The sequence below is a fragment of the Alphaproteobacteria bacterium genome, assembly GCA_016722515.1.
Lineage (GTDB): Bacteria > Pseudomonadota > Alphaproteobacteria > Rickettsiales > JADKJE01 > JADKJE01.
Window position 1 is genome coordinate 288,358 of record JADKJE010000001.1, and the last position, 57,671, is coordinate 346,028.

Sequence of the window (57,671 nt, forward strand, 5' to 3'; positions counted from 1 at the left end):
TGCTTTGTTACCAAGACGCGGCTCAAATCGATACGAAGATAAAAGCTTTTCTTTCACAGCATTTTGTTGCTCAAAACGCCGGTTTAAAGAGTCCAGTGGTCGGACAATATTCCAAAATTGTGGGACAGCCGGCGGCCTGTTCTAAAATGAAGTGCAACACCTATTTGATTATCTGTTTTGACAAAAAACATCATAAGGTGTTGCACTTCATTTTGGAACAGGCCATTTAACCCCCTATTTCTTATTTTACGACACTATTATCTTCGCAGTTTACATCATCACAGAATGAATCTGGTTGAATTCTGATCCCTGAATCATATTTAGTCCTTCGTGGAGTAAATTCATGATGCGTCCTATTATTTACATTGCCTCCTTGATAAGTCTTCGTTTTACCTTTTTGATGCTTTTCGGTAGGATCCTTAAGTGGTACAGGACAGCCGTGTCTGTTCTCGAGTAAATCAGCATTATCACAATACCTTGATCCATCACCCATTGACCCATCGCCGCCATTTGGAAGTGTGCCACCTTTTGGAGGTGTTCCACCATTCGGAGGGGTTACACCATTTGGAAGTGTGCCACCATTCGGAGGTGTGCCACCATTCGGAGGTGTGCCACCATTTGGAGATGTGCCACCATTCGGAGGTGTGACGCCGTTTGGAGGTGTGCCACCGTTTGGAGGTGTGCCACCATTTGGAGGTGTGCCGCCGTTTGGAGGTGTGCCACCATTTGGAGGTGTGCCGCCGTTTGGAGGTGTGCCACCATTTGGAGGTGTGCCGCCGTTTGGAGGTGTGCCACCATTTGGAAGCGTACAACCATCAGGAAGTATACCACCACTAAGAAGAGTACAACCATTCGGAGGTGTTCCGCCATTCGGAGGTGTGCCACCATTTGGAGGTGTGCCACCATTTGGAGGTGTGCCACCATTCGGAGGTGTGCCACCATTCGGAGGTGTGCCACCATTTGGAGGTGTGCCACCATTTGGAGGTGTGCCACCATTTGGAGGTGTGCCACCATTTGGAGGTGTGCCACCATTTGGAGGTGTGCCACCATTCGGAGGTGTGCCACCATCTGGAGGTGTGCCACCATTTGGAGGTGTGCCACCATTCGGAGGTGTGCCACCATCTGGAGGTGTGCCACCATTTGGAGGTGTGCCACCATTTGGAGGTGTGCCACCATTTGGAGGTGTGCCACCATTCGGAGGTGTGCCCCATTCGAGGTGTGCCACCATTCGGAGGTGTGCCACCATTCGGAGGTGTGCCACCATTCGGAGGTGTCTGCCACCATCTGGAGGTGTGCCACCATCTGGAGGTGTGCCACCATTTGGAGGTGTGCCACCATTCGGAGGTGTGCCACCATCTGGAGGTGTGCCACCATTTGGAGGTGTGCCACCATTTGGAGGTGTGCCACCATTTGGAGGTGTGCCACCATTCGGAGGTGTGCCACCATTCGGAGGTGTGCCACCATTCGGAGGTGTGCCACCATTTGGAGGTGTGCCACCATCTGGAGGTGTGCCACCATTTGGAGGTGTGCCACCATCTGGAGGTGTGCCACCATTTGGAGGTGTGCCACCATCTGGAGGTGTGCCACCATTCGGAGGTGTGCCACCATTCGGAGGTGTGCCACCATCTGGAGGTGTGCCACCATTCGGAGGTGTGCCACCATTCGGAGGTGTGCCACCATCTGGAGGTGTGCCACCATTTGGAGGTGTGCCACCATCTGGAGGTGTGCCACCATTCGGAGGTGTGCCGCCATCTGGAGGTGTGCCACCATTTGGAGGTGTGCCACCATTTGGAGGTGTGCCACCATCTGGAGGTGTGCCACCATCTGGAGGTGTGCCACCATCTGGAGGTGTGCCACCATTTGGAGGTGTGCCACCATTTGGAGGTGTGCCACCATCTGGAGGTGTGCCACCATCTGGAGGTGTGCCACCATCTGGAGGTGTGCCACCATTTGGAGGTGTGCCACCATCTGGAGGTGTGCCACCATTTGGAGGTGTGCCACCATCTGGAGGGGTGCCACCATTTGGGGTGTGCCACCATCTGGAGGTGTGCCACCATTTGGAGGTGTGCCACCATTCGGAGGTGTGCCACCATCTGGAGGTGTGCCACCATTCGGAGGTGTGCCACCATTCGGAGGTGTGCCACCATCTGGAGGCGTACTACCGCAACTACTTGCCCCGGCTAAGAAATCAACTTGTCCATTATTGGCATTAAAACTGCCACATCCGCCTGTTGGATCGCCAGGCAGCGGAGGAACACCAGTATCACCAGGAGCTGGAGTGATTGGGCCGAAAATAACCGACTGGCCTTGTATAATCAACGATGTTTTTTTGGTGTTATCACCACTATTATTAACACCTGAGACAAATTGTTCTAACATAAAAGTATCTGCCCTCACTCGTGGAGCCGATAAATCATTGACGAAATTCAAGCTTCCAACACTGGCAATAATGCTAGTCAATCCATCTATATTTATTGAATTTGCAAGAGGATCATCTGCATTCATTTCATTATGAGTATCACCATCCAAAACTAAATTTCCATTTGTTGCCGCCATTATTATTTTACTGGCTAAATCAATATCATAATTAGACAGGTTTGTATGACGGCTACTCAAATCACCAGCACTACTTATGGAATTAATATCACCGTGAATAGTAAGATTATTTGCTGCAGTAAGTTCCGTCACCGTATTAATAAAATGAGAAAAACTAAGGAAAAATGCAGAAGGATTCCCTATGCCGGAGATTATATTAATGTTTTGAATAACATCGCCATTGATTTCAATATCATCAGCGATGATTTTAACATCACCTAGAATAGCATTATCTGCACCTAAAATAGCATTAATAGTGGCATTAATATTCCCATTAACCACCACTGATTTTGTATTATCCATTAGAAAATTAAAAATATTACCCCCTGTACTACCGTATGCTGGCTCAATGATATTTACATCATAAGTCGTATTACCATTCATTGTTATGCTGTCCGGTGCCGTGAAATACATTTTATAAGAATCCAACTCATCATGAATAAATGAATCTACGTCTCCAATAAAACTAGTGGAAACTTTTTTAATAGTGGTATCACCATTGATATTAAGAATACCTGAAGGCATGGTTGTTAAAGCAGCCTTAACCGTGGCAATTCCACTTAGAAAAACAGGCGACATATAGGTTTCAAAGAAACTGCGGTTATTAATAGTATTTCCTGCTAAATTATAAAGCTCAGCGTAATTTCGTTCAACTCCCGAGTTAGAGCTTACTGTAGTGGAAACATCAACCGTTTGATTGCCATTAATTGTTGTATTACCCGAAGATAGAAATGCACCAACAGCATTGATGCTACCTTGTGTAGTATCCCCTAGTTTACTTGTGGTAGCAGATACTAAACTATTACCTGTATGGACTAAATTACCAATAGCCGAAAGTCCTGCCTCAACCTCAAGTAATGAATCGATAGTTGTCGTATCTGTAAAATTGACAACCACAGGCAACACAGAACCAATCACATTTATATTGCCATTGAGCGTCATATTCCGCCCAGCAAGTAATTGTGCATCGGCATAGGAGGTCATAAATTGCATTGCATTAATTTTAGACAACACATTGACATCACCATTCATTACAAAATCACCATCGGCGCCATGTGCTTCAACATTTAATTGTGCGTTGGTAAGTGTATTATTCAGTCCTGTTACTCCTAAATAATCATAGATGGCCTGAACTGTCATATTTTTGACGTTTATATTATGGGCGCTATCGATATCAACATTGGATACAGCAGATCCTGTATTACTGACTGCATTTACAAGTGTATAATGAGACTTAGCCGTAATATCACCATTAATATTGATATCTTTTCCAACCCCAGTATTCGTAATCGTTAAATTAACAATCGAGTCTCCATCACCAGTCGTTGTGGCTACCGTATTATCAATCGTGGTATTACCCGCCATGGTTATCACATTTACCGCATCTAAATCAACAGAGGTGTTAAACGTTCCACCAGTTGGTGCCGTGACGTTTGCATTCACATTAATATCGCCATTAATTGTTAATGCCCCGCTAGAATTAGCACTCACCGTTACAGTATTTACGCCTACTATAGCGCCTGAGGCTGAAACATTCAGTGAACCGACATTGATGTTCCCCCCACCCGTCGTACTGATGGCTATATCACCGGGATTAATAACACCCGCTCCGCCTGTCCTAAGATTTCCAATATTAACACCACCGCTTCCGGCTGTTAATGTAAGATCACCACTTGTTGTTGCGAGTGTATCAGCAGCATCCTGGAACGTAATCGATCCGCCTGGATTTAAGGTCTGTAACGTAATATTACCACTACCTCCCTGCACCACATTATCAGTTATGTTCTGCATCGTAATCACGTTATCCGCTTGAATGAGTACATTGGTGCCACCTTGTGATTGTGTTTCAATGAAATTTTCATAAATTTCATTGGAAGCCGCTACGCCCGAACCATTGCGGATGGTCATAGTCGTTGGGTCTATAATTAAACTACCGCCCGTGCCATTGACAGCATGAGCATCAACAACCCCATTCAAAGAAACAGAGTTCCCGCTAATCTCAACAGTACCGCCATTCCCGCTGACCGTTCCCCCTTTTGCTTCAATCCGTGCAGGGGATGAAAAATGATTGGCTTTATCTGCTTTCGTATAAACAGTTCCACCACTGCCATTGGTTCCAGCATTGGCTTGAATCTGGCCATTTTGATTGATATCACCAACCGATGTTATAAAGACTGAACCCGCATTATAACCATTACCAAACGCATTGGCGTCGACTACGCCATTCATGTTAACAACCGATTCGGCGATATCAGACGCTAATTTAGCCGCTACAAGCACCTGGCCAGAGTATGCCTGCAATGTACCCGTATTAACAACGCCTAATTTATTCAAATTTTCATGGGAAACGCCATAGGTAATCAAATTATCACCACGCAAATCCACACTCATATTATTGGTCGATGCCAAGTGCACTTGTCCGAGGTTGGCTTTAATTAAACCTGTATTTTCAACATAAGGACCTGCCAATACGGCGAATCCACCTTGAGAAACCTCAATAGAACCATGGTTAATAACCTGTCCTTCACCTGTACCCTGTAATTGGTATTGTCCATCAGCACCGGTTATATTCATCGCAGTCGACGCCAATAAAGCACCCACATTCACTTGGGACGTACCATAAAAGGTAATCCCTGAACTATTTAATATAACCACCTGGCCATTGGCATTCAGCGCTCCACGTAATTCACTAGGTACTCCACCTATCACCCTATTAATGGCAATGGCCGAACCATTGGGTTGATAGAAATTAACAGCTTCCCCTACATTGGTTGAGAAATCCTGCCAGTTAATATCAAGCCGCTGCGTATCCTGGGTAATATTGGTATTAGATCCCTGCTGAACAATAGCTCCACTTCCTTGAACAACTTCCCCACCAGTAGGAGCAGCAAAAACGGAACCCCATGTTGTGAAGGCCAAAGCGCACACAAACGCACTACTGCACAAGTTCAAGATTGTCTTATTTCGCTTCACCACAGACCAACGAAAGATTTTGGTTGAATTTTCGAGCATTAGCTCGTTTTTTTGTGAGGTAACACTGGATCTGCTGCGCATTTTCTTATCTCTAAATTTGTTCAATTATTTTGCATTTAACGCCCACTTACAATATGGGTATTAAATACAATTTAACACAAATTCTATTAATATCTTGCTAATTTTTACTTTATTGTTACATAAATATGTATTATATTTTATTTGTTTTTTAATATATTGTAATTTTTTGCTTGAATAAAATCCAAAATAGAAAGATAATGATCGCGATGCCACGTTATTGACATGCTTTGGCTCGCCAAGCAATACCGAGCTCAATGATTTTTTGAAATGCAGAACATCCTGCCCGTCTCCACAGATTGACAGAAACACAAAAGGAATCGCTAAAAGCTCACATTAACGCCCCCCACCCCCAGATATAGAGAACGATGGCGTGCCATTGATATTCAGCGTCGTATCAAAGTGCAATACAGTGTTGCTTAAGGAAAAAGGAAGAATCGCTTCCTTAACATCGATGACGCATTTAATAGTGTCATGATATTGAATGGTATTGGTATACGCTATTACATGATAGAGACATCGGATCGCTGAAGCAAAGAAGCATTGTGCACATGGTCACTGCCCCACATTACGGCAAGGGGTTTAATGTTAAATCACAATTAAACCAATAAATCCCGCAACATAGCCATCAACGGCACATTAGCCTCAGGCATGGGGTACTGGTTATAGAGTTGTGGTTTTACCCAGACGAGATTCTGCCCCTCTTTAGGAACGGGTATTCCTTGCCATCGTCGGCAAAGGTAAAGCAAAATCAGAAAAGGGGTCGTACCATAAATATGGGTCGTAAACGTAAACGGCGACAAGCAGCTTGCACTGGTATCCACATCAAGCTCTTCTTTCAATTCACGGATAATACAGGCTTCGGGCGTTTCACCAGGTTCCAGCTTGCCCCCGGCAAATTCCCATAAGCCAGCCATCTGTTTTCCTTCAGGCCGTTGAGCTAAAAGAACTCGGTTATCCTTATCTAACAGCGCAATAGCTACTACACATACACCAGGCAAGATCGCTGTCTTATCGGTATCGATGACTGCACCAGGTTGCCTTTCCGGGCAAAAAACATCAAATGCCATCTCTTTAACTCCGATAATCTGCATTGATACGAATATAGCACTCTGTTAGATCACAGGTCCATACCGTGGCGTTACCGTTACCTAATCCTAAATCAATCTGGATGGTAATATCATTTCTTTTCATCAACGGCACCACATCAGCTTCTCGATAGTCAGGATTTAATTGGCCATTCCTTGCCATCCAGATACCACCAACACCAATTGACAGAGACCGTTGATCAATATGCGCGCTGGCTTTACCTACGGCTGCGGCGATCCGTCCCCAATTCGCATCTTCACCGGCAATAGCGGTTTTCACCAAAGGAGAATTGGCAACTGACTTGCCAATTATTTTGGCTTCCCTATGATTTTCAGCACCAGTCACCTCAATTGTTATAAACTTGGTAGCACCTTCTCCATCTTTCACGACCAGTTGGGCAAGCTCAATACAGACTTCACGCAGCGCCACTTTAAAATCATTTAGTAAAACATCCTGTGTTGAAGATGGTTGTTTATTTCCAGCACTGCCCGTAGCAAAGAGCATGATGGTATCACTGGTAGAGGTATCGCTGTCCACGGTAATGGCATTAAACGACACATCGACATATTCATTCAATAATTCCTGTAGAATATGAGCTGGAATAGCAGCATCGGTGGCGATATAACCCAGCATGGTCGCCATATTGGGTTCCACCATGCCCGATCCTTTGATAATACCATTAATCACCACCTTCTTGCCGTCAATGACCGCACTACGCGTTGACCATTTAGCAAATGTGTCGGTTGTATTGATGGCATACGTTGCCTGTTCCCAGGCATCTTCCTTTAAATGTAAACGAATAGAAGAAAGTGTCTTTAGAATTTTATCATCAGGCAGAGGGACACCAATAATACCGGTTGCAGAAAACTGCACATGCCGCTGTGAACATTCTAAATCCGCAGCTACTTTATGCGTGATGGCATGAACCGAACGCATACCCGCTTCGCCATTAAATACATTAGAAATTCCTGCTACCACTACATGAGCTCTGACTTCCTTTTCAGGAAGGATTTCACGCCCCCACAACACACATGCACTTGCGGTATGCGATAATGTAAACACACCCGCAGATTGTGTGCCCGGAATAAATTCCATATAAAGTAAATCATCACGACCTTTATAACGCATACCCGTGTTTGACATCGCTATCAACACCCCAGGAACGACTGGAAGTTTTGGCATTGTGGTTGGCTTTAAAGGCGAAACAGGATGAGACATAGTAAAATCACTCAATTAAAATTATTCGTTACCAGGATCCCATCCACCTTTTTGGGTGAAATTATGCAGGGTTTCCACAAATCGGACAGTACCTGTTTTAGAGCGCATAACCATCGAATGGGTAAATGCACCTCCTTTATAGCGTTTAACGCCTTTGAGCATCGATCCATTGGTAACACCGGTTGCGGCAAACATCACATCCCCTTTGGCCATTTCGTTGACGCTATAGGTGCGGTTAAAATCGGTAATGCCCATGCGTTTAGCACGTTCTTTCTGTTCTTTTTCTTTAAACAATAAACGTCCACACATCTGTCCACCGATACAACGCAGTGCCGCAGCCGCTAATACCCCTTCAGGTGCCCCACCAATCCCCATGTAAACATCAACACCTGTTTCTGGGGTGGCGGTTGCAATAACTCCTGCAACATCACCATCGCCAATCAAATGAATTCTAGCACCGGCCTTACGTACGCGCGAAATGAGATCCTGATGACGCTCACGCTCCAAAATAACCACCGTTAAATCGGATACTTTGCACGATTTTGCTTTGGCAATATTTTTAAGATTCTGTTCTGGTGTTTTATCCAAATCGATAATGCCATCTGGCAATCCACCACCTACAGCAATTTTATCCATGTAGACATCGGGAGCATGAAGAAAATTCCCCCCTTCAGCCATCGCAATAACTGCTAACGAATTGGGGCCACCCGTTGCACAAATAGTGGTTCCTTCTAACGGATCTAGGGCGATATCAATATGTGGGCCATTACCTGTACCTACTTTTTCGCCGATATACAGCATGGGCGCCTTATCGCGTTCGCCTTCACCAATCACGACTGTACCATCCATATCCATAATATTGAGTGCACGACGCATCGCATTCACCGCAGCCTGATCGGCAGCCTTCTCATCACCTAAGCCAATCCATGTGGATGATGCAAGCGCAGCAGCCTCAGTAACGCGTACGGCTTCGAGCGCAAAATTGCGGTCAAGCGTTAATAGCTCATGTGTTTCCGTTTTAATTTTAGTATTCTTTTTGGTTGGCATAAAACCCCATTAACAATTAAGAAAATTCCGCCCATTATACCATGGCAGCAGAATCTTTAAAATCATATTTAACCATCTTATTTAAACAGCTGCAATGCGAATCATCACCGGTTCAGAAATAACTGAGGAGAGCGACTTAATTGCAGCGAGGGCTTCTTTTAAATTATTCTCGGTGGTTCGATGCGTTGAAAGCATAACCTTCACCGCATGTGGATCCTGGTGTGCTTTCTGGCTGAAAGAATCAATAGAGATATTAAACTGGCTCAAAATACGCGTTACATCAGCAACGACACCCTTGCTATCCTGCACCCTTAATCTCACATAAAAAGAACCTTCGTAATCATCCTGGCTTAAATGTTTAGGATCATGCAACTGGCTAAGCGCCATACCAAACGGATAGGTTCTGCGTAAGGAGGCAATGTCAACAATATCTGCTACTACAGCTGATGCAGTGGGCCCCTCACCTGCACCACGTCCCTGGATCATCATTTTACCCACAGGATCGCCTTCCACTTCAACGGCATTAAACACACCATCAACTTTGGCGATTGGGTGTGCCAATGAAACCAGACAAGGGTAAACACTTTGTCGCAACGATGAACCATCATACTGGCAAATACCTAGTAATTTGATTTTCATACCAAGCTCTTCCGCGTAACGTATGTCATCACTATTAATATGGCGGATACCTTCAATATACACCTCGTCAAAGGCAATCTTTGTACCAAATGCCAGCGAAGCCAGAATGGCTAATTTATGAGCGGCATCGATACCATCGACATCAAAACTTGGATCAGCCTCGGCATAACCTAAATCCTGCGCTTCTTTAAGAACAACTTCAAAATCTTTACCAGTTTGCTGCATCGTGGTGAGAATATAATTGCCAGTACCATTTAAAATACCTGCCACGCGTGAAAATCGATTGGCAGCTAGACCTTCCTTTAACATCTTCAGGATAGGGATACCACCCGCTACCGCAGCTTCAAACGCCAATACTTTTCTTTGTGATTCCGCTAACGTCGCTAATTCAATCCCATGATGGGCAATCAGTGCTTTGTTGGCAGTGACGACATGCTTTCCCTGCTTAAGCGCCAGTTCGCATACCTCTTTGGCAATTCCTTCCGAGCCGCCAATAACTTCTACGACAATATCAACTTCGGGATCTTTGGCTAAATCGCGGGCATCTTCATACCAACGAATGCCGTCCATATCAAAACCGCGGGAGACTTGCCTGCGCGCAGAAACAGCAACCACTTTAATAGCAGTACCTGTACGCGCCTCAACAACATCGGCATTAGCAACCAATAACTTGGCAACACCACTGCCTACCGTACCTAATCCAGCAATTCCTACTTTAACGATCGATTTCACTCTACGCTCTCCTTGCTGTCTGTATTGTCGGTGGTTTGAACGCCGTGCTTTCTCATAAATTGTTTAATATTACGCATTGCTTGACGCATCCGATGCTTATTTTCAACCATCCCAATTCGCAAATATCCCTCGCCTTCCTTTCCAAAACCCGTTCCAGGAGCAACAGCAACATTGGCTTCCTCTAGCATTAATTTAGAAAATTCCAATGCTCCCATGTGATTGAATTCCTTAGGAATGGGTGTCCAGGTAAACATAGTCGATTTAGTTGGTTCAATATTCCATCCAGCCTCATTGAGTCCTTTAACCAGGATATCACTGCGCGATTTATAAATTTGCCGATATTCCTCAATGCAATCCTGAGGACCATTAATAGCCGTAGTCGCTGCTACCTGCACTGGCGTAAACGAACCATAATCAAGATACGACTTAATCCGTCCCAGTGCGTAAATGAGATTTTTATTACCCGCGGCAAACCCTACCCGCCAACCAGCCATAGAATAGGTTTTACTTAAACTGGTAAACTCAACCGTGATATCTTTAGCACCTTTTACCTGCAACACCGAAGGCGGCGGATTACCATCAAAATAAATTTCACAATAGGCTAGATCCGATAGAATATAAATCTCATGATAGCGGCAAAAATCAACAATCTCTTCATAGAAATCAAGGGTTACCGTTTCCGTTGTTGGATTACACGGATAATTCAAAATCAATACCTTCGGGCGGGGAGACGTATTAGCAACCGCATCACTGATTTGATCAATTAATTTTTGGCCCGTAAAACGCGGCAAATAACAAATCGAACCACCGGCAATGACAAATCCATACGGATGGATTGGATAACTAGGGCTTGGCACCATGATAACATCACCAGGGCGCGTGATGGCTGTTGCCAGGTTGGCAAGTCCTTCCTTCGATCCCATGGTAGTAATAATCTCGGTTTCAGGATCAAGATCAACATTAAAACGCCGTTTATAGTAAGCGCATTGAGCCTTACGCAATCCAGGAATACCGCGAGATAAAGAATAGCCATGAACATCGGGGTTTTTAGCCGTTTCAATCAGCTTCTGGATCACGTGCGGAGGCGGAGGCGAATCAGGATTACCCATCCCCAGATCAATAATGTCTCTTCCTTCCGCTCGCGCTTTAGCCTTCATGCGGTTAACTTCGGCTAAAACATAAGGGGGCAGCAGCCCAACGCGGTAAAAATCGGTTTCCATAAGAGACCTATCTGAAGGTTAAAAAAACATTAGTGGGTAATTAGTTTCCTGAGATTGACGTTCCATAACGGCTTGGCTGATAATACGTTTCGTTATTACCATAACGCGAAGGCGCAAATCCTTGTGAAGCCGGAGCCTGCTGTCCATTATACTGCATCATCGGTTGGGCAGCAGGATAATTGTTAGGCTGACCACCTGAATTGGTATAGGAAGACTGCCCCTGAACATTCTGACCGTAAGGATAATTGACCGGAGGAGCACTGGGCTCAAGCTGTGAAACAGAAGGTGCGTTTGCTCTTGCCTGAGCCTGCGGCGAAGAAGCCAATGGTTCCATATTTGTTTTGGCCTGCGCTTGAATCACTTGCGGTTGTTGACGAACCTGCGGCTGAGGCTGATACTGCATTTGGAACTGCGAACCAGATTGAGCCTGTTTTGACTGTTGCGGTTGTTGTGGCTGTTGAATTTGCTGAGCCTGAGCCTGTTGTGGCTGAGCCTGCTTACCATCCATTTCCTGGCTGTATTTAGCCAAGGCTTCCGCTAGATTTTGTTCCTGCTGAGGGGTTACCAGATAACTGGCCGAAGGAACATAAGGAACGGGTTGTTGTGGGGCATTAACCGCACTCGGTTGCCAAGGTTGCGCTCCCTGAGCCTGTATTTGCTGCAGAGGTTGCTGAATTTGCGCTTGCGGCTGTTGATTTGAAGGTTGTTGTACCTGCGCCTGGTACTGTGACTGATACTGCACCGGAGCCTGAGTTTGCTTTGCAGAAGCCTGTTGCGGCTGCGCTTGAGGTTGAGACTTGGCCTGAGATGCACTGGCAACGGCTGGCTTAACATTACCATCAACCATTTGCGAAAGTGAAGGTTCCCGTCCTGGCAATGGATAATTTTCAGGCGGGGCCATCGGTTCAAGGCTACGCATTAAACCGGTGTAAGGCTGAGAATTAGAATGGTTTGGAAACTGAGCGGAAGGATCTGCTTGATAATTAGGCGAATACGCCGAACCTCCGGAACCCTGATTGGATTGATTGAATTGTTGAGAGGTTGATTTTCCAGATTGATTAGCTGGAGCTTGCAACGGTTGAGACGGTTGTTGCTGCGCAGGATAATACCCCTGTTGCAACAATTGCTGTTGCTGCATCGCATTTTGCCTGTCTTGTTCCAATTCCTTCGCCATCATATTAACCTGGCCTAACTGCGGACTACCAAAATTAGGTTTAGGAGGAACAGAATTTAACGTCGGGTAGCCACCTGAAAGTAACGGAGTATAGGGTTCTGGACCAGTAGGTTCAGCATACGAACCGGTTCCTGATGGATAAGTAGAAGGAGCCATCATCCCCTGCGGTGCCAATGGTTGTCCCATAGGATCACCCATCGGTGGTTGTTGAAACATGCCACCTTGTGCACTGTACGGAGACATCATCCCAGCACCTTGCCCACCCGATTGCAAACCAGATGAATCTGCAGACCAAGGTGCATTAGCATTAGTGGCACCATAGCCCGGCATTGGCGGCATCGGTGGTTTTTGTTGTGAACCTGGCATCGCCGAAGCCCCTGAGTCATGACTGCCCCACGGCCATACTTTATTCCATGTTTTACCTACCCACGATTGCTCAGGCTCTTTAGCGGCTGAACGCGATACAGCATTTTTACCGTAGCTAGGCCCAGAAGTATTACCATAATCAGCCCCAGAAGAAGACGCTGACATTGGAGAAGCAGGATACGCCATGTTGTCAGGTTGGATACCTGAATTGCTCAAAGAAGCTCCACCCATACTACCAGTACCGGCACCATAAGGATTGAAATCATTCGACATTTGCCCCATCGCGGCAGGATTTCCCTGTCCTGTTGGACTCATCCCAGGAGCTGCACCAAATGGAGATTGAGCATCCATTGGATATCCTGTCGATCCGGAAAACGGAGGAGCTGAATTCATCATTGATTGCGAACCACCATTATACCCCCCATCTGCAGGTGGGAACATACTCGATGTCCCAGCAGAAGAAGCCCCTGCTGCCCCCATCGACGGCATAAGCGGAATAGGAGCATTATCTGATTTACCTGAATTGATACTACTGGAACCTCCAGGTACACCTTCAAGTGGATAAGTTCCACCAGCTCCATATGGTGAAGCAAAGGCTGATGAACCGTTCATATCCGTATTATTACCATTACTAGGAAAAGGTGATTGGCTTGGCGAGGAAGGATAAGCCCCAGTACCAGATCCCTGAAGACCAGGATTAGCATAATTAGGCGCTGGATAAGAAGATTGCCCTATAGTATCGTAAGGACTACTACCTGAAGGAAAAGCAGATGAACCAACACCCATCCCATCCATACCGCCCATGTTGCTATCCGTTAGGCCTTTTGGCTTCGTGTTAAAGGGTGATCCCCCACCCATTGCTGAACCTGGCATGGCCGGAGAAGCAAAACTAGAGGGGATACCTGCTGGCTGCATACCAAGTGGAGCCGCCGAATTAACAGAACTATTAGCCGACGGAACCACTCCAAAATACGGAATGGGACCTTTAAATTGTGACGTTGGCTTAGCACGGCCTGCTTGTGGATTTAATTGTGGCACCCTGCGATCTGCAACATCAACATTTTGCACTGCTTTGGGCTTCTCATTTGATTTGATTGGCGACTGAAACGTATAGCTGTGCACACCACAAGATAGAACGGACAAGGAAACCATTCCTAAGGCGGTTGATTGCAGGAAATTTTTTGCCAATCTTCTTGCTAAAGGGGAGGACACATTTAAACGAATATGACGCATAACTAACAGTACCTTAAATAACGACTACATAACCAGGTTTCCCCCATGTTATATGAAGAGGTCCAGCATGGCAATCAAAATATACTTAGGATTTCCACGTGAAATTTCATTGATTTCACTTAACATCTTGAAGTTTCCTTTTTGTAGAAGTACATTGACGAACATTGGGAGATTACATATGGAAATGTTAGCCGTTAAAGACTTATCTATTGCTTTTAAGACCAGTAGCGGTATTGCCAAAACCGTAGTTGGCAGTGCTTCTTTTACTCTAAAACGCGGAGAAACCTTGGGAATTGTAGGCGAAAGCGGTTCAGGTAAATCATTGACTGCCCTCTCGATTATGCAACTACTTCCCTATCCGAAAGCCTTTCATCCACAAGGTTCTATCGTATTTAATAACCAGGAACTATTAGACGCCAAACCATCTCTGCTCAGGCGCATTCGCAGCAAAAATATCAGCATGATCTTCCAAGAGCCCATGACAGCTCTCAATCCGCTGCACACGATTGGTCAGCAAATAGGCGAAGTGCTCTCCACCCATGAAGGGCTAATGGGCAAAGCCCTGGATTCTCGAATTAAAGATTTGCTATCGATGGTTGGAATGCAATCCTTCCATAATCGCCTCGGAGATTTTCCTCACCAATGTTCAGGTGGCCAGCGGCAACGCGTGGTTATCGCCATGGCGATTGCCTGCAATCCCCAATTATTAATTGCTGATGAACCCACCACGGCACTGGATGTCCATCTACGCAATCAAATACTTGAACTTCTCAAAAAACTCCAAAAAGAATTAAACATGGGAATGTTATTTATTTCCCATGATTTACAAATAGTCAAACATGTCTGCGACCGGGTTTTGGTGATGCAGGGCGGAAAAATTGTTGAAGAAGGCGCTGTAACTCACGTATTAGCCCATCCTGACCATCCGTATACACGCTCATTACTTGATTCCCAACTAACCATGGATGCGCCTGTTGTTGACGATACGGGGCAGGTTGGCCTTAGCGTTAAAAATCTGAGCGTGCGATTTCCTGGCAGAAGCAATTTCTTTGGCCGGACCATCGACTACCATACGATTCTTAATTCTATTCACTTAAGCGTTGATCGTGGCACATCACTTGGTATTGTTGGCGAAAGCGGCTCCGGTAAAACGACTCTCGCTCTGGCGGTTCTTCGTTTAATTTCATCTACTGGAGAAATAGAACTTCCTCCCTATGCACTACATTTACTGAATGAAAGAAAAATGAGGCCACTGCGCCAAAAGATTCAATTTGTATTCCAGGATCCATTTAGCAGTCTTAATCCGCGATTATCCGTAGGTGAAATTATCGCCGAAGGCATTCAAGCTCACCACAAACAAATAGATCTACAGCAACTTAATCAAACGATTATCAACGCATTAAATCAAGTTGAATTAGATGCAAGTTTTAAAGAACGTTATCCTCATGAATTATCCGGTGGGCAACGTCAACGTATTGCCATCGCCAGAGCACTTGCATTAAAACCGGAAGTGGTCATCTTAGATGAACCAACTTCAGCACTCGATGTCTCAACGCAAAAAAGAATTATTATTCTTTTAAGAAAACTTCAAATTGAACAAAGCTTAACTTTTATTTTTATTAGTCATGATTTAAGAGTTATAAAAGCACTTTGCCATCATGTCCTTGTAATGAAGGAAGGAAAAACGATCGAATATGGCGAAACAAAAAACATACTGCAGCAACCCCAAGCCCAATATACAAAGGAGTTAGTGGCAGCCTGTTTTGACAATGAACCATGAATAATTAACTAGAAAAGGAAAATGCCAGGCCTCAGAAAAAGCTACTTCAAATTCCTTTATTTTATCAGGTAATACATCTAATATCGCAAATTCCAGGATCATACCCTTCCAATTCAAGATAAGTTTTTAATAACTGCTCGGTATTTCTGCCGAGGATGGTTGATCATTTCAGGATGGGTGTAAATGAGCAACCCTTCACTTATCATAGGGTTTATTAACGTACGCACCAAATGCTTCTTGTCCGTTTTTCCTAATAACTCTGTAAGCTGATCAGCACTCAACTCCTGCCACATACATAGTTTCTTAATCATTGCCTTTGTCCTTTCTCTCCTCGGACTCTTGCCCAAATTATCCAGCTCGTTTTGGAGGTCAGGAGGTAGGTTTAACTGGTGTGTTTCCTCGTTCAAGTGGTGTGTTTCTTTGCTTAGCTGGTACCGATTCTCTTCCACCCTTAAAAGCCTCATCAAGGATCCAGCAACATAATAGGTAGTAGAACCCGGTCCTTTTTTCTCAAGCAAACCACTATCACGTAGGTGTCTCAAGTCGCTGCTAGCCGTTAACGTATCGACCGCATTGAGTTGGCGATACGTTTGGTTATCCACTGCACCAGACTCACGCACAAAGACAAGAGCTGTTTTTTGAGCATGGTTTAGATCTTCTACACCCAAGCTTGCAAGCCATTCAAGATCTTTAGGGGTCAAAAAATGGTGCAGTAACAAACGGGCGGTGAATTGATCATTTTCACGGTCGGAATCAAAAGTAGGCGGCGCAAAGCCATTTTTGATCCGTTGAACCGATACGCCGATACGCACCGCGAGGAAGACTTTTGTTCCTGATGAATACCGGCTTATCTGATTGTGGAGCCTCTGTTACATCAACGATAATCACTTTCTTACCATCGATATCTTCCGTTCGGATAGAAGGGCGGATGGGTTTATTGAAAACGCTGGCGCATTGTGAGGCAATATCACTAGATATCTTGTCTGCATCATCAATTCCTTTCACGGAGTAAAAAGGGTCATCCTCTTGCTTCTCTACCCCAATTAATATCGTGCCCCCCCCCCATTCCAGGTTCATTCAAGAAAGCGCAGACGGTTTCCAGTATAGAGGAACCAACACCCAATTTGGCTTCCACTTTCTGATGCTCGTCAATCTGGTTTAATTCTTCAATAATCTCTTTTGCCGTTTTCATGCGGCCACTCCTTTACGTATTTGCATAATTCCGTTTTGGATATTCTTGAGCAGACGAGACCAGCTTGGCCAGTATGATCATCTTAAGGATCTTAGTCAATTGGTCAGAGAAAGATAGCATACTCAATCCGGTTTCTGAATAATGAAATTCTATTTTAGAAGTTTCGGATACTACGCATAGAGTTATACCCATGACTACACAGTACGTTTAAAAAAAAGCCTTTTTATACATAATTTCAGTTAGAACCAGTTAGTTGTGACCAATACAACCCACCGCCAAGTATTTACGGAAACTGTTTTTCGGGCAGTTTTTTGGCTTAAGAAAAACCTTAGGTTTTCTGCGCCTCTCACGGTTCGCTCCTGACTTGAGAATGCAAAAAATTGGTGCATTCTTATTCTGAAGTACGGGTTTGAGAGTGCGTTATTATATTTTTCCGTACGTTGGAAAAGTCGGTACGGGAATTTTTAGTCAAGACAATTCCGTGGTTTGGCAATATACATGTAGCTGAGAGTTGCTATCTAACTACGCTAGGCGTTGTATTTTTGGTGGCTAATAACATGAGGTGTGAAATGATTGAATTACCAAAAGAGCTTAAGGCTATTCTTGATGCTACAGATTTTGAAGATGGTGGCATAGAAATTATAGCGATGGAGCTATTAGGAAATGATTTAAATCTAAAGGTTGAATTATGGGATGATTTAGATGGGTTCCCCAGGCAGCAATGGAAGCTAGAGTGCCGCAGCGTCAAGGATTACAAACTCCAGCCAAGCAATAAAGTTGGTTTGGAAGTAATTACCGAGCACCCTTTATTGTTTCCGCATAATAAAGCTCAATCCGAACTCTTCTTTAACGGCACTACAGATAAGCTAAAAGAGCTATTAGCTGATTTAGTGATAGCCCATAATAAAATTGTAGGAACTTGGTTTTCTCTTGAAGATTTTGTTCACCAAATGCCTTGCATTACACATGTCCCTTATATCAAAAATAATGATTTTAAATTTGGGCTTCTAGCCAAAGGCCCAGATATAGTGATGCAAGAATATCTAAAAGTAATAGATCAGTATAAGATACAAGCAAATATTATTAATCAACGAGAGTCTAAAATCTGGGATGGGGCAACTTGGGTCGCATCTACTAATGACAATGTCGTACTATTTGTTGGCGATAATTATTTTATTACCAACTCGATTCAAGTAACAAATATTTCCTAATCGTCGGGTGATGTATCTTACCGTTTGAGATAATAATATTTCCCATTTCTAGTTTGCCAAATATGCTGTGCCGAAATACCGGAGATCTTTGTCGCTGACATCTCTCGCATTTCGTCTTGAAGCGAATCCATAATCGCTTCAATAGAAAGATAAAGTCGATTTCTGAACACGTGTCTTTTTAAATATCTCCACCTACGCTCTACAGGGTTTAGCTCTGGTGAATAAGGCGGAGGGTGCATTAATACGATATTGTCTGGTATTTCTAAGTGTTGGGCGGTATGATATCCTGCTTGATCCAGGATAAGCACAGCCATATCGTCATGCAGCTCTTCTGAAAGATGCTCCAAATAGATGTTCATCATCTCGGTATTAACATATGGCAGAAATAATGAGTAGTGTTCGCCTTTAATAGGATCCAAAGCGCTATACGCGTAAAAATTTTCATACCCAATCTTATGGTTAAATGTGGGCGTTGAGCCCTTCTTAAACCACCCTTTTCCTTGATCCTGATGAAACCCAAATCTGCCTTGATCAAAATACAAGAAACGGATATCAGGATTTCTTTGGCTTAGCTCTGCTGTTTTTTTTAAACTGTTCTTGAGCTTCAGCATCACCTTGAACCTGCTTCGGTTTCGCTCTTTTAAATGAGTACCCCTCTTTGCGAATAAAAACCCACAATGTGTTGATGCCCATCCTGATACCAAACTCATCTTCTATCGATTGCCTTAATTTCTCAAGTGTCCAATTGATATCTCTGCCTGCGTGATTGCGTCCCGTGTCAACCCATTTTTGGGCTTGCGTGGCCTATCTTCTAAACCAGCAAGACCTTCTTCGCTAAAGCGCTTAACCCAAGCTTTTATCCGACTGCGATCAATTCCTATCACCGAACTAACCACATTTAATGAGTGATGCCTCAAGCTCCTAATCGCCTGCAGTCGCCATGCAATCCGGCCAGATAAACCAAGACCTTCGAACGCTTCGTCAGCCTTTAATAATAAGTCAGCATCAATATCTTTTACTTTACGTCCCATAACGACATCACAATACACATTGTTTGGTGTGTTGGCAATAGGAAATATTATTACTTCATGCCTTCATGAAATGTCCTGGTTAGCAATATTTCTAGAGTTCATAAAACGACAACACATATGGTGTATAACATAGAATCAAATTTTAAAGATTAGATAATTATATGAAATTCAATGATGCCTTTTATTATAATCAAGCAATTGAGGGTAAGCTCTACAGCAGACTCGCCCCAGGCGACATCGATGTTGGCCGGATTTTTAAGAGAAAGCCATATTACCGCAAAGATGCTGGGGGTTTCATACAAAAACCCAAAACATTAATATTTGCTGATTGGACCTTTAACTATTGGAATGACTGGGAGAGGCTCCATGCGGTTAAAGTAATGGAAGAATGGTTAGACCAAGGCGGGAAAATATTAGCCTGGTTTGGTAGCGGATCTACTGATGGACCATTAGGGCATCTTACGAAAGAATGGCTTGCCAAGAACAGGCACACTAAATGGGATACAGAGTTAATATATCTTTCACCCGAAATCATGAGAAAAAAAGCATGTGAGCAATACAAAATTGCCTATGATGAACTTCATGTGTTGGATTATTATTGGCTTAAGAACTGGAATGTAACAGATAAATTGCCTAAATATTATATCGATAAAAGATACAGGTTTCAAGACAAAAATACCCAGAAAATAATCGATGAACATAACGCAAATGTACCACATAAGGAGGGTTACCTAACATATTCACGTGAAGATTATCTTGAGCTTAACCTTGAGTTTAATAGTGATGGATTAACAGATTCTCGCCTGGAGTCGCATTGGCCTTATCTACAATATACTAAAGAGGTTACCATCAAGTGCAAAGGTGAATTATCTGAAGAGGTATTAGTCAAGCTATTGTCTCAATCACCTAACATTGAATCGTTTATATATGAAGGCTATACATTAAAAGATTCACAATTAAGGAAGATCCTTAGCTTATGCCCAGGGCTAAAGACACTCCGTCTCCGCATCAACAGACTATCTAATACACAGGGGTTGGAGGGAATAGAACTGGATCATCTTAAAGTTCTGACAATAGAATCATATCCACTGACCGATTCTAAAATATTCGAAATTGACGAAGTTATTATACAACAGCTCCTTTCTGCGAGCCCACGATTAGAGCTCATAGACCTTAATAATGTGTTAGGGTTTACGGATAGCAGCCTGGATAAAATTAAACTAGAAAACCTTCAAGTTATTAGTTTTAGTAATTGTAATATTACCGCCAAACAATTAGGCGCACTTCTTGCCCGTTCACCGGTCAGAAGTCTGACTGTTAAAAATTGTAACAATCTAGGAAGTACTGATTTACTAGAGCTGAAGCTAACACATCTTAAAATCTTATTCGCATCAGGTAGCACCATTAGCGCCCAACAGTTACAAGCACTACTTGCCCATGCAAAAGTCAAGGAATTGAGTATTAGCGATTGCAAAAAACTGGTATATGCTGATTTTTCAGAGTTTAATCTAACACACATTGAAAAGTTAACTATATCAAATAGCACCATTACATCCCAGCAATTATGTGCACTTGTTGCTCGTACGCAGCTCAGATTTTTGGATATTATACATTGTATGAATCTTGGTAATGCTGATTTGCCAGTGCTGAAGCTAACGCATCTTGAATATTTATATATAGCATATAGCACCATTACACCGCAACTACTAGGTGCGCTTGTTGTCGATTCACCCGTCGCAGAACTTAAAATTATAAGTTGCGAAACTCTGGGAGATGCTGATTTGCCCGCATTGAAGCTAACGCATCTTAAAAACTTATACATACAAGATAGCACTCTTACAGCCCAACAATTGCGTGCGCATCTATCGCAAGCAAATGAATGTGAAGTAGCTATAGTTAATTGCGAAAATTTTGATGATAATATAATAGATGAATTTAAGAATGAATTTCCAAATTTTAATTTTTATTTTAGTCCCTATATACCTTCCTCTAAAAAAGATAGCATATATCAACCCTGCAACCCAATACATACACCATCAGAGCATAGGAATTTTACTCCGCACGATCCAAACAAGCCATTTGAATTCAAAGGACAAAACAAAACCTATAATCAAAATATGATTATTGAGAAGTTATCTCAGTATTTAACACTCACTAATTACAGGACCAATATTATCCCTCAAATTCAAGATGGGATATGTTCAGCTTTATCGAATTTATTTATTGAAAATTGCAATATTTTTTCGAATGAAATTAAGGCTATTCAACAATGGAATGGCTCACTAGAAGCACTAAATTCTTTAAATGAAGATAATAAATCAAAACTAGAAAATGCATTTAAAAGAATACTATCATACATAGACAAATATCAGCTATCTAATACAAGAACACCAACCAACTACCTTGGATCATCTGCAAGGTCTTTCATTAAGGACGTGGCCAATTCACTTTCAAACAGTAATTATTTGATACTCTCAAATCCATGGCATGCTATTTCTGTTATGTTGATTGAAAAAAGTTGGTTCGTCTATGATCCAAATTACGTGAATGGATGTAAAAAGTTTGACACATTTGATGGTGCATACAAAGCTATTACTGAAAGCCTTGGCTCTTTGATTTTTGTTGATAGATCAGGAATACAACTTCTCCCTGAACTTGGCAAACCTATCGAAAATCCCAATGATTTTATGCGTGATGGCGGCCTGCTTGTATTATATAAAGCTTCTTGGTCTGATGTCGAACAACTGTTAGAGCTTATGAAGGGTTGTCAATTAGATCATAACGGGCTATCGGGTCTGTTTCTTCGCGATCTCATGGGTTTTCCAGCCTGGTATCGAGGGCTAACCTCTCCTGATATTGGTGTCAAGAAACTAACCCAACGCTATCTCCTGCAATTGCTAAGACAAGACAAACAAGCTATCCAAAAATTAGAGAAGAGTTTTGAAGCCATACCCCAAACGCAACGCCTTTCTGTTAAAGACATTCTGGTACAGCAAGATACCACTAGAAAGAGACTAGCAACAGAGATGGAGCGTTTTCAAAAACAAGCATTGAAAGCCCAACAACACCAGGTGCGCAAAGAACATTACCAAAACCAGCTTTTGCGTCCGATTAAAGACAAAACAGTTGAGGAAGTCTCAACCTATTGTCAGCAATTACTGAATCCCCAGAAAATGCTGAAGAATAATACTATACGGCGGACTATGGCCATTGAGGTGGAATCTAAGCCATCAACTTTTTGATTTGCAATTGCTGTTAGAACAAGAATGTATCAAAACAAACCGCCCCATTTTTATTGTTCAATCCCCTGATGATTTGGTCTGTTCTTCGCCTTCTGTGAAGCAGCAAGATGGGATATATGGTTTGATTGTTAGTCCTCCTTCGGGTCCATTGGTGGATTTTCTCAACACCTATAAAGATCAGCGGCCGGTGCTAGTGGTTAATTATGACAGTTTTCAAGCTGATGAGATCGTACAGTTTAACAGTCTTTTAGATAAAGTGCGGCACGTGGATGGCTTTGCCATTCCCAAAGATACATTAGTGTTAGGATTGATCAATGGCGGGAATCCGCTGGCTTATCGCGGTGCAGACTTTTTAGGTCGTTTTGACAGCAGAACGCGCTGTCGTTTAACGGCACAACAATTCGATGATTCAGTCTCTGCTTTTATGAATGGCTTGTGGTACAGCGAGGAAGATACAGTTCCATACGTGATCGATTTATTTAACACGCCATATTGGAAAGAACAACTACTTGGAACCTGGCAGATTCATGGTAATCAGCTGATTTTTAAAGAAGGCGAGTTAGCGGCAGCACTTGCTAGCAAACAGCCCATTGAGCTTAGGAATGCGCCATTTCATAAGCCAGAATTTGTTCATTTCTGGCAACAGGCGCAATTGCGTCACAAAATAGAGCATGATGGTCGTGTTATACCGTTAGAGGATCCGCTGGTTATTCTTGCAGAGCATGGCTATAACTGGGAGTGGTTGAACAATCAAATCTTATCCACGTACGAACACAAATATACCTTACAGGAGCCCCTATTAAATCCAACCTCCTTTAATAGTTTTTTTAGCCAGTATCAGTATGATGAAAAAGAGCAAAGCTTGCATACCTTGCCAGGGTTAATTGAACAGCATTGCGGTGGTGTTCTTCCCGTTATCCTGACCCGTACTCTCACCAATGACCAAGTGTCCAGGTTATTGTCTGAATGCCACAAACACCAAGTTCAGTTGTAGCCAATAGTACTGGGTATGATTCGGTGAAGTTTGGGGCACCCATGACCTGGCAGTCACCTTCCCATACATTTATCGCAGAGAGCAATGACCTAGATACGCTTATAGCGCTAGAACTTAGCAAGTCATCAGATAGGACATACCGCATTATTGATGTATCGGAATTAAGCAGTGCAGATTTATTGACCAAACAGGATGGGTATTATGATAATGAGCAGCAGCGTTTTATCTTTAAAGAGACTCCAGGAGCATTATTAGAAGCACTTGATAATAATGAGAACATCATCCTCAAGGGCAAATTCTCCCCTGAGTTGTGCGATAGTCTTGCCCCGTTATTGATGGATCGCTACAATAATCCATACTTACAAAATCAATTGAAGCTGATCAGCGATGGCCCGAGTTATTTACGCTATATGTTTTTTTACGGAGCCAATATCGTGCCAGACAACAAACTGATGGCTCTCCATGAACAAGGGGCAACTATAGAAATTATCCAGAAACTCATCTCGCAACTCGCCCCTGAGCAACTAGCGTCCGAACCGCTGAGCAAACTGCAGGCAAGGCTTCGTTACTTGCAGCTTCATCCTGAAGGGCATAGTGATAATGCCTGGATAGGGGTTTATTCATTGCCGCAAGAGCTGGGCGTGAAGCCGTATGATTTGCAAAATAGTGAAGCCATTACCAGCAGTTTTACGCAAAATCGGTTGCAGCAGGTAAACGAGGTGTTGGCGCACTCTCCTTTTGTGTTACTGACTGGCCATACGGGAGTGGGCAAAACAACCTTTGTGCAGGAAGCATTGTTTAGCAAAGGCCAAGCTGGGCTGCATCAAGGTTTAGCGAAACTTAGCGACTGGGCAAAAGACAAAACAGCTGGACGGAAAGTATTGTTTATTGATGAGGCCAATATTACCGCCAAAAACTGGAGTGTGTTTGAAGGGTTGTTTAACAATCCCCCATCCATAGTAATTGATGGGCAGTATCTTGAATTAACGACAGAACATAAAGTGGTGTTTGCTGCTAATCCTCTGAGTTATGGTTCAGCGCGGACATTACCGACCTTATTCCAGCGTCATGGTAATGCGGTGTTATTTGAGCCTATGCCAGTGGAAATGATTTACGAAACGCAGCTTAAGCCGCTATTTAAAGGAACAAAGCTTGCGTCACAGTTGCAGGAATTGGCAAAAATCTATTTGGATGTTTACCAAACAGTATGTGGATACTCAAAGTCAGAGATTTTATTATCTCCACGTGAAATCCAGCAGATGGCTCTTCTGACCTTGGCATATTGCAAAAGACGTGGGGATAAAGCAGATCCGATTCTAGCAGCGACACATTATGCATATCAGGTAGCGTATCAACATGTACCGCGCAATCAAAGTGTAAAATTTAATGATGAGTATAAACCACAACGAAGACTACCACGTGCGCGAATCAAAGGTCTTCCCGATGACTACATCATGACCTCATCTCGTAGGCCAGTGATGTATTTGCTTAATGATATAGTAAATCTTAGGTCCTTCAAACGTGCCAACCCAGGACAAGTAAGCTGTGCGGGTCTTGGGGGTGTAATTCTGGAAGGTAAACCAGGTGTAGGCAAAAAGCGAAATGGTGATTGGTTTGTTGCAGTCCAAGGGCTTAGTCAAAGATCAAGACTATTTCATGATACCCGCGAGTATGCAGCTGAGCGAAAAACGCACCTTACTACTAAAAGCCTTCCATGAAGGAGCTGTGGTGGTTATGGATGAATGTAACAGTGCCTCGATGATGGAATCGTTACTGAATGCATTACTCAACGGTAAGACTCCAGACGGAAAAATGCCAGATACGCCAGGCTTTACCGTTATTGGTACGCAAAATCCAATCAGTATGGCAGGACGCACTGCGCAAAGTAACGCATTGTCGCACCGCCTGATGAGCGTTGATGTGCCTGAGTATGGTAAGAAGGAAGTCAAACATATCTTGAGCGACATTAAACAGTTTACAAATGAAGAAGCAAAAGCAGCCAGTGAGGTGTATGTTGAGCTAGCGAGTAAAAACACCATCAGCTTTAGGGATCTGATTAAGGTTCAACCTTGTCCTGGGGTGAGCCGCCACATTCACGTTTGAAGTGCAAACCTCTGACATTTTTTTAGGAATGCCTCATGAGGAGTTATCCAATTGAGTTTTTTGCGTGGTGTTAGGTTATCGTTATCAATGGTTTCATTGAAATCCTCCTTGTTGTATGTGTGAATGTTCGTTTTTCTGGGTAAGTCTCTTCGCAGTCTTCCATTGGTATTCTCAACGCCGCCCTTTTGCCATGATGCATATGGGTCGCAGAAGAAGGTTTTGATGTCCAGTGCTTTACCCCATAACTGGTGACGGGTAAATTCACCACCATTATCCAAAGTCAACGACTTGCGTGCTTTTTGAGGTGTTTTGGTTATCAGGAGATGGAGTGAATGTTTGCTTGGCTGAGGGCGGTTTTAAACGCTTGTTTATATTCAGAATCATTATTAATCCTGGATCTTGATATTGTTTATCACGCGGCTGCAATTGGCTTCCATAGTCCTTTAACAGATTTAAAACAAGGAGGCGATCTAAGCTGCTTATCGCATTATAAAGCTTATGGTGGATTTTATTAGCTGCCCGTTCAACTTGCCTTAACCGGGATTCGCTCATGGATTCCCGATCAATCTTCACCTCTTGGATGGTGCTATTTGCCTCAAGGTTTTGGTGATACCATTAAAAGTAGCTTCCGATATTTTAAGATTAAACCCCTGGATCTTCCCAACTGGATTAGCGGTTAGGATTAATACTGACAAGGCCGATTGAGGGTTTGTTCTCAGCGCTTCTGTGACTGCCAGCAGATCGCTGCCATATAGTTTATTGTCCTGAAGGTTCAGCTGTTGCAGGGTACTATTTGCCTTCAGCATCGGCACAAGACAGGTAGTAATGGCTTCAGACGTCATATGATTACCTATAAGACTCAGGTAAGTCACTGAACGATTAACCTGCAAGGCTTTAAAAAGCAGGCGGTATTCCATACCATTTTGTTCAGCTCCGCCAATCGGAGAGGCTGAATTATCAAGGATAATCGCTTTAATTGAGCATTCAGGCGCCTTTAATTGCACGCATAATTCACGTAATTCTTCTTCATCAACAGGGGTGTTGGACCAATTAACTTCAGAATTCTCAAGCATTTGTTCACGCATAAATGGATTTTCCTCTAGCTATTACAACCAATATTAATAATTAAGAAATAAATATATGCAACAATTAAAATATGAAGTCAACAAAATCAACGCCTGACGCAGGCCTCTATGACATGGTTTTTATTATTGGGCCCGATTTTTCTGAGAAAAAATAGCTGAAACAATACAGGCCGCCTGCACCCATAAAACCTCAGAGGTTGATAGTTTTTCCTATCTTATCATCGGAAATGGAAAAGATTATGTAAGTGAAAATGAACTTAAATCTTTAAAAGGGCGCATTGGCCCTGGTACTCAAATACATCTCATGGCGCATGGTACGGTTCAAAATAAAAAACATATTATACAGCTGTTGAATGAACAAAAGCTTATGCACACATCTGGGGTATTTGATATCTTAGCTCAGTGCGCCGTAGATGCCCCTACTGCCTCTCCCCTTAACGGTATGCAGCTTTCACTCAAGAGCTGTTATGGGGGCATGTCTGTTTTGGATGGTGAACGTTTACCGCATTATTGTTCACTAATAACCCAAGGCGGTAAAGAATATCCTACTCATGCGCAACAGGGTCGTGATAGCATCGTCCACGCCATCCACACCTATGATCCTTCACTCTCCGTGCTGTCTAATTTTGCTGAAGATTGGACTACCACCCCGGAGACGCACACACTAGTGCTGGGACATTCCAAACAAACCATAAGCATGCGTGCGCCTCATAAACACCCATTAGGAACTATGGAAGCTGTAAAATTATATTTAGAAAACACACAAAGAACTGACTATTTGGATTGGTGTAAAAAACTCTCTACATCGACATCGCAAGAAGAAAATTTAATCAAACAATCGATCCAATACGTCAATGAAATAAAAATAAGTGACGCAGCAGCTCATACATACCTGGCAAACTTAGATATCTTTCACTGCTACGTTCGCAAAAGACCTTTAATCGATTTTCTTGATAAAACAGGTAGACATCCCGATCAGTTGCATCTGAATCGCACTTCTTTACTTGCCATTTTTTCAGATAAAGGTCTCTTACATGAATGCACTACGTTACTTGAGCGTGGAGCTAACCCTAATTGTTTAACTAGAGAGGGAGACTCACTGTTACATCACGCCATCAGACATGACAATCTAATGTTCTTTAATACTCTGTTGCGGTATGGCGCTTCTACAGATAAGGAGTTTAACGGGAAAACCTTATTTGCCTTCGCACACGATAATGAGAAAGCCAATTTTGCTGATGCTCTCATGCAATATAAGTTATTTCCCCTTCATTGGTCGATACGTAACCAATTTGATGAAAAAACACAGGAATATCTCAATTTATCCAGTATATCCAGTAATCTGGATATACAATTTGCCCCTAAAAACCAAACATCTCTGCATGTACTTGCAAAACAAGGAAAAACAAATATTGCTGAGGTTTTTCTGGAAAAAGGAGCCAATCCCAACATCCACGACAGCAAAGGGCGTACACCACTCCATATAGCAGCTATGAAAGGTCATGCAGACTTGGTAACCTTACTGATTGAAAATAAAGCAGATTTCAATGCACTGGATAATACGGGACATACTCCTTTATATTATGCAGCTGCTCACGAGCAAAAAGAAATAGTTAATCTCCTCACATCTTATAATGCAAGCATGGATATAGGCTGGGGAGATAATAGCAGCCCCCTGCATTATGCAGTAAAGAATAAAATGGTTACGCTTGTCGAGGAGTGTATAAGGCAACAGCTTCCCCTCAATGGCAAAGATGAGGATGGCTACACCCCACTCCATTTAGCCGCCAAAAGCGATTCAGGGACGATAATAGATCTGCTCTTGTCTGCAGGAGCAGACGTTAATGCCACCACCGGCATGCCCACCGCCAAAAATACCGGCATGACGCCTCTCTATATAGCATCATGCTACGGTAAACTTGAGGCAGTCAAGACGCTGGTATCAGCTCACGCAGACATTAATAAGCCTGATCTCAACGGGCGGACTCCATTAGACCGCGCGCTCTATAATAATAAACTTGACGTAGCGGATTACCTTCTCACGCAAGATGGAATACAAATAAACCAACCGGCTCATGATAACTCAACCCCTTTACATCAGGCATTGCGTTCCTCTAAAAATTTTAGCATGGTAAAGCCACTTCTGAAAGCAGGGGCAAATCCTGCACTTGCAGATAAAAACGGCGTAACCGCACTCCATCTCATAGCTCAAAGAGGATCGAAGGAGACGTTAGAGGAAGTACTTCAAACCATCAATAAAGACGCGATTCATGCTAAGGATAGTAAGAACAAAACTCCCCTTAATTATGCAGAAGAATCTAAAAAAAATTCTGAAGAATCTAAAAAAAATGCTAACGAAAAAGTAAAGTTGTTAAAAGAATACTATACTCATAAAACCATATCGAATGAATCTCAATCAGCAGCATTGCTCCCTAAACACCCCCCACATCCCCGAATTAATAAGGGTCCTGAGCATCCTGGTGAAAGAGGAATGAAGTGATTGATAAAGAATAGACGGTAGCTTTCTTCACCCCTAAATCCGCGATGATATAAAAAGTATCCTTACCCCAATAAACACTGGGCCTGTTCTTCGCCACCCCGAGCTCCACTTGCATGCTGATGAGCACTGACATAACTTCCGTCGGCGAATACCCCACTCCGTATCAATTTCACCTCGTAGCTCAAAAAAAAATTCTCCCACAACCCTTTCGCAGCCCAACGGTTAAAGCGATTATAGGCTGTTTTCCAGGGACAAAATTCCTCGGGAACATCTCGCCAGGGAGCTCCTGTACGAAGCTTCCATAAAATGGCTTCCATAACTGCACGATCATTGTCCTTTGAAGTTGTTCCCAGATTGAATCGCTTAAAAATTGTCGCACCATATCGATAATTTCTTTAATCTTATAATTCAGGGAGATAAACGATATTGCAGCACCAATCGCTATGATCACCAATGAGAAAATATAGACCTTATACCGCATCAAAAGCGAGGTAAGGTAAAGGGAGAGTTTGGCTGTATTAGCGGTGTTATTTTGATTATTCATATCCACTGTATACCTTAATGGTTCTCATAATTTTATAAATAAGCTCTGTTTTAGGACAGCTTGCTAACAACCTCATCCACAACGACTCTAAAACTTCCTGATTTCTGTCGAGGATGATTGATCATTTTCGGGATCTGAATCAAACGCCGTGGATGAAAAACCATTCTCTTTCATGAGGTTACCATGGTACGAAACCGCTAAGGTTTTTGTTTTATTGCTCATTCTGTGCCTCCGCGTTTAGACAAAGTTCGTGCAGCTTGGCTTGGAGCAGTTTTTTATCGGGTAGTTGCAGTTGATATTCGGCAATCAGCGCAGGGGATAGGTTACGGGATAAGGCATATTCCACCACTTCATCATCTTTATCGCGGCAGAGTAACACGCCAATGCTGGGATTTTCATGCGGTTTTTTTACATCCCGATCCAGCGCTTCCAGATAAAACCCAAGTTGCCCCAGATGTTCAGGTTTGAATGCACCAATTTTTAACTCAAACGCCACCAGAGCGGATAAGCCTCGATGGAAAAACAGCAGATCAATAAAGAAGTCCTGGTTGCCCACCTGCAGGCGATATTCTTCGCCTATGAAGATGAAATCTCTGCCAAGCTCCAGCACGCACTGCGTCATTTGGTACACAAGGGCGCGTTGCAGGTCGAGCTCGCTATGCGCTTCGGGTAACCCTAAAAATTCAAGCACATAGCTGTTTTTGAAGTGATTGCCGATGGTGGGGTGCAATTCTCTCGCCAGTGGTGAGAGTTTTGGGTTGCTGAGTTTCGTGCGTTCAAAAGAAGCTGCATCAATCTGTCGTTCTAATTCCCTAACACTTAATCTTTCTTTGACAGTAAGACGAAGGTAAAATTCACGCTCTTCCTTGCTTTTTAGTGTCATAATCAATCGGTTATGGCTCCACGGCAATTCTCTCCACAGTGTGGCGAGTTTTTCATCCTCCCGATAAGTCTCATAAAATTGCTTCATGCGCCAGAGGTTCTTATCGCTGAAACCTTTAATAGTAGGGTCATTTTGTGCGATAAATCTTGCCAGTTCCGTTACCACACCCTTGCCCCAGCCTGCGCTTTGTACGCGCTGGCTAATGGTTTCGCCAATATGCCAGTAGAGTTCAATCAATGCGGTGTTTGCTTGCGCAAAAACGCGTGTGCGCGTTTGCTGTATTTGAAGCAACACACTCTGAAAGTCCTGCGTGTGAATAATGTTATTGCTCATAAGCGTTCAATCCCGAAATGTTGCGCCCGTGGGCAAATTTGCTCAATATCGGGATGAGGTCTTCCCTCAACTCCAGCTCCTTCTGCGTGCGTGTTTTCCAGCCCAAGCCCTTCCGTCTCATTGTGAATTCTCAGTGTTGCAATCTGATATAAGGAAAATACGATAAATTCTTCTCAAGATAAAGCCCTTTGTTCTAATCCCACTTATGCAGTCACGAGTATCCATCCGGCGCATATTGCATAAGAACGAATGGTGGTTCTCTGTCGTGGATATTGTCCGCGTGTTAACTGACAGTCCTGATGCTGGAGCATATTGGCGAAAGTTAAAACAGAGATTAAAAGAAGAAGGAAGTGAAGTCGTGACATTTTGTCACGAGTTGAAACTAGAAGCTCCCGATGGAAAAATGCGTAATACCGACTGCGCCAACACAGAATCCCTCTTTCGCATCATCCAGTCAATACCTTCCCCTAAAGCAGAACCTTTCAAGCGCTGGTTAGCCAAAGTTGGCTATGAACGAATTCAAGAGATTGAAGACCCTGAACAGGCCAGCAAGCGCGCACGCGCCCTTTACAAAGCCAAAGGTTACAGTGATGACTGGATTGAAAAGCGGATGCGCAGTATTGCCATTCGCGAAGAGTTAACCGATGAGTGGAAAAATCGGGGCATTCAGGAAAGTAAGGAGTTTTCTATCTTGACTGCAGAAATTTCAAAGGCTGCATTTGGTATGACTCCATCCCAATATAAAAAACATAAGAGCTTAAAGCGCGAGAACTTACGTGATCACATGAATGACCTTGAGTTAATCTTCTCCATGCTTGGTGAAGCATCCACCTAAAGACACAAAAGGCTTCAGGGAGAATTACTCTGCGGCGCAAGAAGGTGGAACTATTGCTGGCAATGCACGGAAAGAGCTTGAAGAAAAAAGCGGTTGTCCTGTCATAAGCAAACAGAATTATCTGCCACCACAAGAAGAACACCCCCAAAAGCTGGCAGTAAAAAAGTCATCGGGCAAAAAGAAATCTCAGAAAAAAGCAAAGAAGGATTCATAAGGCACCCAGAAACAGCACCCTAACCGTATGTAGGAGGCCAACTATCTCAGGATGTTAAGCAAGAAAAATGTTGCAACACTTTTGTCCTTTACACCTGCAATCATTTTATGCCATCCTATAAATAGGATCATCGGAGTACAACCATGAAGCACAAACATTATTTGTTATCCTTGTAAGCCTCGGGTCCTCCCTGGCAACGAAGCGTATGCGGGGAGCAAAGCTGCCCTACTTCGCTAGCGACAAAACAAAAAAACAGGTTCGCAGTTCGCACAGGTACGCACCACCAATATCATCCCAAACCTAGTAATTCAGTGCGTTAACAGATGATGATCCTTCTCATTCACGTGCGAATTTACCGCCTCTTACGCAGAAGCAGGAAACGATATTCATTTACTCGCCGATGCCGACCACAACAACACAGGCGGCATTACCATAGAAGCTGGTAAGGGTTATGAATCCAGCTACGTGTATAAAAAGGACAGCGGTTTCACCGGCGGACTTTCTGGCATGAGTTTTGGGGTGAGCTACCAACAAACCAAAGACAGGATCAACAGCTACCAGGAAACCTTACTACCCTCGATGATGGTAGCCGGCCATGACATTACGATGGATGCCAGTGATGATATCAACATTCTCTCTAGCGTCGTGAATGCTGGCCATGATGTTATCCTCAACAGCGATAATAACATTAACCTGTTGGCACTGGATGCTGATAACAGCTACGCCGAATCGCATAAGATGACTAGCATCGGCGTAACCGTTGCCATCCAGGAAGGATTTACCGGCTTGATTGATTCTGTAAAAGGGCTAGGCGATAAAGGTTCTGGCAGCTATGCAGGAATCCAAACGGCAGCAGATGCGTTTAAGGGAGCATCCCAATTTGCATCCATGTATAAGGCCAGTAGTGGTTTTACCGAACCAGGACAATTATTGCCCAGCATTTCTCTCAGCCTGGGAATCTCAAGCAGTTCCTCTAAATATGAAACCAGCGGCAGCAATTTTACGCAAACCAACATCACCGCCGGTCATGATTTTATCAGCCATAGCGGTAAGGACACGACTGTAAAGGGAGCGAACATTCTGGCACAGAATGTGAATATGGATGTAGACGGCGACCTCAACGTAGAATCAGTACAAAACACCCAGGAAACCAGTAAAAGCGAACATAGCGGCGGCATGAGCGTGGGTATTAGTTATGGTGTTAACGGCATGTCAGGAACTTTTGGGGCTAATGCCTATAGCGGCAGTGGTGATGGGCACAGGAAGTGGACGGATAATGTCACATCGATTATTGGCACGAAATCTGTTGATATTGATGTCACCGGTAAAACAACCATTACCGGCGCCATCATCGCACAAGCAACTCCACAAGAAGACGGCACTTACATAGACGGCGGCAACCTCACCTTAAACACAGGCTCACTGGAAGTGAGCGATTTAACCGATGAAGATATCTGGCATTATGAAGGCGCTGGAATGGCCGTTGGCTTTGGAGGCCCTCCAGGACAACCGGTCTTTGGATCAGGTTCTAACTTATCCTCATCCTATACCCCATCCTTAAAGATCGAAGATGACACCAAAATCGGCGTCACCCACGCCACCATCGGTGCAGGAACCATCACCATAGCAGGCCAGGCGGCAACCGATGGCCAACTGAATGGCGTTAACCGCGATGTAAACAAGGTTCAGGAAATCCTGGTGGATGAGCATGATCATCTAGATATAGAAATCCCGCTGAGTGGGTTTAAAGATGAGGCAATTTCAAAAGTGTTAAAATAAGGGAAAAAGATCAGGAATGCGCTAATAGCATTTCCGAATCAATCCCCCTCCCTCCAAGAACAAGAACCCCAACACCTTGATATGCATGAAGGTAAACCGCAAAGAACATGCCGATGTACCTGCTGAACTCATGAAGTGGGGATGGGGTGGTGGCAGGAACCTGAAGGGGGTTGTGAAGCAGAGGAAGGAGGAAGCTAACCTACACTCCGTATCAGCCACTTAATCGAATATGCAGCAGCTATCACCATCAATAAGCTGCCACACCGCAGGGCGATGAACCATGCCCATTGCTTAGCTTTGGGGTGGGCATTTAACCAGTCGCGGCTGCGTTTAATACATATGTTCATGGCTGCTTTTGCCTCGGAAAATGTAATAGCAATATCCCGTATAGCCAAGAATCAGCGGCAGCAGTGGCGCAACGCCGCATAGCATTAGCGATAATCCTGGTCCCGAACACGCCATAGGCCGTATAGGGTTGTCTGCCGATTTCGGTGACAAACCAACCTGCAAGCAACGCGATAAAGCCTGTTGGCATCATCAACATCCACCAGCCATGCAGCCAGCGCGAGGTAAAGAGCTTTCCCCTAAAATACTGCACGGCACTGACGGCACCAATGAAAATCATCAGCATTCCCAATCCCACCATTACGCGGAAGCTCCAGAACACCCATGCCACGGGTGGGCGATCTTCTTTCGGAAAGTCTTTTAGCGCAGGAATTTTACCCTTCGCATCGCCTGTTAGCACCCAGCTGGCACCACCAGGGATAGAGATGCCATATTTAGTTTCCTCTGCGTTTTGATCTGGCCAGCCGAACAGGTAAAGCGGTGCAGCTTCGCGGTGCTCCCAGTTGCCTTCCATTGCCGCTACTTTGGCGGGTTGATGTTCCATCGTATTTTCGCCGTGCATGTGGCCAATGAATAATTGCGTAGGCGCCACCAGCGCGGCCATAGTCGCTGCCATGCCCAACATAATGCGTGCTTGCGGCACATGACGCTTATTCCACAGGTAAAATGCGCCGACGCCACCCACCACAAAAGCCGTGGTGAGATAGGCCGCTGTCACCATATGCGCAAAGCGATACGGGAAAGATGGATTAAAAATTATTTCCAGCCAGTTGGCAGGCATCAAACGGCCATCTTCGGCAATGGTAAAGCCTTGAGGGGTTTGCATCCAGCTATTGGCCGATAGAATCCAAAACGCTGACATCAGTGTGCCGCCAGCCACAATACAAGTTGCTACAAAGTGCATCCTCTCGCTGACGCGCCCCCAACCAAAAAGCATGATGCCGAGGAATGACGCTTCCAAAAAGAATGCGGTCAGCACTTCAAATCCAAGCAATGGTCCGAGCACATTCGCTACGCGGTCAGAGAAAATCGACCAATTAGTCCCAAATTGGTAGGACATCACCACACCTGACACCACCCCCATGCCAAACGCTACGGCAAAAATCTTAACCCAGAATTTGTAAATGTCGTGGAAACGTTTATCACCTGTTTTCAGCCATCGCCATTCTACCATGGCAAGGAAGCTCGCTAACCCAATCGTGAAGGCGGGAAAGACGATGTGGAAACTTACCGTGAAAGCAAACTGGATACGAGCGAGTAGGATAGGATCAAATTCCATGATGTGACTTTATTTATTCGTTGAAATTCCCAGTGGCACATAAGCAGGACACCAGCGCACAATGCCCGTAAATAATGGCACAATCCCCACAGCACCCCACCAGTTTTGCAGAGCAAGGCCGAAGCCAATAATAACGAGTCCTGCGATGATACGCAGTACTCTATCTGTTTTTCCTACATTGCATTTCATAAAGCTCTCCTTACGCTTGTGTTGTGTGTATTTCTGAAAACTGCTCAAAGGCTATCAGCGCATCAGCAGCATACATGGCAGAAGGTCCGCCCCCCATGTAGACCCCCATACCCAATACTTCTTCAAATTCCTGCCTCGTTGCGCCAAGCTCTACAAGTGCCTTGGCATGAAAGCCAATGCATCCATCACATCGAGTGGCTATACCAATGGCAAGTGCAATGAATTCCTTAGTTTTCTTATCCAGCGCACCGTCTTTTGTGGCGGCTTGCGCCATAGCAGAAAATCCCTGCATCGTTTCAGGAATATCTCTGCGCAGCACCTTTAGACTGCCGCTGATACGCTTGGTGATGTCGGGGTATGATTTTGTCATAAATGCCTCTTTGGGAGCTTATAAAATGCCTATTGATTATTTTAGCATGTTCTAATATAATGTCAATATGAAAGACAAAAACATGCAATCCAGTCTCGAAGTGATGCAACATAACGCTGCCAAGGCGGAGGCAATGCTTAAGTTGCTGGCTAATGCTAAGCGTTTGATGATTCTTTGCCATTTAGTCAAAGGCGAAAAATCAGTTGGCCAATTAGCTGATTTGGTTGGTCTATCGCACTCCGCTCTCTCTCAGCACCTTGCTAAAATGCGCGATTTGAAGATGGTAGAGCCTGATAAACAAGGGCAGATGGTATATTACCGCATCAGCAACCCAGAGGTGGAAGCCATTTTATCCACGCTGTACCTGATTTACTGCAAGTAGTAAAAAAATTTAACCAATATATTAGTAATAGCTAAAATAAAAGGAGAAGATGATGTCAATAAAAACAATAGATGCAGGCACACTTAAACGCTGGATGGATAGTGGTGAAGCCGTGGTGGTGGATGTGCGCGAGCCAGCCGAACATGCTGCCGAGAAAATTCAGGGTGCAACCTTGTTGCCGCTAGCTACAGTGAATAAAACTGCTTTACCCGAAGCTGGTGGCAAGAAACTCGTCATCCATTGCCATTCGGGAAAGCGCAGCATGAATGCCTGCGAAAAACTACTAGCTGAAGACCCCAACCTTGAAATCTACAATCTTGAAGGTGGTATTTCTGCATGGGGCGCAGCGGGGCATTCTGTTGCATCGTCGGGCAAGTTTTTTCTGCCGCTGGATCGTCAGGTGCAACTCACCATCGGACTTGGCGTGCTGATTGGAAGCCTGCTGGCGTATTTTGTGAACCCTCTATTTTTCTTGCTCACAGGATTTTTCGGCGCAGGGCTGACCTTTGCAGGGCTTAGTGGATTTTGTGGCCTTGCCATGGTGATGGCGAAAATGCCATGGAACCAAGTTTCTGATACATCTGCCACTTCATGCAGCGTGAAATAACATGATATCACTTGGCTACATACTGGCAATCGTGATGGGGCTGACTCTGGGCTTAATTGGCGCGGGTGGCTCCATCCTAACTGTACCGATATTGGTGTATCTGCTCGGTGTGAAGCCAGTTGTTGCCACTGGCTATTCATTGCTGGTGGTAGGAAGTGCCGCACTTACAGGCGCACTCCGTTATTGGCGAAACGGTTTAGTGAACTTCAAGGCAGCTGCTGTGTTTGCTACACCTGCGATGATTACCGTGTTGGCAACTCGTACCTACATCGTGCCGGCAATTCCTGACCCTATCGCGGGTATCCCTAAAGATATTTTTATCATGATGCTGTTTGCTAGCCTTATGATTTTGGCGGCAACATTCATGTTAAAGCCCGTTAAAGTAGAGCCTGACCGCTCTCATGTGTTGGATGCTAGCCGTATCATTAAGCTGCTCTCTGGCAGCGCGGGGGTTGGGTTACTTACTGGTATGGTGGGGGCTGGAGGCGGCTTCCTGATTATCCCCACCTTAATCGCGTTGTTTGGCTTGCCCGTAAAAGAAGCCATCGGCACGTCGCTTGCCATCATTGCCATTAACTCACTGGTAGGATTTCAAGGTGATATTGCTTCCGGCATATCACTCGAATGGCATCTTCTTGGACTATTCATCGGCCTGACACTGTTCGGAATGTGGATCGGCACAACGCTTGCCAAGCGCATGGAAGGCGAGAAAATCAAGAAACTTTTTGGCGTGTTCACGTTGCTGGTTGGCCTTGCGGTACTGGCAGAGGAATTACACACGCTGCTTAACCAATAACAAAGGATAATACCATGAAAATAGAACATTTCTTTGACAAAGATACCGCCACTTTCACTTATGTGGTCAGCGATCCAAAGACCAGTAAATGCGCCATCATCGACTCGGTGCTGGATTACGATATGCACGCTGGCAAAACTACCACCGTATCGGCTGATAAGGTAATTGCCTATGTGTGTGAAAACAATCTGACTGTAGAATGGATTTTAGAAACCCATGTCCATGCCGATCACTTGACCGCATCGCATTACCTCCGCGAAAAACTCGGCGGTAAGATTGGTATCGGCGAACATATCAAGGAAGTGCTGAAATTCTGGGTGCCGCTGTTTAATACCTCGCATGACACATCATTGGACGGTTCGCAGTTCGATCATCTGTTCAAAGATGGAGAGGTCTTTAGCATAGGAACTATCGAGGTAAAGGTAATGCACACCCCAGGGCATACTCCTGCCTGTCTGACCTACCTGATAGAAGACGCTGCATTCGTCGGCGATACAATCTTCATGCCGTATGTCGGCACGGCACGGACGGATTTTCCCGGGGGCAGTGCACAAACGCTTTATCACTCAATTCAAAAACTGTTATCACTTCCTGAAAGCACGCGCATTTTCACTTGTCATGACTATCCACCGCAAGGTCAGCCAGAGGGATATGTCTCCACCGTAGCCGATCAAAAAACTAAAAACAGCATGGTGCATGACGGAGTAAGCGAAACAGAATATGTCGTAGCTCGTAACGCCAAGGACAAGGGTAAAGCTGTGCCGCGCTTGCTGCTACCCTCCATTCAGGTGAACCTGCGCGCAGGTGATTTTGGTAAGGCAGAAAACAATGGCGTGCAGTATATCAAGATTCCATTGAATAAGATGTAATAGTTTTATCTATCAAGAACGCTACGCATAGCGTTATATCCGTGACAGCAAGATACGGGTTTTGAGAGTGTTGTTTATGATGGTGGTTGGGTTATAACGAGGGTGTTGCGGCGCTAACTACCCTCAGCCAGCCTTCAAATGCCAGAAGAAGCCTTCTCTAGTACGCAGACCTTGGAAGTATCCTGAAGTTTTCTAGGTGTTGTGAAGGCTAATCAGCGGGTTAATCATTTCTTGTAATACTGCTGGATTATTAGTAGATTAACCTGAAATTGGAGTGGTTTTAGGCGCAGCTTAATTCTCTTGCACAAGTTTTTCTCCGCCGAGGCTGTGCACTCGTGAGAGAATAAGTGCACAGCTATCTCCAGAGAAAAGTTTGAGGTAGGAATATATGGACGACCAATTTTGGGGACAAATAGTTGCAGCAACCATTGGTGGTGCAATAGCCGCGGGAACTGGATGGTTTATAGATTGGCGTCGAGAATCAAGAAAATTTGATAAGGCGCGTGCGCTGTTAATAACAGGTATATGCGATGACCTGCAACACTCACTGGTGCTTTTTGATAAAGTGTCTGATGAGTATCAAAAAACGCGAATAATTTATTTCGCAACTCTCAATGAGCTAAAAGAATCAAGGCATGTGTACCAAAATAATAAGGACTGGATAACCGTTTTTGATGATGGTGACCTGCGTAAGCAAATATTCAAGTATTACCTACAGAGTAACGATGCGATTAGCATGTTGGAATTTAATCAACGTAGAAAATACGAACTGGAAAATAAGCACAATGAACTTGTGACAAAGATAAAATCTGAAAATAAAACAATGTCAGACGAAGATGCTGGCAGGCAGGCGCTTAGCTATATGGTAAAAGAGAATAATGAATATATGGATTTGAATAATGTACGACTCCCTGAGTCTGTGGCAAAGCTGAGAGAATTCAAAGCGACAGCCGAGAATATAATCGTAAAACTAAAAAACATGCAGTGAGTCAAAAGAAAATTTCTTATGATGATGGGATAGGAGATATGAGAAATGATAAAGGAACAATTTATGTAGATAACAATTTTGCCCGTGACCCCGGAGTGCAAATGTATGACTTTGTTGCATTAGTTGCGCACGAAGTAACTCATTCATACGAAAGCAATCAGGTAACAACATTATTGGGTGGATATAAGCAAGCAGAACAACTTAATATCGATGAATCTGCATTAAATTCGCCAGCTATGTTACAGGCTATCATTTTTGGACTTGATCAGGGAAATAATTATATTCTCCTTCCTAAAAGAAGTGATTCTAATTATGAGATTCAAAAAACTTTAAATAATGCTCAGCCTTATGAAGCCACGGCGTATGCTATTCAAAATGATTTTGGAAGAAAAGTAAGGAACTGGATATTCCCTTCTCCCAAGAGCATTCCTAAATTCACAAAATAGAAATAATCTTTATGTATAGAATCAGAGCAGGGGAATATTTATGAGAATAATATTGATAGTTTTTATATGTGTTTTATCTGTGGTAGCGCAAGCCTACGCAAGTGAAAAACCAGAATTATGGAAAATTGAAAAAAAGCAAATGCGTTACCCTATAAAAATAAATATTACCTATTGGGGTAAATTCGCAATTTATAATAATTTAGAATATATACATAAAGAATCTATTAAGGAAATGACAAGGGCTCACGACTTTATTGTGTCCTCAAAAGATTCAATTACAGAATTGGATAAAAATAATACACTAGAAGAAATTATAGAGTCATATCCCTTTTGGAAAGGTAATTTTCCCCTCTATTTATCTCATCCTGATTCGGGACAAGAAGGTTATGAAAAAAATCCATTAAATCTCCCTCTCACATGTGGATATCTAATCATTGATAAAGAAAATTTCGTATGGACATTCCCCAACAAAGGTCCTTGTGAATGGCTATTATATGAATTTTCATGGTGGATAAATAGAACTGGACGAGTATCTATATTGGCACCTATAGGATTTCACGAAAGGCCTAAAATGAAAAAAAACTATAATACATCAAAACCTATTTCTAATGAAACAGGTGTGCAAACTGCACACTATGGCCCTGAAGGATTCCCAGTGGGTGATCCTTATTTCGCTCAAGGAGTTATTGGTAGTTTAGAAGATAATGATTTTCGAATTACCAGCATTGAAGAGGATATTGAATTTGATCCTAAAGATTTACAAGCACGCTATCTTCATAGATGATTACGGAAAACAGCCTATTGAGTGAACTGCGTACCAAGTGCAAGGTAGTGTCAAGGCAGCAGTTAACGCATGGTTAGATCCGTTGTCAATTCTGTCGCCGTGAAGGCGGCCACATATGTTTAGCCAAAATCAACAACCGTGCAACAGAGTTTGTTTTATCCGCGCCGCAACGTAAAGAAGAATGTCGATCCCTTTCCTTCTTGCGATTCAAACCAAATCTGGCCACCATGTTCATGGACTATTTTCTGGCTAAACGCCAACCCCATTCCCATTCCAGCAAAACTTTGCTGCTGGTTTAAACGTTGAAACGCACGAAAGACCAACCGCTGATAGAGCGGATTAATGCCAACACCATTATCCTGAATGGCTATTTCAATCATATCGCCTTGCGTACGAGACCGAATTGAAATTTCTGGACGTGACTTTTGGTTATATTGAATGGCATTTTGAATGAGATGTTCGGCAAGTTGAATCAACTGACCTTGATTACCATGTACTTTAGGCAATGCATCACAAGTTATTTTAGCTTCCGTAGCCGCTAACTGGTCCTTAAGATGATCACAGGCGATACTAAATACTTTATTTAAATCAACCGTTGTGAAATGGCTTTCACGAATATAAGCAAATTCTTTAAGGATAGTCAGGCAGCGAGCCACTTCCTTTGCCGACATTTGAATCACCTTTACCCGATGTTCAATATCTGCAGGCAAATCCTTTTTTGCCAACAACGCATCACATTCCACTTCTGTCAGACGTATGGGATCATTAATCGAATGGGAAACAGCGTGGCGTAAAGCTTCATACATCAATTGCAATTGATGATAGCGTTGATCCATTTCGGTTTTGGTCATAACCTCTGACATAGTGTCCCCCTTGTCTAAGACGATCGATAAATGTGATGTATAATTTTTTAGGATAACAAGGGATGGTTGATGAATGTTTAATAACCAGCAGGTTTAATTGCAAAAGCTGCGCATTTGAGCGCAGCGAACCAGATGGTCGATAAGCCGGGTTCTGTCGAGGATAGCTATTCATCTGGGATGGTTGTTGCCAACCACCTCTAGCAGCCTACCCGGGTAACGGATGTAGAAACCCATCTGCCGGTAAACCAGCGTGTTACCCCTATTTGGCCTTGCTCCCGGTGGGGTTTACCCTGCCATGATTGTTACCAACCACGCGGTGCGCTCTTACCGCACCATTTCACCCTTACTTACGCAAGCGCAAGCGGTATATTTTCTGTGGCACTTTCCCTGAGGTCGCCCTCGGCGGGGATTACCCGCCACCGTGTTTCAGTGGAGCCCGGACTTTCCTCACTTTTTTTGCAAAAAGCGCAGCTACCTGACCATCTGGAAATACACTTATACTCTATTGCGACGCTTTTTTATATTGAAAATTGTCGGCATAGTTACGTTTAATCAACTTTCGCGCTTTAGGTTCCCTAACAGTATACCGATACCCCTGACGCTCAGCGTAAGCGATCGCCTCTTCCTTGGTGTCAAACCGCAATTTTAATTGTTTTTGCATGTTGGAAGATCCCGTCCACCCCATAACAGGTTCAATAAAACGGGCATCTTCATGTGGCTCTTCATAATCCAGCAACCAACATTGTCCCATCCCTGCCTTACCGGATTGCATCGGGTTTTTTACCGGTTGATATATCACTACAGAACAAGGTTCATTCATATAATTCTTTCCTTTCTGGCCGTTTAGTGATTATATTACCTCAGTTAGATTTAGGAGCAAGCACAATGAGCGCAAAAGCTAAAACTTCCTTAGCAACCCTCAGTTTTGAGGAAGCACTTAAGGAACTGGAGAGCATTGTCAAATCTATTGAATCAGGTAACGTGCCACTCGATACAGCGATTGAAGCATACACCCGTGGCATGGAACTGCAAACCCATTGCCGTAAAAAATTAGAAGAAGCCAAGCTGAAAGTTGAAAAAATAGCCTTAGACCATCAAGGCAACATTTCCATCGAACCATTTGAATAACAAGGATATATCATGTCAGGAAAAATAGATTCACGTTTAAACGAATTAGGCATTACCCTCCCTGAGCCCCTCACCCCTGTTGCCAATTATGTGCCCTATGTCATTTCAGGCAAGCAGGTCATCATCAGTGGCCAAGTTCCCAAAGGTTTTCCTGAAAGCGATAGCTACATTGGCCAGCTTGGCGGAAATATTACAGTCGAAACAGGTACAGAAGCGGCACGTGCCTGCGCCCTTAATATCCTTGCACAGCTAAAAGCCGCCTGCGGTGGAAACCTTGATAGGGTTAAGCGCTGCCTGCGTCTTGGTGTATTCGTCAATTCAACGGCCGACTTCACACAACAACCAGCTGTAGCAAACGGCGCGTCCAACATAATGGTCGATGTCTTTGGCGATGCCGGAAAACATGCTCGTGCAGCAGTTGGCAGCAGCCAGCTTCCCTTAGGCGTTGCCGTAGAAGTCGATGCCATGTTTGAAATTGAATAATCGCTTTATAACCCGATAACTTGAAGAGGATTGTGACTTGCTCACCTCCCAGCACCGTATCCGCTATTCTCGCCAGTTACTGCTTGGCGATATCGGTGAAGCCGGACAACAGACATTGTTGAATGCTTCTGTACTGGTTATCGGTGCTGGTGGCCTTGGTTCACCCTTATTACTTTACCTTAGCGCTGCTGGTGTTGGCAATATTGGCATTGTCGACGACGACCTAGTAGATCCCTCCAATTTACAGAGACAGATTCTTTATACCGAATCCGATATTGGGTTGGCTAAATCACCCCAGGCTAAAGCCCATCTAAGCGCTTTAAATTCTGGGATAACAATACATACCTATCAAGAGCGCCTAACCTCTGATAATGCAGCAGCGATTTTTGCTCAATACGATATCATCGCTGATGGCTCCGATAATTTTGAAACACGCTTTTTAGTCAACCAAACATGTATTCAAACAAAGAAGCCACTGATTGCTGCAGCTGTTCAAGGATGGCAAGGACAACTTTATGTCGTTAGAGGCTATCTCCCCGACCAACCGTGTTATGCCTGCCTTTATCCATCAGCCCTTGTCGGCCAGGATTTATCCTGTTCACAGATAGGTGTTGTTGGCGCTGCCTGCGGAGTGCTTGGCTCTCTTCAGGCAACCGAAATTATCCGTATGATTTTAGGCCATCACCCCGATCATAGCGGCACTATGTTGATTGTTGATTTACAGAAAGGCCTTTTCAGGCGGACACATATTTCGATTGATTCAAACTGTAGCTGCACTTTTTAGGTTTAATGCTTTGCCATAAAAAATAACATCGCTATCGCAAACAGGGCGAGTCCCTGCAGTACCACTCGCATGACCATCAATTTATTACTGTATTTGCGATCAAGCTTGCCACCAATGGCCATAAAAATAACACCGACAACCAACACAGTTAAGGTTGCGGCCATCAAACCCACTACAATCCAAGAGCTTATAGCCATATCTTAATCCTTTCGTTTAGATCACCCAAACATACTATGATAACGTAAAACACTATTCAGGCAATATTGTTCAAGGGCTGAAGAAAATTCGGGATTCATCATCCCTACCATTTTATGAAGCTCTTCGATAAATCCTTGCAGCGATTCTACGACTTCATCTGCATGCTGTTTTAACATGGTAGCACCCATAGATGGCCATAAACTGACGCTGCTGGTTACATCTTTAAAACCTGACCCTACACGATCCAAATGCGTACATTCTTCAATGAGCGCCATTCCAATCATGCAAGGGACTATATGCCTTGTAGAATCCAATGTCACATTAACCGTCGCAATCAACCCAAACGGATCAAAGCGGTCGCGCTTATCAAACAACACATTGAGCTTATCAATGAAACCATCCTTGCCTTCCACATGATTGTCGCTGGCTAATAATGTAATGTGCTCAACATAATGCTGCAATCGCTGCACCAGATGATCGATACTTGTACGAATGTGTGCTGTATTACAGTTAAAAATATCACGCCACATACGCGGATCAGACCCAGCTAATCGACAAAAACGTTTAAAGCTAAGGTCACTGAATTTTCCACGAAAACGAAAATGGTTCATATAAGCATAGGCACAGGCTTGTACCGTATGCGAAACTTGGGCATAGATCTGGTCATGTTCATCAGCATCCAGTTCAATGACCTTAGACCCAATCCGTTCCCAAAATTGTTTAACCTTGTCAAGCGCTTCTTGGTTGGATAAAGGAAGCGGGGTTATCACAACATCCCGACCTTCATAAAGTTCGGGTTGAGAAGCCTTAATCCCCGATTTTTCTGAACCAGCTATCGGATGTGCCGGAATAAAAAAGGGCTGATATTCCTCAGGCAAAACAGAGAGAACCGAGTCGATCCCGCATCGTTTGACCGATCCGACATCAGAAATAACAACACCCTGTTTTAAAAATGGCAGCATATTTTCGATCGTCGCACGATACGCACCGAGTGGGGTACAGATAATTATAAAGTCACACTCGGAAACCACATCAGCCAGTGTTTCGGCTGCCTTATCAATAATTCCCTGCTCCAGGGCATACGCCAGTGTCGAAGGAGTTCGTGAATAGGCGATTACTTCGCCGACAATATTTTTTTCTCTTGCAACCAATGCCAAGGAACCACCTAAAAGCCCTAAGCCAATAATACCCAACCGATTAAAAACAGGAGAAGATTTCATAACCACATAAAAAGATTTCCACGAGCCTTCGTTGATAAAACACATTGATGGTTATGACAAGGGAAAAATAGAAAAAGCCAGCATTTACCGCAGATATTCACGAAGAAATTCTGGGGCCAAATCAGTACCATTAGGCCAGGTGATCGTTGATAATTCAGGATCCAGACAAACTTGGCTAAAAAGCGCACTACTCTTTTAGTGGTTCAAAAACAGGGGCATTTAGATTTAGATGGTTTAACAAATCTATATGTCCCTTTGTGCCATCATCCAATGAAAGCCAAAGTTCATAATTTTTAATATAATATAGTTCACTTCGGTCACATGCAGCACAACACTCACCCCAAAGAAGGAAAAGCTTGTAAGAGCTTACCCTTACCTGCTTTAATCCAGTTCAAAAGCAACTCGTCTCTATGCAATTCTAACCATTCCAGTATCCACTTCAAGAAACGCTTGGGAAATGTACCTTCAACATTTCCATCTAGGATGGAGATAATGACTTCATAGTCACCGTATTTTGCATGAATATGCGGTGGATTAGGATCATTCTAATAGATCATCCATGCAAACATTTTAATCTAACAAGTATCCTGGACCCATTGTGTTCCCCAAAAACTTAGGTTATAGTGACCTCGGTTTAACAATTGTCAGACATTATGAACATTATTTCAAAAAGCTTGATAGTCCTTCTTGCCCTTGGGGCATCGGTCTTACCCGTCATGAGTCCTGCTGGTCATGCTCAGCAAGCTCAACGTGGTGGTCAAGGAACACATCTTCCTCTCATTGTGATCCGTTTTAAAGACCCCAATATTGAGTACCAAAAATCTCTCCATGCCGTTATTCTCAGCGCCCTTAAAGCCAAGCCCAATGTGTTCTTTGATGTACTTACCGTTATTCCTCAGGCTCCCTATGAGTCGATGCGTAAAAAATTAGAACAAGCGGGTGCCGTCCGCACCCAGGAAATCGTTACCTTAATGATGGAAATGGGTGTAAAACCTCAGCAAATGCAGATACGTTCTTCTTTCAGTGCTTTTGTGGAAGCGCCTGAAGTCCAAATTTTTGTCCGATAATACCGGTTTTCATTTCTTTCGTTAACCTCAACATAATGTGGGAAAATTATGTCCGAATATCATAAAATTAATAAATCAAATCTTCCAAGCCGATATATTACCGATGTGCCCGGGCACGAGCCTCGCAGCGCCATGCTCTATCCGCTTGTCTCAGAACATTATCCCAATGGATTAAGTGACCGCGACCTGGAAAAACCATTCGTATGCGTCATGACCACTGCCAACCGTGCAGCACCGTGTAATATGTCACTTGATCGCCAGGCCGTTCATGTTGAACGCGGTGTTAAAGAATTTGGCGGAACGCCTTTTAAAGCAACCACCATTACCGTAACCGATGGTATTGCTATGGGACACCAGGGCATGAAATGCTCACTGGTATCGCGTGAAGTCATTGCTGACTCCACCGAACTTACCGTGCGCGGCCACTGTTATGATGCGCTGGTAGGAATTGCCGGATGTGATAAATCATTACCAGGCTTAATGATGGCGATGCTTCGCCTGAATGTTCCTTCCGTCTTTATGTATGGTGGATCTATTTTACCTGGCCACCATAAAGGCAAAGATGTTACCATTGTTGATGTGTTTGAAGGCGTCGGTCAATATGATGCCGGAAAAATAACGCATGAAGATCTATTAGAACTTTCCAGAGTTGCATGTCCATCTGCCGGTGCCTGCGGTGGACAATTTACCGCCAATACCATGGCTTGTGTTTCTGAGGCCATCGGCTTAGCGCTTCCTGGTTCGGCGGGCGCTCCTGCACCGTATGAATCGCGTGACCATTTTGGTTATTTATCCGGAAAAGCAGTGCTGCATCTACTCGAAAAACGCATTCGCCCACGTGATATCGTCACGCGTCAATCGTTAGAAAACGCGGCCATCGTTGTCGCCGCCACGGGTGGCTCGACCAATGCAGCCCTTCACTTACCCGCGATGGCGCATGAAGCAGGTATTGAATTTAATATGTTTGATATCGGCGAAATCTTCAAACGCACTCCTTACATAGCCGATCTTAAACCAGGTGGAAAATACGTAGCCAAAGATCTCTACGAAGTTGGTGGTGTTAGCATCGTTTTGAAAACGCTGCTTGATGGTGGCTACCTCCATGGTGATTGCTTGACCGTTACCGGCAAGAGCCTGGCCGAAAATTTAGAAGATGTAAAATTCCCGCGTAACCAGAAAGTCGTTTATCCGGTTTCTAACCCGATCACACCAACGGGTGGCGTGGTTACCTTAAAGGGAAATCTTGCCCCTGAAGGTGCTATCGTTAAGGTGGCTGGTTTGAAAAATTTAAAGCACACCGGACCGGCTCGTTGTTTTGATTGCGAGGAGGATGCCTTCCACGCCGTTGAAAAACAAGAATACAAACAAGGTGATGTCTTTGTTATCCGCTACGAAGGACCACGTGGTGGCCCGGGTATGCGCGAAATGCTTTCAACGACCGCAGCACTCTACGGCCAAGGGGTTGGCGATTCGGTTGCCTTAATTACCGATGGTCGTTTTTCTGGCGGAACACGCGGCTTATGTGTAGGTCACGTAGGTCCAGAGGCAGCCGTTGGTGGACCTATTGCATTAATTCAAGATGGCGATATGATTACGATAGATTCTGTTGAAGGAACATTAGATGTTAATGTGTCAGTAGAGGAGTTTGCTAAACGCCGCAGCGCATGGACCCCACGTGAAACCATGTCCACATCAGGTACGTTGTGGAAATATGCACAAACCGTAGGACCAGCTCTACACGGTGCAGTCACCCATCCTGGCGCAAAACATGAGAAAGAACAATACGCAGATATCTAAGGGATTCGATCCTGCATTGCATGGCAATGGAGATGTTTGCGAACGTGACGTAATTCAGTTACCGACGAGGAATGATATGACAGCAGCAATGAATGAAGTATTAGAGAAAAAACGTAAATTAGCCCGCCAAGGTGGCGGAGCTAAACGTATTGACGTTCAACACGCTAAGGGAAAACTTACCGCCCGTGAGCGTCTTGAGGTACTGCTTGACCCAGAATCCTTTGAAGAATATGGCATGTTCGTTGAACATCGCTGTACCAATTTTGGTTTAGCCAGTGACAAAGTTCCAGGCGATGGCGTTATAACCGGACAAGGAACCATCAATGGTCGTCTGGTTTTCGTTTACAGTCAGGATTTCACCGTTATGGGTGGTTCGCTTAGCGAAACCAATGCTAAGAAAATCTGCCACATTCAGGATATGGCTCTTAAATTAGGTGCGCCGATCATCGGCCTTAATGATTCTGGTGGCGCACGTATCCAGGAAGGGGTTGATTCACTCAGCGGTTACGGTGAAATTTTCCAACGTAATGTTGATGCCTCAGGAGTTATCCCACAAATTTCATTGATTATGGGCCCTTGTGCCGGTGGAGCCGTTTATTCCCCTGCTCTTACTGATTTTACCATAATGGTTCGCAACAGTTCTTATATGTTTGTGACAGGTCCTGATGTCGTAAGAACCGTTACCCACGAAGAAGTAACACAGGAACGTCTCGGTGGCGCTTCAGTGCACACCACTAAATCCGGCGTTGCAGACCTTGCATTTGATAATGATATCGAAGCACTCCTTCAAGCCCGACGCCTTTTTAACTTCTTACCATCATCCAACCGTCCAGGTTCACTACCGTATCGCTTTACCGAAGATCCTGGCGACAGGATTGATTTATCGCTTGATACACTGGTTCCTGACAACACGAATAAACCATACAATATGAAAGAATTGCTGATTCGCGTTGTCGATGAGGGTGATTTCTTTGAAATTCAACCTGACTATGCACGTAATATCATTATCGGCTTTGGCCGGATGGGTGGTGGTACGGTAGGGTTTGTTGCCAATCAACCCATGCACCTGGCTGGCTGTTTAGATATTGATGCCTCTCGTAAAGCGGCACGTTTTATCCGTTTCTGTGATGCCTTTAATATCCCTATTATTACCTTTGTCGATGTGCCAGGTTTCTTACCAGGTGTCGCGCAGGAACATAATGGTATTATTAAACATGGGGCTAAATTGTTATATGCCTATGCCGAGGCCACCGTTCCCAAAATCACCATGATTACCCGTAAAGCGTATGGCGGTGCTTATATCGTAATGAATTCAAAACATTTACGCGGCGATATTAACTATGCGTGGATTAATGCCGAAATAGCCGTAATGGGGCCAGAAGGCGCGGTTGAAATTATTTTCCGTAACAACCTCGAAAATGATGTCGAGAAAAAAGCCAAGATTGCCGATTATCGCAAAAAATTTGCGAGTCCGTTCGTGGCGGCAGCACGCGGTTACCTGGATGATATCGTACGTCCGCGTAATACCCGTTGGCGTCTTATTCGTGCCCTAAAACTCTTGGCAAATAAACAAGATTCAAAACCTTGGAAAAAACATGATAACTTGCCGCTTTAGTCTGTATCAGTAATCAAATAGGAATATTGAGGGTTATGTTCAAAAAAATCTTAATTGCTAATCGTGGTGAAATTGCCTGCCGTATTATTCGGTCTTGCAAAAAAATGAAAATCAAAACCGTAGCGGTTTATTCAGAAGCCGATACCAACGCGCTCCATGTGCGGATGGCCGATGAAGCGCTGTACATTGGTTCTTCTCCTGCGCCACAAAGCTATCTCCATCTGGAAAACCTTCTTGATGCCGTGATGCAAAGCGGCGCCCAGGGGGTTCACCCAGGGTATGGATTTTTATCCGAAAACTGCGTTCTTGCCGAAGAACTGGCTGCGCAAAATGTAGCTTTCATTGGCCCGAACATCAACGCCATCCGTCTAATGGGTGATAAAATCGAAGCAAAGAAACTCGCTAAAAACGCAGGCGTAAGTACCGTTCCCGGTTATATGGGGGTTATTAAAAATGAAAAAGAAGCCATTAAGATAGCCAATGATATCGGCTATCCTGTGATGATTAAAGCAGCAGCAGGCGGTGGCGGTAAAGGAATGCGGGTTGTCCATACGGCAAAAGAAGTGCCTCAGGCTTTTAGTTCTGCCTCCAACGAGGCACGCAATAGCTTTAGCGATGGCCGTATTTTTATTGAAAAATTCATTCAAAACCCTCGCCATATTGAAATCCAGGTGCTTGCCGATAAACACGGCAATGTCGTCTGCCTGGGCGAACGCGAATGCTCCATTCAACGCCACCATCAAAAAGTGATCGAGGAAGCCCCCTCCCCTTTCCTTGATGCCAAAACCCGTCAATCCATGTACAAGCAATCCATCGCTTTAGCAAAAAAAGTAGGTTACGATTCCGCTGGTACGATTGAGTTTATTGTCGATCAGAAAAAGAATTTTTATTTCCTGGAAATGAATACCCGTTTACAAGTTGAACACTGCGTAACGGAGCAGATTACCGGAATCGATATCGTTGAACAAATGATTCGTGTCGCGGCTGGTGAAAAATTACCGTTTACCCAAAGTGATATTGAACTCAAAGGCTGGTCGATTGAATCACGTATTTATGCCGAAGATCCGTCACGTGGGTTTATGCCATCGAGCGGGCGCCTGATCCAATATCAAGAACCTACGCTCAGTGATACTGTCCGTGTGGATAGCGGCGTTTACGAAGGTGGTGAGGTCAGCATGTTTTATGATGCAATGATCGCTAAATTAATCACCCATGGCAAAGACCGTAATGAAGCTATTCAGTCCATGCGCGATGCTCTGGGCGAATTTGTGATCTCGGGTATTTCACATAATATCAGTTTCCTTGAAGCCGTAATGGCGAATGACCGCTTTGTCAGTGGTAAACTCTCCACCAGCTTTATTGCCGAAGAATATCCTGATGGGTTTGAAGGTGCTGATTTAACCAATGAAACCACCAAGGTTTTCCTGGCTGCTGCTGTGCATCTGTATTTAACAGATGCTGAACGTTCGGCCAAAACATCTGGACAAATCCCCGGACGCAGCCGCCAAATTGGTACAGTATGGGGAGTGTATATTGACGATAACCACTATACAATTAACACCCGTAAGCGCGAAGCCGGATATGATATTGTGCTGGAAACTGAAATTATCAGTATTCGCAGTAACTGGACATTAGGCACAACCTTGTTTAAAGGTCGTGTAAACGGAAAATTGGTCAATATCCATATTGAACCGTTGCCCGTTGGTTACCGCCTAACCCATGCAGGCTCAAGCGTGATTGCTGCCGTACATACGCCACGGATTGCTGAACTTACCAAGTTTATGCCAACGTCTGAAAAAATCCGCAAAACCCCTGAGTTATGCGCCCCGATTTCTGGAATGGTCGTTGATGTCAAAGTCAAAGAAGGCGAAGAAGTCAAAGCCGGCCAAGATTTGGTGATTATTGAAGCCATGAAAATGGAAAATATAATCTTCGCCGAATCGGATGAAACCATCTGCGCTGTTCGTGTTAAAAAAGGTGACAGTGTCAGTGTTGGTCAGCAATTATTGGAGTTTGAGATTGAATAACCGATGCACCCATAAGGATATTAGCTATGTTTGAAACTCAAAAGATTTTCTCGCAGGCTAATACAATGGTGCTGCACCCAACCCTTAAAGTTGACCAGTACAGCGACTCCGAGCTTGCTTTTCGTTTAGAAGAGGCTGTGGGCTTGGCCCATGCAATTCATCTGACTATTATCCACCAAGAAGTGCTTAAACTCAGCGACTTCCGTCCCTCTACCTTTATCACCAAGGGAAAAGTAGAAGGATTGAAAGAAAAAATCAAAGAATTGGAAATTGAGCTGGTGATTGTCGACCACGACATTACCCCCATTCAACAGAAAAACCTGGAAGGTGCCTGGGAATGCAAAGTCATTGACCGCACAGGATTGATTCTTGAAATTTTTGGCGAAAGGGCAGCAACGCGAGAAGGACTTTTACAAGTAGAACTTGCATCACTTGAATATCAAAAAGGCCGCCTTGTGCGTACCTGGACTCACCTTGAACGTCAACGTGGAGGATTTGGTTTTATGGGCGGTCCAGGTGAAAGCCAAATTGAAGCTGACCGACGATTAATCCGCGAACGCATTGCTCGAATCAAAGGCCTGCTGGAAACGGTCGTGCGCACCCGTGAGCTTCACCGAAAATCACGCCGACAGGTTCCCTACCCAGTTATTGCCCTGGTTGGTTATACCAATGCTGGCAAATCCACTCTCTTCAATGCACTCACCGGCGCAGATGTATTGGTAGAAAATAAGTTGTTTGCCACCCTTGATCCAACCATGCGTGTTGTTAAGCTACCTTCTGGGCGCAACATTATTTTATCCGATACCGTAGGATTTGTATCACGTTTACCTACCCAGCTGGTTGCTGCTTTCCGCGCAACCCTTGAAGAAGTAGTCGAAGCCGACTTACTCCTGCATGTGCGTGATATTTCGCATCCACAGACTGAGGAACAAAAAGACGATGTCGAGCAGGTGATTAAAAGCTTGGGCATCCATGATAAATATCATCATCATACCATCGAGGTCTTAAATAAAATCGATCGTCTTGAATGTATGCCTCCCATTTCAAACGCCATTCCTGTTTCTGCTGCAAAACGCATTAACCTCGATCTCCTGCTTGACCATATCGATAACAGGCTTAAAGATGCTAACATCGTCCAGGAAGTGACGATCCCTTACACTGACGGTAAAATCATCGCCTGGATTTACGAACACGCTGAAATCATTTCCCGCCAGGACACCGAAGAATCCATTCAGTTTATTTTGCGGATATCTGATAAACACTGGGCACACTTAAAGCTTATGCTGCCGCAGAGTTAAGTAGTCGGGGTTGCGTAGGAAAAATAGGAATTTTGCTAGTCGCAAAATAGTTTTGCGCTGGATTCCCGCCCTTTATAAGCAGCACTCGCCTACGGCTCATACTGCTTAAAAAGGGCAAGAATGACGGTGTTTTTTTGGGGTAGGTAATCCCCCACCCACTCCGTCATATTCAGCCATTTTCGTAGTATGAGCCGCAGGCGAGTACGAAGAAAATGGCTGGATATCCAGGCCCCTTCTTAAAACTCATTGCGCATAGCGCAATTCCTTACTATCTTATACACGTCTAACACACTCCATACCAATCCTTAGCAAGATCATCCCATTCAGGATTTGCCTTTTCGATTAATATTATCTTATCTGACCGCAACATTTTCTTCATGCGTTTTTCTAGTGAAATAGCTTCAAGTGCACGAGTGCATGCTCTATAGTAAACAAGATTTGCAACACTATACTGATGTGTAAATCCCTGATATGTACCTGTCTTATGCTGCCAAACCCGTTTAGGTAAATTAGACGTTACTCCTATATAAAGAGTCCCATTCTTTTGGCTTGCCATGATATACACGCAGAAGGATTTGTTCATAGACAAACGTTGTAATACTACACACCAACAATTGCAATATTTATTTACAACAAACACCACTTGGTAACGGTATTTTTTGAGCGTACCTCACGCCCCCACCCACTCCGTCATATTCAGCCATTTTCGTAGTATGAGCCGCAGGCGAGTACGAAGAAAATGGCTGGATATCCAGGCTCCTTCTTAAAACTCATTGCGCGTTAGCGCAATTCCTAATCCAATCCTTAACTTAATATTTTTTTCCCACGTACTTGATCTATGTCAAAGCAGCACATCAACCACATGCTGTACCATCAACGATACATATGATCATACCACATTGCGCAGCACTCATCCCCTCGTCGGGATCTCTTATGATGACTCTTTTTTTAGGCGGGTTGACCGGTAGTTTTACCCATTGCCTGGCTATGTGTGGGCCATTGGTTATGTGTGGTGCTTGCAAAACAACATGTATCGAAGAGAAAAAAACAGGTTCGGCGTTGATGGTCAAACGAAGTTTGAATCTGCCGTACCATCTAGGACGAGCGTTAATCTATGGACTATTAGGTGCACTCAGTGCCCTCCTCCTCAAACCTGTAACGCATAATGTTTACTGGCCCTGGCTTGCGGCCCTTCTGCTCATCATCGCAGGAACCATTTTTATAACAACCAGCATTTCATCACTCGTGGGCTGCAACCACAGAAGTCGTTATGGTTGGGTAGAACATGTGGCAGCCAATAAGCCTCATTTTTTAAGAGGTATACTCACGGGATTTATCCCCTGCGGGCTGCTTTATGCTGCACTTTTGCTTGCATCCACAACCACCAACCCTTTTATGGCATTTACAGGGATGGTGCTGTTTGTTTCAGGAACATTACCCGCCTTCTGGCTTGCCAGTTTGGGTGCAGAGTTTCTTTCCAATAAGGGTCGTTTTGCTACACAAAAAATCGGCAAAATTATCATGGGTCTCAATGGCTGTATTTTACTAGTACTGGCCGCTAAAATATTTGTATGAGGTAACGAATGAATCGCGACAAAATAGCTATTATCTATAACGACCATATTGTGAAATGCTTTACACTGGCCGCTGTCTTTTGGGCCATTGTTGGTTTTGGTGCTGGATTATTCATTGCGCTACAAATGGCCTTCCCCGATTTAAATATCGGCGAATATCTTACCTTTGGACGCCTAAGGCCCATTCATACCTCAGCTGTCATTTTTGCTTTTGGCGGTAACGTCTTATTTGCTACCAGTTACTTTGTGGTTCAGCGTACCTGTCAAACACGGTTGTGGAATGATAATCTGGCAACATTCACCTTTTGGGGGTATCAGATTTTTATTATCCTGGCTGCCTCAGGCTACCTGCTTGGTATTACACAAGGCAAAGAATATGCAGAACCCGAATGGTATACAGACCTCTGGCTTACCATCGTCTGGGTGTGTTATTTACTGATTTTTTTGATGACCTTAAAAAACAGGCAGGAACCACATATTTACGTAGCGAATTGGTTCTATCTAGCCTTCATCGCTACCGTTGCTGTTTTGCATCTCGTCAATAATGTCTCCCTGCCCATTTCTCTTATGAGTACAAAAAGCGTATCCGTATGGGGGGGTGTACAAAGCGCCCTCATTCAATGGTGGTACGGACATAACGCCGTTGGCTTCTTCCTCACCGCTGGGTTTCTAGGCATTATGTATTACTTTATCCCTAAACGCGCCGAACGCCCTGTCTATTCTTATCGTTTATCGATACTACATTTTTGGTCGTTACTTTTCATTTATATCTGGGCAGGACCACACCACCTTATTTATACCGCACTGCCAGACTGGGCACAAACATTGGGGATGACCTTTTCGATCATGTTATGGATGCCAAGCTGGGGCGGAATGATTAACGGTATCATGACACTATCAGGTGCGTGGCATAAATTGCGTGAAGATCCCGTTCTTCGTTTTATGATTATCGCCTTAGCATTCTACGGGATGAGTACCTTTGAAGGCCCCCTCATGGCAATAAAATCGGTTAATTCACTATCGCATTATACCGATTGGACCATCGGTCACGTTCATTCTGGTGCATTAGGATGGGTAGCCTTTATTAGTTTCGGTGCGATTTACCACATGGTACCCGTGCTTTGGAAAAAACAGCTTTACTCAATGCGACTGGTGAACACCCATTTGTGGGTGGCTACGATCGGTATTGTCCTTTACATCACCGCCATGTGGGTTGCAGGTATCATGCAAGGTTTGATGTGGCGCTCTTACGACCATTTAGGCTTCTTGGAATATTCATTTGTCGAAACCGTGGCAGCCATGCACCCCTACTATCTGATTCGTGCATTAGGTGGGCTTCTCTACCTGTCAGGCGCTTTAATCATGGTTTATAACCTCTGGAGAACCATTACGACTTGCGGAAAATGCCCATCTTGCCAAGGCTGCAAAAAGGAGAATAGCGATGCTTAATAAACACAAGAAAATCGAAAGGAATTCATTTTGGTTACTCGTACTCAGCCTCGTGGTTATTTCAATCGGCGGCCTGGTGGAAATTGTCCCCTTATTCAGGATAGAAACCACCATTGAAAAAGTAGAAGGCATGCGCCCTTATACACCTTTGGAGTTAGCAGGGCAGCAAATCTATATTCGCGAAAACTGCTCCGCTTGCCATAGTCAGCAAATACGACCGCTGCGTGATGAAGTCGAACGTTATGGCCATTATTCATTAGCGGCCGAAAGCATGTATGATCATCCGTTCCTATGGGGATCAAAACGTACAGGGCCAGATTTAGCACGTGTGGGTGGCAAGTACTCCGATCAATGGCACGTAGCGCACTTAATTAATCCCCGCGATGTTGTGCCCGAATCCATCATGCCCGGTTACTCATATATGCTCAATAAAGGCGTTGATACCTATGAGATAAAGGATCTCATGAAAGCCATGAAAACGGTAGGAGTGCCCTACACACAAGCCATGATTGAAAATGCCAGGCAGGATATCATAACCCAGGCCATCCCTGGCGGAGATGCCACTGAATTAAAGAAACGTTATGGCAATACAATCATTGCCCGTGATTTTGATGGGCAGGATCAGTTTGTTTCTGAAATGGATGCGCTGATTGCCTATCTTCAAGTATTAGGAACCATGGTTGATATCAACGATTACGATATCAAACAAATCGCAAAGGAGGCCAAGTAATGTTGAATTCACTCCTGGACGCTGCCCCGGTTTGCAGCCTATTACTCTTTTTCTCTATTTTTGTTGGCATTTCCCTATGGGTGATGCGCCCAAGTTTGCGTGAACGGTTTGATAACTATGCCCATATTCCATTAAAGGAGAAATCCGATGCTTAGAAAAAAAGATGACCATAAAAAAAATGTTGGCCATGTTGAAACAACCGGCCATGAATGGGATGGGCTTGAGGAATTAAATAATCCTGCACCTCGTTGGTGGATTTGGGTATTTTTAATCACAATCGTCTGGGCCATCGG

General features: G+C 44.1%; 53 protein-coding genes, 1 other RNA gene and 4 pseudogenes (1 of these 58 running past the window's edge). 29 read left to right on the forward strand and 29 right to left on the reverse strand.

Annotated features, from left to right (window positions below; all coding sequences use genetic code 11):
* Positions 1-555: 555 nt before the first annotated feature.
* The 7 genes from IPP74_01275 to IPP74_01305 form a co-directional block, all read right to left on the reverse strand.
* Positions 556-5,649 (reverse strand): filamentous hemagglutinin N-terminal domain-containing protein, encoded by a 5,094-nt coding sequence (locus IPP74_01275; protein MBL0317930.1) that lies wholly within the window; start codon positions 5,647-5,649, stop codon positions 556-558.
* Positions 5,650-6,245: 596 nt separating this feature from the next.
* Complete coding sequence (locus IPP74_01280) at positions 6,246-6,716, reverse strand: (deoxy)nucleoside triphosphate pyrophosphohydrolase (GenBank protein MBL0317931.1); 471 nt, start codon at positions 6,714-6,716, stop codon at positions 6,246-6,248.
* Positions 6,717-6,720: 4 nt separating this feature from the next.
* Positions 6,721-7,953 carry a bifunctional glutamate N-acetyltransferase/amino-acid acetyltransferase ArgJ gene (gene argJ, locus IPP74_01285; protein ID MBL0317932.1) on the reverse strand — a complete coding sequence of 411 codons (1,233 nt, stop codon included), beginning with the start codon at positions 7,951-7,953 and terminating at the stop codon, positions 6,721-6,723.
* Between the two features lie 21 nt (positions 7,954-7,974).
* Entirely contained in the window at positions 7,975-9,000 is a 1,026-nt protein-coding gene (gene glpX, locus IPP74_01290; protein ID MBL0317933.1) for a class II fructose-bisphosphatase, read from the reverse strand.
* A gap of 81 nt (positions 9,001-9,081) precedes the next feature.
* The gene (locus IPP74_01295; protein ID MBL0317934.1) at positions 9,082-10,371 is read right to left on the reverse strand and encodes a homoserine dehydrogenase; all 1,290 of its coding nucleotides are present in this window, start codon (positions 10,369-10,371) and stop codon (positions 9,082-9,084) included.
* A complete protein-coding gene (locus IPP74_01300; protein ID MBL0317935.1) occupies positions 10,368-11,591 on the reverse strand; it encodes an LL-diaminopimelate aminotransferase in 1,224 nt (407 codons plus the stop codon). The genes IPP74_01295 and IPP74_01300 overlap by 4 nt, the downstream gene beginning before the upstream one ends.
* A 40-nt stretch (positions 11,592-11,631) precedes the next feature.
* On the reverse strand, positions 11,632-14,364 hold the full coding sequence (locus tag IPP74_01305) for a hypothetical protein (GenBank protein MBL0317936.1): 2,733 nt from the start codon (positions 14,362-14,364) through the stop codon (positions 11,632-11,634).
* 178 nt (positions 14,365-14,542) lie between these two features.
* Between IPP74_01305 and IPP74_01310 the strand changes: the two genes are divergently transcribed.
* Positions 14,543-16,144 (forward strand): ABC transporter ATP-binding protein, encoded by a 1,602-nt coding sequence (locus IPP74_01310; protein ID MBL0317937.1) that lies wholly within the window; start codon positions 14,543-14,545, stop codon positions 16,142-16,144.
* A gap of 113 nt (positions 16,145-16,257) precedes the next feature.
* On the opposite strand, the gene IPP74_01315 is transcribed toward IPP74_01310, so the two are convergent.
* Genes IPP74_01315 through IPP74_01325 form a run of 3 tightly spaced genes read right to left on the reverse strand, consistent with a single transcriptional unit; the run spans position 16,258 to position 17,336 of the window.
* Positions 16,258-16,956, reverse strand: a complete 699-nt coding sequence (locus IPP74_01315) for a hypothetical protein (GenBank protein ID MBL0317938.1) — start codon at positions 16,954-16,956, stop codon at positions 16,258-16,260.
* A complete protein-coding gene (locus IPP74_01320; protein ID MBL0317939.1) occupies positions 16,898-17,221 on the reverse strand; it encodes an ATP-binding protein in 324 nt (107 codons plus the stop codon). Before IPP74_01320 ends, IPP74_01315 begins: the two co-directional genes overlap by 59 nt.
* On the reverse strand, positions 17,163-17,336 hold the full coding sequence (locus IPP74_01325) for a hypothetical protein (GenBank protein MBL0317940.1): 174 nt from the start codon (positions 17,334-17,336) through the stop codon (positions 17,163-17,165). Before IPP74_01325 ends, IPP74_01320 begins: the two co-directional genes overlap by 59 nt.
* A 569-nt stretch (positions 17,337-17,905) precedes the next feature.
* Here IPP74_01325 and IPP74_01330 point away from each other — a divergent pair.
* On the forward strand, positions 17,906-18,547 hold the full coding sequence (locus tag IPP74_01330; protein ID MBL0317941.1) for a hypothetical protein: 642 nt from the start codon (positions 17,906-17,908) through the stop codon (positions 18,545-18,547).
* Positions 18,548-18,564: 17 nt separating this feature from the next.
* Here the strand turns inward: IPP74_01330 and IPP74_01335 are convergent, their stop codons facing one another.
* Positions 18,565-19,257, reverse strand: coding sequence for an IS630 family transposase (locus IPP74_01335; GenBank protein MBL0317942.1), 693 nt, complete (start codon positions 19,255-19,257; stop codon positions 18,565-18,567).
* A gap of 15 nt (positions 19,258-19,272) precedes the next feature.
* Positions 19,273-19,578: a helix-turn-helix domain-containing protein gene (locus tag IPP74_01340; protein ID MBL0317943.1), complete on the reverse strand. Its 306-nt coding sequence runs from the start codon at positions 19,576-19,578 to the stop codon at positions 19,273-19,275.
* 161 nt (positions 19,579-19,739) lie between these two features.
* On the opposite strand from IPP74_01340, the gene IPP74_01345 reads away from it, so the two are divergent.
* The 4 genes from IPP74_01345 to IPP74_01360 are packed head-to-tail and all read left to right on the forward strand — an operon-like array spanning position 19,740 to position 25,917.
* Entirely contained in the window at positions 19,740-22,820 is a 3,081-nt protein-coding gene (locus tag IPP74_01345; protein ID MBL0317944.1) for a hypothetical protein, read from the forward strand.
* Between the two features lie 7 nt (positions 22,821-22,827).
* Positions 22,828-23,814 carry a hypothetical protein gene (locus IPP74_01350; protein ID MBL0317945.1) on the forward strand — a complete coding sequence of 329 codons (987 nt, stop codon included), beginning with the start codon at positions 22,828-22,830 and terminating at the stop codon, positions 23,812-23,814.
* 41 nt (positions 23,815-23,855) lie between these two features.
* Positions 23,856-25,532, forward strand: coding sequence for a hypothetical protein (locus tag IPP74_01355; GenBank protein MBL0317946.1), 1,677 nt, complete (start codon positions 23,856-23,858; stop codon positions 25,530-25,532).
* 16 nt (positions 25,533-25,548) lie between these two features.
* A complete protein-coding gene (locus tag IPP74_01360; protein ID MBL0317947.1) occupies positions 25,549-25,917 on the forward strand; it encodes a hypothetical protein in 369 nt (122 codons plus the stop codon).
* Here IPP74_01360 and IPP74_01365 read toward each other — a convergent pair.
* Genes IPP74_01365 through IPP74_01375 form a run of 3 tightly spaced genes read right to left on the reverse strand, consistent with a single transcriptional unit; the run spans position 25,908 to position 27,002 of the window.
* The gene (locus IPP74_01365) at positions 25,908-26,237 is read right to left on the reverse strand and encodes an IS30 family transposase (GenBank protein ID MBL0317948.1); all 330 of its coding nucleotides are present in this window, start codon (positions 26,235-26,237) and stop codon (positions 25,908-25,910) included. The two genes, IPP74_01360 and IPP74_01365, sit on opposite strands and share 10 nt — an antisense overlap.
* Positions 26,188-26,469: a hypothetical protein gene (locus IPP74_01370; GenBank protein ID MBL0317949.1), complete on the reverse strand. Its 282-nt coding sequence runs from the start codon at positions 26,467-26,469 to the stop codon at positions 26,188-26,190. Before IPP74_01370 ends, IPP74_01365 begins: the two co-directional genes overlap by 50 nt.
* A 17-nt stretch (positions 26,470-26,486) precedes the next feature.
* Positions 26,487-27,002, reverse strand: coding sequence for a hypothetical protein (locus IPP74_01375; GenBank protein ID MBL0317950.1), 516 nt, complete (start codon positions 27,000-27,002; stop codon positions 26,487-26,489).
* A gap of 367 nt (positions 27,003-27,369) precedes the next feature.
* Here IPP74_01375 and IPP74_01380 point away from each other — a divergent pair, with 367 nt between their 5' ends.
* Positions 27,370-29,502: an ankyrin repeat domain-containing protein gene (locus IPP74_01380; protein ID MBL0317951.1), complete on the forward strand. Its 2,133-nt coding sequence runs from the start codon at positions 27,370-27,372 to the stop codon at positions 29,500-29,502.
* An 80-nt stretch (positions 29,503-29,582) separates the two neighbouring features.
* On the opposite strand, the pseudogene IPP74_01385 reads toward IPP74_01380, so the two are convergent.
* Together IPP74_01385 and IPP74_01390 are read right to left on the reverse strand one after the other, a co-directional pair.
* Positions 29,583-29,884: pseudogene (locus tag IPP74_01385) on the reverse strand (transposase).
* A 373-nt stretch (positions 29,885-30,257) separates the two neighbouring features.
* On the reverse strand, positions 30,258-31,262 hold the full coding sequence (locus tag IPP74_01390) for a DUF1016 family protein (protein ID MBL0317952.1): 1,005 nt from the start codon (positions 31,260-31,262) through the stop codon (positions 30,258-30,260).
* 205 nt (positions 31,263-31,467) lie between these two features.
* Here IPP74_01390 and IPP74_01395 point away from each other — a divergent pair.
* Positions 31,468-32,311, forward strand: a pseudogene (locus tag IPP74_01395) (Bro-N domain-containing protein).
* Between the two features lie 465 nt (positions 32,312-32,776).
* Positions 32,777-34,090 carry a hemagglutinin repeat-containing protein gene (locus tag IPP74_01400; GenBank protein MBL0317953.1) on the forward strand — a complete coding sequence of 438 codons (1,314 nt, stop codon included), beginning with the start codon at positions 32,777-32,779 and terminating at the stop codon, positions 34,088-34,090.
* A gap of 194 nt (positions 34,091-34,284) precedes the next feature.
* On the opposite strand, the gene IPP74_01405 is transcribed toward IPP74_01400, so the two are convergent.
* The 4 genes from IPP74_01405 to IPP74_01420 are packed head-to-tail and all read right to left on the reverse strand — an operon-like array spanning position 34,285 to position 36,273.
* Positions 34,285-34,437 (reverse strand): hypothetical protein, encoded by a 153-nt coding sequence (locus IPP74_01405; GenBank protein MBL0317954.1) that lies wholly within the window; start codon positions 34,435-34,437, stop codon positions 34,285-34,287.
* Positions 34,434-35,717, reverse strand: coding sequence for a cytochrome ubiquinol oxidase subunit I (locus tag IPP74_01410; protein ID MBL0317955.1), 1,284 nt, complete (start codon positions 35,715-35,717; stop codon positions 34,434-34,436). Before IPP74_01410 ends, IPP74_01405 begins: the two co-directional genes overlap by 4 nt.
* Before the next feature lie 6 nt (positions 35,718-35,723).
* Entirely contained in the window at positions 35,724-35,903 is a 180-nt protein-coding gene (locus IPP74_01415; GenBank protein ID MBL0317956.1) for a DUF2892 domain-containing protein, read from the reverse strand.
* A 10-nt stretch (positions 35,904-35,913) separates the two neighbouring features.
* Positions 35,914-36,273, reverse strand: a complete 360-nt coding sequence (locus tag IPP74_01420) for a carboxymuconolactone decarboxylase family protein (protein ID MBL0317957.1) — start codon at positions 36,271-36,273, stop codon at positions 35,914-35,916.
* 103 nt (positions 36,274-36,376) lie between these two features.
* Between IPP74_01420 and IPP74_01425 the strand changes: the two genes are divergently transcribed.
* The 7 genes from IPP74_01425 to IPP74_01455 all read left to right on the forward strand — a co-directional run bounded on the left by IPP74_01425 (position 36,377) and on the right by IPP74_01455 (position 41,145).
* Positions 36,377-36,655, forward strand: coding sequence for a winged helix-turn-helix transcriptional regulator (locus IPP74_01425; GenBank protein MBL0317958.1), 279 nt, complete (start codon positions 36,377-36,379; stop codon positions 36,653-36,655).
* Positions 36,656-36,707: 52 nt separating this feature from the next.
* On the forward strand, positions 36,708-37,262 hold the full coding sequence (locus IPP74_01430) for a rhodanese-like domain-containing protein (protein ID MBL0317959.1): 555 nt from the start codon (positions 36,708-36,710) through the stop codon (positions 37,260-37,262).
* Between the two features lies 1 nt (position 37,263).
* Positions 37,264-38,058 (forward strand): sulfite exporter TauE/SafE family protein, encoded by a 795-nt coding sequence (locus IPP74_01435; protein ID MBL0317960.1) that lies wholly within the window; start codon positions 37,264-37,266, stop codon positions 38,056-38,058.
* Between the two features lie 14 nt (positions 38,059-38,072).
* On the forward strand, positions 38,073-38,927 hold the full coding sequence (locus IPP74_01440) for an MBL fold metallo-hydrolase (GenBank protein ID MBL0317961.1): 855 nt from the start codon (positions 38,073-38,075) through the stop codon (positions 38,925-38,927).
* A 388-nt stretch (positions 38,928-39,315) separates the two neighbouring features.
* Entirely contained in the window at positions 39,316-39,915 is a 600-nt protein-coding gene (locus tag IPP74_01445) for a hypothetical protein (protein MBL0317962.1), read from the forward strand.
* A 38-nt stretch (positions 39,916-39,953) separates the two neighbouring features.
* Positions 39,954-40,361 carry a hypothetical protein gene (locus IPP74_01450; protein MBL0317963.1) on the forward strand — a complete coding sequence of 136 codons (408 nt, stop codon included), beginning with the start codon at positions 39,954-39,956 and terminating at the stop codon, positions 40,359-40,361.
* A 40-nt stretch (positions 40,362-40,401) separates the two neighbouring features.
* Positions 40,402-41,145: a hypothetical protein gene (locus IPP74_01455; GenBank protein ID MBL0317964.1), complete on the forward strand. Its 744-nt coding sequence runs from the start codon at positions 40,402-40,404 to the stop codon at positions 41,143-41,145.
* A 155-nt stretch (positions 41,146-41,300) separates the two neighbouring features.
* Here IPP74_01455 and IPP74_01460 read toward each other — a convergent pair whose 3' ends face one another.
* The 3 genes from IPP74_01460 to IPP74_01470 all read right to left on the reverse strand — a co-directional run bounded on the left by IPP74_01460 (position 41,301) and on the right by IPP74_01470 (position 42,828).
* Complete coding sequence (locus tag IPP74_01460) at positions 41,301-42,008, reverse strand: hypothetical protein (GenBank protein MBL0317965.1); 708 nt, start codon at positions 42,006-42,008, stop codon at positions 41,301-41,303.
* Between the two features lie 124 nt (positions 42,009-42,132).
* Positions 42,133-42,495: RNase P RNA component class A (rnpB, locus tag IPP74_01465), an RNA gene on the reverse strand.
* A 15-nt stretch (positions 42,496-42,510) separates the two neighbouring features.
* Positions 42,511-42,828: an ETC complex I subunit gene (locus IPP74_01470; protein MBL0317966.1), complete on the reverse strand. Its 318-nt coding sequence runs from the start codon at positions 42,826-42,828 to the stop codon at positions 42,511-42,513.
* A 65-nt stretch (positions 42,829-42,893) separates the two neighbouring features.
* On the opposite strand from IPP74_01470, the gene xseB reads away from it, so the two are divergent.
* The 3 genes from xseB to IPP74_01485 are packed head-to-tail and all read left to right on the forward strand — an operon-like array spanning position 42,894 to position 44,403.
* Positions 42,894-43,136, forward strand: a complete 243-nt coding sequence (gene xseB, locus IPP74_01475) for an exodeoxyribonuclease VII small subunit (GenBank protein MBL0317967.1) — start codon at positions 42,894-42,896, stop codon at positions 43,134-43,136.
* A gap of 12 nt (positions 43,137-43,148) precedes the next feature.
* Positions 43,149-43,619, forward strand: a complete 471-nt coding sequence (locus tag IPP74_01480) for a RidA family protein (protein ID MBL0317968.1) — start codon at positions 43,149-43,151, stop codon at positions 43,617-43,619.
* Positions 43,620-43,656: 37 nt separating this feature from the next.
* Positions 43,657-44,403, forward strand: a complete 747-nt coding sequence (locus IPP74_01485) for a HesA/MoeB/ThiF family protein (protein MBL0317969.1) — start codon at positions 43,657-43,659, stop codon at positions 44,401-44,403.
* 2 nt (positions 44,404-44,405) lie between these two features.
* On the opposite strand, the gene IPP74_01490 is transcribed toward IPP74_01485, so the two are convergent.
* The 4 genes and pseudogenes from IPP74_01490 to IPP74_01505 form a co-directional block, all read right to left on the reverse strand.
* On the reverse strand, positions 44,406-44,600 hold the full coding sequence (locus IPP74_01490; protein MBL0317970.1) for an HIG1 domain-containing protein: 195 nt from the start codon (positions 44,598-44,600) through the stop codon (positions 44,406-44,408).
* A 21-nt stretch (positions 44,601-44,621) separates the two neighbouring features.
* Positions 44,622-45,821 (reverse strand): prephenate dehydrogenase/arogenate dehydrogenase family protein, encoded by a 1,200-nt coding sequence (locus IPP74_01495; GenBank protein ID MBL0317971.1) that lies wholly within the window; start codon positions 45,819-45,821, stop codon positions 44,622-44,624.
* A gap of 84 nt (positions 45,822-45,905) precedes the next feature.
* Positions 45,906-46,119: pseudogene (locus IPP74_01500) on the reverse strand (DUF2442 domain-containing protein).
* A 37-nt stretch (positions 46,120-46,156) separates the two neighbouring features.
* Positions 46,157-46,378, reverse strand: a pseudogene (locus IPP74_01505) (DUF4160 domain-containing protein).
* Between the two features lie 84 nt (positions 46,379-46,462).
* Here IPP74_01505 and IPP74_01510 point away from each other — a divergent pair.
* From IPP74_01510 to hflX, 5 genes are all read left to right on the forward strand, one after another.
* Positions 46,463-46,888 carry a hypothetical protein gene (locus IPP74_01510; GenBank protein MBL0317972.1) on the forward strand — a complete coding sequence of 142 codons (426 nt, stop codon included), beginning with the start codon at positions 46,463-46,465 and terminating at the stop codon, positions 46,886-46,888.
* A gap of 48 nt (positions 46,889-46,936) precedes the next feature.
* Entirely contained in the window at positions 46,937-48,685 is a 1,749-nt protein-coding gene (ilvD, locus tag IPP74_01515; GenBank protein MBL0317973.1) for a dihydroxy-acid dehydratase, read from the forward strand.
* Positions 48,686-48,773: 88 nt separating this feature from the next.
* Complete coding sequence (locus IPP74_01520) at positions 48,774-50,300, forward strand: acyl-CoA carboxylase subunit beta (protein MBL0317974.1); 1,527 nt, start codon at positions 48,774-48,776, stop codon at positions 50,298-50,300.
* 23 nt (positions 50,301-50,323) lie between these two features.
* Complete coding sequence (locus IPP74_01525) at positions 50,324-52,327, forward strand: acetyl/propionyl/methylcrotonyl-CoA carboxylase subunit alpha (protein ID MBL0317975.1); 2,004 nt, start codon at positions 50,324-50,326, stop codon at positions 52,325-52,327.
* A 26-nt stretch (positions 52,328-52,353) separates the two neighbouring features.
* On the forward strand, positions 52,354-53,625 hold the full coding sequence (gene hflX, locus IPP74_01530; GenBank protein MBL0317976.1) for a GTPase HflX: 1,272 nt from the start codon (positions 52,354-52,356) through the stop codon (positions 53,623-53,625).
* Between the two features lie 283 nt (positions 53,626-53,908).
* On the opposite strand, the gene IPP74_01535 is transcribed toward hflX, so the two are convergent.
* Positions 53,909-54,208 carry a GIY-YIG nuclease family protein gene (locus tag IPP74_01535; protein MBL0317977.1) on the reverse strand — a complete coding sequence of 100 codons (300 nt, stop codon included), beginning with the start codon at positions 54,206-54,208 and terminating at the stop codon, positions 53,909-53,911.
* Between the two features lie 350 nt (positions 54,209-54,558).
* On the opposite strand from IPP74_01535, the gene IPP74_01540 reads away from it, so the two are divergent.
* The 5 genes in view from IPP74_01540 to ccoP are tightly spaced (at most 8 nt apart) and all read left to right on the forward strand, a layout consistent with a single transcriptional unit that may run on beyond the window.
* The gene (locus IPP74_01540) at positions 54,559-55,200 is read left to right on the forward strand and encodes a sulfite exporter TauE/SafE family protein (GenBank protein MBL0317978.1); all 642 of its coding nucleotides are present in this window, start codon (positions 54,559-54,561) and stop codon (positions 55,198-55,200) included.
* Between the two features lie 8 nt (positions 55,201-55,208).
* Complete coding sequence (gene ccoN, locus IPP74_01545; protein ID MBL0317979.1) at positions 55,209-56,648, forward strand: cytochrome-c oxidase, cbb3-type subunit I; 1,440 nt, start codon at positions 55,209-55,211, stop codon at positions 56,646-56,648.
* Positions 56,641-57,378: a cytochrome-c oxidase, cbb3-type subunit II gene (gene ccoO, locus IPP74_01550; GenBank protein MBL0317980.1), complete on the forward strand. Its 738-nt coding sequence runs from the start codon at positions 56,641-56,643 to the stop codon at positions 57,376-57,378. Before ccoN ends, ccoO begins: the two co-directional genes overlap by 8 nt.
* Positions 57,378-57,533, forward strand: a complete 156-nt coding sequence (locus tag IPP74_01555) for a cbb3-type cytochrome c oxidase subunit 3 (protein ID MBL0317981.1) — start codon at positions 57,378-57,380, stop codon at positions 57,531-57,533. The genes ccoO and IPP74_01555 overlap by 1 nt, the downstream gene beginning before the upstream one ends.
* On the forward strand, positions 57,526-57,671 hold the start of the coding sequence (ccoP, locus tag IPP74_01560; GenBank protein MBL0317982.1) for a cytochrome-c oxidase, cbb3-type subunit III. Its footprint extends 736 nt past the window's final position; 146 of the gene's 882 nt are visible here — the first part of the coding sequence; the start codon lies at positions 57,526-57,528; the stop codon falls past the right edge of the window. The genes IPP74_01555 and ccoP overlap by 8 nt, the downstream gene beginning before the upstream one ends.

What these genes read in the sequence shown, in the direction of transcription:
- IPP74_01275 (MBL0317930.1), bottom strand. Translation starts at nt 5,649, where the DNA reads ATGCGCAGCAGATCCAGTGTTACCTCACAAAAAAACGAGCTAATGCTC.
- IPP74_01280 (MBL0317931.1), bottom strand. Translation starts at nt 6,716, where the DNA reads ATGGCATTTGATGTTTTTTGCCCGGAAAGGCAACCTGGTGCAGTCATC.
- argJ (MBL0317932.1), bottom strand. Translation starts at nt 7,953, where the DNA reads ATGTCTCATCCTGTTTCGCCTTTAAAGCCAACCACAATGCCAAAACTT.
- glpX (MBL0317933.1), bottom strand. Translation starts at nt 9,000, where the DNA reads ATGCCAACCAAAAAGAATACTAAAATTAAAACGGAAACACATGAGCTA.
- IPP74_01300 (MBL0317935.1), bottom strand. Translation starts at nt 11,591, where the DNA reads ATGGAAACCGATTTTTACCGCGTTGGGCTGCTGCCCCCTTATGTTTTA.
- IPP74_01305 (MBL0317936.1), bottom strand. Translation starts at nt 14,364, where the DNA reads ATGCGTCATATTCGTTTAAATGTGTCCTCCCCTTTAGCAAGAAGATTG.
- IPP74_01310 (MBL0317937.1), top strand. Translation starts at nt 14,543, where the DNA reads ATGGAAATGTTAGCCGTTAAAGACTTATCTATTGCTTTTAAGACCAGT.
- IPP74_01320 (MBL0317939.1), bottom strand. Translation starts at nt 17,221, where the DNA reads ATGAACCTGGAATGGGGGGGGGGCACGATATTAATTGGGGTAGAGAAG.
- IPP74_01325 (MBL0317940.1), bottom strand. Translation starts at nt 17,336, where the DNA reads ATGAAAACGGCAAAAGAGATTATTGAAGAATTAAACCAGATTGACGAG.
- IPP74_01330 (MBL0317941.1), top strand. Translation starts at nt 17,906, where the DNA reads ATGATTGAATTACCAAAAGAGCTTAAGGCTATTCTTGATGCTACAGAT.
- IPP74_01335 (MBL0317942.1), bottom strand. Translation starts at nt 19,257, where the DNA reads ATGAGTTTGGTATCAGGATGGGCATCAACACATTGTGGGTTTTTATTC.
- IPP74_01340 (MBL0317943.1), bottom strand. Translation starts at nt 19,578, where the DNA reads ATGGGACGTAAAGTAAAAGATATTGATGCTGACTTATTATTAAAGGCT.
- IPP74_01345 (MBL0317944.1), top strand. Translation starts at nt 19,740, where the DNA reads ATGAAATTCAATGATGCCTTTTATTATAATCAAGCAATTGAGGGTAAG.
- IPP74_01355 (MBL0317946.1), top strand. Translation starts at nt 23,856, where the DNA reads ATGACCTGGCAGTCACCTTCCCATACATTTATCGCAGAGAGCAATGAC.
- IPP74_01360 (MBL0317947.1), top strand. Translation starts at nt 25,549, where the DNA reads ATGGATGAATGTAACAGTGCCTCGATGATGGAATCGTTACTGAATGCA.
- IPP74_01370 (MBL0317949.1), bottom strand. Translation starts at nt 26,469, where the DNA reads ATGAGCGAATCCCGGTTAAGGCAAGTTGAACGGGCAGCTAATAAAATC.
- IPP74_01375 (MBL0317950.1), bottom strand. Translation starts at nt 27,002, where the DNA reads ATGCGTGAACAAATGCTTGAGAATTCTGAAGTTAATTGGTCCAACACC.
- IPP74_01380 (MBL0317951.1), top strand. Translation starts at nt 27,370, where the DNA reads ATGCACACATCTGGGGTATTTGATATCTTAGCTCAGTGCGCCGTAGAT.
- IPP74_01390 (MBL0317952.1), bottom strand. Translation starts at nt 31,262, where the DNA reads ATGAGCAATAACATTATTCACACGCAGGACTTTCAGAGTGTGTTGCTT.
- IPP74_01405 (MBL0317954.1), bottom strand. Translation starts at nt 34,437, where the DNA reads ATGAACATATGTATTAAACGCAGCCGCGACTGGTTAAATGCCCACCCC.
- IPP74_01415 (MBL0317956.1), bottom strand. Translation starts at nt 35,903, where the DNA reads ATGAAATGCAATGTAGGAAAAACAGATAGAGTACTGCGTATCATCGCA.
- IPP74_01420 (MBL0317957.1), bottom strand. Translation starts at nt 36,273, where the DNA reads ATGACAAAATCATACCCCGACATCACCAAGCGTATCAGCGGCAGTCTA.
- IPP74_01425 (MBL0317958.1), top strand. Translation starts at nt 36,377, where the DNA reads ATGCAACATAACGCTGCCAAGGCGGAGGCAATGCTTAAGTTGCTGGCT.
- IPP74_01430 (MBL0317959.1), top strand. Translation starts at nt 36,708, where the DNA reads ATGTCAATAAAAACAATAGATGCAGGCACACTTAAACGCTGGATGGAT.
- IPP74_01435 (MBL0317960.1), top strand. Translation starts at nt 37,264, where the DNA reads ATGATATCACTTGGCTACATACTGGCAATCGTGATGGGGCTGACTCTG.
- IPP74_01440 (MBL0317961.1), top strand. Translation starts at nt 38,073, where the DNA reads ATGAAAATAGAACATTTCTTTGACAAAGATACCGCCACTTTCACTTAT.
- IPP74_01445 (MBL0317962.1), top strand. Translation starts at nt 39,316, where the DNA reads ATGGACGACCAATTTTGGGGACAAATAGTTGCAGCAACCATTGGTGGT.
- IPP74_01450 (MBL0317963.1), top strand. Translation starts at nt 39,954, where the DNA reads ATGAGAAATGATAAAGGAACAATTTATGTAGATAACAATTTTGCCCGT.
- IPP74_01455 (MBL0317964.1), top strand. Translation starts at nt 40,402, where the DNA reads ATGAGAATAATATTGATAGTTTTTATATGTGTTTTATCTGTGGTAGCG.
- IPP74_01460 (MBL0317965.1), bottom strand. Translation starts at nt 42,008, where the DNA reads ATGTCAGAGGTTATGACCAAAACCGAAATGGATCAACGCTATCATCAA.
- IPP74_01470 (MBL0317966.1), bottom strand. Translation starts at nt 42,828, where the DNA reads ATGAATGAACCTTGTTCTGTAGTGATATATCAACCGGTAAAAAACCCG.
- xseB (MBL0317967.1), top strand. Translation starts at nt 42,894, where the DNA reads ATGAGCGCAAAAGCTAAAACTTCCTTAGCAACCCTCAGTTTTGAGGAA.
- IPP74_01480 (MBL0317968.1), top strand. Translation starts at nt 43,149, where the DNA reads ATGTCAGGAAAAATAGATTCACGTTTAAACGAATTAGGCATTACCCTC.
- IPP74_01490 (MBL0317970.1), bottom strand. Translation starts at nt 44,600, where the DNA reads ATGGCTATAAGCTCTTGGATTGTAGTGGGTTTGATGGCCGCAACCTTA.
- IPP74_01495 (MBL0317971.1), bottom strand. Translation starts at nt 45,821, where the DNA reads ATGAAATCTTCTCCTGTTTTTAATCGGTTGGGTATTATTGGCTTAGGG.
- ilvD (MBL0317973.1), top strand. Translation starts at nt 46,937, where the DNA reads ATGTCCGAATATCATAAAATTAATAAATCAAATCTTCCAAGCCGATAT.
- IPP74_01520 (MBL0317974.1), top strand. Translation starts at nt 48,774, where the DNA reads ATGAATGAAGTATTAGAGAAAAAACGTAAATTAGCCCGCCAAGGTGGC.
- hflX (MBL0317976.1), top strand. Translation starts at nt 52,354, where the DNA reads ATGTTTGAAACTCAAAAGATTTTCTCGCAGGCTAATACAATGGTGCTG.
- IPP74_01535 (MBL0317977.1), bottom strand. Translation starts at nt 54,208, where the DNA reads ATGAACAAATCCTTCTGCGTGTATATCATGGCAAGCCAAAAGAATGGG.
- IPP74_01540 (MBL0317978.1), top strand. Translation starts at nt 54,559, where the DNA reads ATGATGACTCTTTTTTTAGGCGGGTTGACCGGTAGTTTTACCCATTGC.
- ccoN (MBL0317979.1), top strand. Translation starts at nt 55,209, where the DNA reads ATGAATCGCGACAAAATAGCTATTATCTATAACGACCATATTGTGAAA.
- ccoO (MBL0317980.1), top strand. Translation starts at nt 56,641, where the DNA reads ATGCTTAATAAACACAAGAAAATCGAAAGGAATTCATTTTGGTTACTC.
- IPP74_01555 (MBL0317981.1), top strand. Translation starts at nt 57,378, where the DNA reads ATGTTGAATTCACTCCTGGACGCTGCCCCGGTTTGCAGCCTATTACTC.